The following is a 57,671-nucleotide window of genomic DNA, read 5'->3' on the forward strand; positions in this document are numbered from 1 at the left end:
GGTCCAGAGCATTGACACGGAGGGGCGTCTCGGGCGTGTAGACGACGCCCGGCTCCACCGCCTGGTCGAACCCGCACGCCACGGTCCACCTCTCGGGCATCTCGTCGTAGGGACGGACCTGCTGTGTCCAGCAGTTGGAGGGAACCTCCGCGAAGCCGAGTCCCCGGGTGACGGAGTAGGTGACCCACACCTTCTCGGCGACTGCGGTGCCCTTGCTCGCCACGGTGACCGGCAGATCGAAGGTGCTCCCCGGTTTCACCCCGCCGATCGGCTCGATGCCCCCGACGACCAATTCGGGTGCGGGGTCATCGGCATAGGCGGCGGGAGCTGCGGCCAGCGCGATCAGGCCGGCGGCGCCGAGCATGGCAACAGCGGCACGGAAGGCGCGACGGTCGTTCGGGGGCATCGGCATGGGGAGAACCTCTGTTGGAACGGGGGCGAACGGACGGTGTCATCCAGGGGTCCATCGTTTCGATCGCTAGACTCCTGCCGGTCCCGAACAGTTGCACGGCCGGTGCTTCGCGAGTGGCGAGGATCGACACGTATGCCTGCGCGGGGAGGGGCGGAAGCTCATGAGACAGGGTGAACTCCTTGACGCCGTAACGATGTTGGTCGGCGGTCTTGAGCGGCGCCCCCTGGAGTGTGGCGTGGCCGGGCACCGGCCGGGGCATGTGTGTCTCACCGTCTCCGAGGAGGTTTCCCTGGCCGGTGTCGTCGAAGCGATCAGCAGCCGGTACGGGTCCGCCCGCAACCTCGCCATGGGCGGTTACGCCGATCCGACCGTGGACGCGACGACGGGGTTGCCTCTCCTCGGTCCCTTCGGCAAGCACGTCGTGGACATGCGCGCCTGGGCGCACCGGAGTTGGTGGATCGGGGCCGGGACCGTGGACGCCGGTGAGGGCGTACGGCGTGTGGTGGTGGTCGCCGAGCGGCCCAGGCCGGTGGTCGAGGGGCTCCCGGCCGACGCGTCGTGGGTGGAGCGGGTCGTCGCCGTGACCGGGTGGGACGGCGGCGGACGGACACGGACGATCGACTGGGCGGCTGTCGAGGAGCGTCTCGGCACGGCCCTGCCCAGCGACTACAAGCGGCTGGCGGAGGTGTTCGGCGAGGGTGCCTTCGATGGTTTCCTCAGTCTGTACGTTCCCCAAGCCCGCGTCCGTGGCATGGACTTCGTCGACCATGCCGAGTATCTGGCCGGCTTCGCCGCGAGCCAGGGTACGGCCGTGTGGCGGCCGTACGACGTGCACCCGGCTGCGGGCGGGCTCCTGCAGTGGGGTTCGTCCGAACAGGAGGGACAGTTCTACTGGCTCACAAGTGACCGCGACCCGGACACCTGGCCCGTCCTCTCCTGCGACGACCTCCCCGATTCCTGGCACCGGTTCGAGGGTTCGGCCGCCGAGTTCGTGTTCCGCATGCTGACCGAGCGGGGACACCCGTACTCGACCGCCCGGTACTTCGACACCCACTGGTTCGAGACCTACGAGTCCTGACCGGCGTCGTCCGTCGCCGGTCGCCCGTCACCCATCACCCGTCGCTTGACCCTCGACCTTGTGCAGGGCCCAGAGTTCCCGGTGTGGAGAGCGAGATGCGCAGCATTGGTGAGATGAGCCGGGACAGCGGGCTGGGTGTGAGCACCCTGCGGTTCTACGACCGTACCGGTGTGCTGGTGCCGGCGAGGGTGGACCCGGTGAGCGGTTATCGCTGGTACAGCCCCGCCCAGCTCGGCGAGGCGCGGTTGCTGGCCCGGTTGCGCCGGGCCGGCATGCCGCTGGCGGACATTCGGCTCGTCCTGGCCGGCTGGTCCAGCGCGGACAAGGACCTGGTGAGTGAGCTGCTGCAGGCGCACCTACGCCGTCTCGAACGGGAACTGTCCGACGCACGCAGCGAGTTCTCCACGCTCCGGGAACTACTCGCACGCAGGGAGAACACCTTGGCCGTCAATCGAACCATCAGCACCGAACTGTCCATCTCGGCCTCAGAGTTGGCCGCCGCCTTGGACGCGGTCCGCTTCGCGGTCAGTGCCGATCCGGAGCTGCCGATGCTGGGCGGCGTCCTGTTCGACGTCGAGGGGGAGGCACTTCGGGTCGTGGCCACCGACCGGTACCGGATGGCCGTCGCGTACGCGGGTGTCGGCGGGCCCGACGGACCCGCTGTGCAGGTCATTGTGCCTGCTCCGCTCGTCGGCGCGATGCGGGCATTGCTGGACGGCGAGGAATCCGTACGGCTCGCTGTGGACGGTGATCGCGTGACGCTGGAGACGGGAGACGGACAGGCGTCGGGCCGGCGTCTTGACCACGACTTCCCGGATTACCGTCGCCTCGTCCAGTTGCCGGCCGGGCGCCGCGCCCTCGTCGAGACGTCGGACTTCCGGAAGGCGGTGGAGGGGGGTCCCGTCCGCGTGAGCGAGCCGCGCGCTCAGGACGGGGCGTCCTGCGATCTCAGCGTGCTGAAGGTGGTGGACGACCGTACCGTGGTCGTCTGTGACGACGGTGAGGACGACCCGGACCAGGTCGCCGTCAACCGCGACTTCCTGCTGGACGCCCTGGCCGCCGGAGGGCGGGATCAGCTGATCCTCGAGTTCGGTGTCCCGACGGCGCCCGTCGCGATCCGCAGGCCCGACGACGAGGAGACGTTCTCGCTGCTGATGCCGGTGCGCCTGGAGCACTGAGGGCTCCGGGCGTCACCGGGCCGCCCCTTCGGCGGTGGACAACACCGGGTGTCGCGTCAGCGGGCCGTTCGGATCCTCAGGGCTTGCACGGACCAGTCGATCATCGGGGCCAGGGGTTCCGGCGGCGGCCAGCCGTTGATCACGGCCAGAAGGTCGAAGTACCGGTCTCTGCGTGGGTCGTTGGCGGTTTCCAGGCGGTGCAGCAGCCAGGCGTGCAGCGTGGGGTCGTCGGGGCGTCCGACGGCCCGCGCGCATGCGGCGGTGAGCCGTTCGACGACGGGATCGGCCTGCGAAGAGTCGGGACCGATGCCGGATGTCACGGCGGCGGCGACGAGTTCACGGGTGACGGCGACGACGTCCGGGCGGGGCGGTGTGGCGGGGGCGTCGGGAAGGTCGGCCGTATGGTCGTCCACCAGGCTGCGCACACCGGCGCGGAAGCCCGCGTCCAGGGACAGCTCCGCCAGTTCCACCCATGCGGCGACCTGTTCCTCGGAGGGGCTGCCGGGGAGCTCGGGGGTCAGGGAACGCCGTACAGCCGCATGGGCCGCCACGTGTTCCCGGCCGTGGCGGTTGTCGAAGACGACGTCGAGGAAGTCGTCGACCAATCGGCGCCTCTGGTCTTCGGACAGGGTGGCCAGTTGATGCATGCGTTCCATCTCCTCAACGGTGGGCTCGCGTGTGGCCGCCGCCGTCATCAGCACCGCTCGCCGCAGACGCAGGTTGCTGATCTGCACGTCCAGGGCGGCGGCGTGTTCCGCGGCGACTTCGCCGAGCGTGACTTCCCGGTCCGTGACACGTCGGATCGTGCCGAGGCCGAGGCCGAGCTCGCGCAGCGTCCGCACGAGGGCCAGACGAGCGATCGCGTCCGGGCCGTAGCGGCGGTAGCCGGCGGAGGTGCGACCGGCCGGTGTCACGATGCCGCGGTCGGAGTAGAACCGGATCGCCTTGACCGTCAGCCCGGTGCGTCGGGCCAGTTCACCGATCGAGTAAAGCGTGTCGCCGTCCATGAGCCCACCTTCTCGTCTCCCCTTGCGGGAGACTCCAGGGTCCTTCCTGGACGGGATGACGACGCGAGGAACGCAGACCGATGAGTTTCCCGGCTCGTTCAGGTCACCATATTGACCTAGGGAGATGCCATGTCGGACGGTGAGCCGGACGTTGAGCTGGGGCCATACTCGTCGCCAGGCGCGCGAGCGACGCCGTGGGCGTCGGCGCTGGCGGTCCTGGGTGAGGCGGAGGTGTTCTGGCTCTCCACGGTACGGCCGGACGGGCGACCGCACGTGACGCCGTTGCTGGCGGCCTGGAGTCTGGGTGGCATGTGCTTCACCACAGGTGATCAGGAGCGCAAGGCGCGCAATCTTGAGCGCAATCCCCGCTGCGTGCTGACGACCGGCACGAACGCCCTGACCGGTGTGGACGTCATCATCGAGGGTGTCGCGTCCATGGTGGGTGAGCGCTCCGAGCGTGAACGCGCCGTCGCGGACTTCGAGCGGAAGTACGGCCCGCATCTGACCAGCCCCGACGGTGTCTGGTACGGGTTGGGCGAGGCCGTCGTCGCCGGCGACGTCAGGCTGTATCGGGTCGCGCCGACTGTCGGATTCGCCTTCGGCAAGCTGCCCACGGCCAGCCAGACCCGCTACGCCTGGCCGAGCCGGTGAGGGTGATGCCTTCGCTGCAGCAGCAGGTCCAGAGCGTCCTCGACGACCTCGTCGGCACGGGAGCCGAGACCGAAGCAGAGACCGGCTTGCAGGTCGCCGTTTTCCACCAGGGTGCTCCTGTTGTCGACGCTGTCGCCGGAGTCGCCGACGGCCGGACCGGGCGCCGGGTAACCCCGGAGACCCCGTTCTTCAGCTTCTCCGCCGGCAAGGTCATGACGTCGTTGATCGCCCATCTGCTCGTGGGGACCGGTGCCGTCGGATACGACGCACCAGTGGTCGACGTGTGGCCCGAGTTCGGTGCCCACGGCAAGGCGACCGCGACTCTCCGGCACGTGCTCACACACTCGGTCGGGGTGCCGGCCATGCCTCGTGACGTCGGCCCTGCCGACCTGGCTGACTGGACGCGGGTCTGCGCCGCGATCGCGGACGCCGAACCGCGGTGGCGACCTGGCACCGAGACGGGGTACCACTCGTTCACCTTCGGTTTCCTCGTCGGCGAACTCGCACGCCGGGCCACAGGCAAACCGATGCGGCAGCTCCTGCACGAGTGGGTCGCCGTACCCCTGGGCCTCGAGGGCGACCTGTACTTCGGCGTGCCCCGAACCGACCTGGCCAGGCTGGCACGACTCGAAGATGCCGTACCGCGCCCGGTCGTCCCACCCGACGGTGACGCCGTTCTCGCGCCCTGGGAACAGCAGCCGACCGCGGCGATGGGCAACGACCCCGAGATCCTGCAGGCGGACATCCCGTCCGTCGGCACCTTCACGGCGCGGGGAATCGCCGCCATGAACGCCGCGCTCCTCGACGGCCGGCTCATCGACCCACAGCAAATCGAAGAGTTGACGGAGGTGGCCTTCGAGGGCACCGACCAGGTCTTCGGCAACCCTGTCCGGCTGGGTCTGGGCTATCCACTCGGACGTATCGGGGCCCGGCCGGACGAAGCACCGACCACGTTCGGCTGGATCGGTGGTGGCGGCAGCTACGTCTACGCCGACACCGCCACCGGCGTCTCCTTCGCCATGACCAAGACCCGCCTCACCCCCCACTTCGACACGGCGACACGACTCGCAGATCTGACCATGGCCGAGATCAGCAGGTGAGGCCGACCGTCCGCTCACGAGCACGGTGCGCGCAGTCCGCACGCGCCGGCTACGACGACAGTTCCGCCAGCCACGGATGCCCGGGATGCACCCGCTCCAGCCACCGGATCAGTCGGTTCCGCCGCGCCCGGTCCAGCAGCGGCAGTACCCCCTCGAAGTCCGTCTCGTCCTTGGGACGCTGCGCCTTCGCCTTGAACAGCAGCACCAACTCCGGTACCAGGTAGGGGATTTCGCTCAGCGTGCGCTCGACGATCGTCTCGTACGGCAGGCGCAAGCCCTCGTCACGTCGGCAGATCCACGTCCCGGCCTCGTGCGGTTCGCGGAAGACGTCGAACAGGAAGTGGCCGGTTGCCGGATCCCGGAGCCAGGTCTGATGTGTGGCCGTCAGGGCATCGGGCCCTGCCGCCGCCCAGACCCGTCCCGAACCGACCGCGTCCCATACGTACTCCGGAAAGCGATCCCGTACTTCCGCGAAGTCCGCCGCGGGTACTGCGATCTCCAGGTCACCGTGCGGCCGGGTCTGCGCCCCACGGAACAGGTCCAGCGCCCAGCCTGCCGCCACGCACCACGGAGTACGGACACCGGCCAACCGCTCCGCCACCTGCTCCGGCCGCCAGGCGTCCGCCCACCGGGCTTCCAGTTCGCCCGCGTCCAGCACGGCACCGCCCGGCGGCAGAATGTCGGTCATCTGCACAAAGTAGCCGCAGGGGGCCTGCGCGTTCGCCGATGCGCAGGCCCCCTTCGCCGCTCCCCCAGCCTGTTACCGGTATCCGATGCTCACCGCACTGCGGATGCTGTGCGAGGGCGTCGTGATCCGCAGGACATGGGCCTCGGCGTCCCAGTGCCACGCCGATGCGGTCAACTTCGCGCCGTCCGTGGTGACTTGCTTCGGCGCGTGCTCCACTCCGAGGAACGAGACCGTCCAGGTGCGGTGGCTCGCCTGGCCCCGGAAGGTTCCCTTCGTGGGTGCGATCCTCAGCAGGTGCGTGTCCTTGTGTTCGGTGTAGCGGATGCGGGTGGTGGCCGTACGCCCGGAGGAACTGGTGCCGTCGTCCTCGTAGAGGGAGAAGGCGCCGGACGCTCCCGCGGCCACGGTGACGTCGGCCTTGCCGAGCGGGCTCTGCGCGTCGTTCGGCATATCGCCCGACCGGGTCGTGACGATGCCGCCCGCTCGCACGAACACCGGCATGGTGTCCAGTGTCGTGGTGATGTCGTAACTGGCGCCGCCCGCAGGCGCGTTGTAGGTGCGGCCGGTGAAGTAGTCGGTCCATTGGCCCGGCGGGAACCACACCGAAGTGGTGGCGCTCGTGCCGGGTTTGGTGACCGGGGCGACCAGCATGTCGGGGCCGTACAGGTACTCGCTGTCCGCCTTGGTGTAGGCGGTCTCCTCCTCCGGATACTGGAGGTACAGCGGGCGGACGATCGGGGTTCCGGTGGTGTTGGCCTGCTGCGCCAGGGTGTACGTGTAGGGCACGAGGGACTCGCGCAGGCGGAGGAACTTCTCGGCGGACTTCTGCGCATCGGCGCCGTACTGCCACGGCAGTCGGTCGCTGTGGTTGCTGTGCAGGCGGTCGATGGGCTGGAAGGTGCCGAACTGCACCCAGCGGGCGTACAGGTCGTCGGGCAGCTTGGTGGTGCGGTGGGTCTGGCCGTCGGACGTGTACGTCTCCGACCCGGGGATGCCGTATCCGTCGTTGTGGCCGCCGATGTCGTGGCTGACGTTGGAGAGGCCGGTGGCGGCGGACTCCCCTGGTGTGTAGCCGATTTCGGCGTGCAGGGTGCCCCAGTTCGAGGTCGTGTCGCCGGAGAAGTGGAGGGTGCTGCGCTTGTCCGCCCAGGGGCCGGTGGGCAGGCCGACGCCGCCGCTGTAGCCGCCGGCCTGGAGGGAGCCGTAGGCACGGGACAGGACGAAGCCGCGGTCGCTGGTCTCAGAGGTCAGGTCGGCGTACTTCTGGTTGATCCAGGCGTCCGGGGTGACGCCGGCCTGGGAGGAGCGGGAGGCGTCGCAGCACCAGTCAAGCCACCAGAAGTCGTTGCCCGCCGCGTCCATCGGACGGTGCAGGTCGAGGTAGGCCTTGAGCTGGTCGGGGTCGCCGAAGTCGAAGGTGTAGCAGTCCGAGCCCGCGCTGCCCGCGCAACCGCCCTTGCGCAGCTTGCCCTTGGCCGTGCTCTGGGCCTTGGCGAACTGCGGGTCGGAGCCGAGGATGCTCGGGTGCACGTTCAGGGTGTTGTGCAGCCCCTGTCCGGTGGACCAGTCGAAGAAGCCCTTGGGATCGGGAAACTTGGCGGGGTCGAAGTTCCAGCCGCTCCAGGTGTTGGGCGACTTGAAGTCGGTGTCCGTGACCAGCACGTCCAGGGGTACGTCCGCGGCGCGGAACGCGGGCAGGATGGTGTTCTCGTAGTCGCTCGCGGTGCGGTCGATGTATTCGGAGTACCAGACGCCGTAGGCCCAGCGGGGCAGCAGCTGGGACGGGCCGGTAAGGGTCGCGAGGTCCGACAGGCCCTGCTGGTAGTCGTGTCCGAAGCCGAAGAGGTATCCGTCCTGGTAGGGGCGGCCGTCATGGGTGGGGCGTGGGGACGCCTTCTTCGTGGCGGCGTCGTAGATCGCGGACGGGGTGTCGTCGAGCAGGTACCAGCCGTCGCGGTGCAGGAGGCCGGGTGTGGTCCAGGGGGTGGGGTCGTTGTCGCCGTTGAGGCCGTCCAGGCTGCGCCGGTAGCCGCCCAGGGCGAGGTGGGGTGCGGGGGCCGTCTCGCCCTGCCGGCTCAGGGCGAGGGTGTCCACGTTGACGTGGCAGCTGGTGGACTCCGGGCAGTTCAGGGTGACTTCGTCGGTTCCACCCTTCAACTCGACCGGGACGGAGGCCGATTGCCAGGTGTCCCAGTTGTCGGTGGCCGGGAGCGTGAGGGTGTGGGAGGCGCCGCCGCCGGTGGCGACCTCCATCGTGCGGGGCTGGTGCAGGCCGTCGCTGCCCGTCCCGTTGGCGTAGCGCAGGTTCAGTACGTATGTGCCGGCCTCGGGGACGCCCGTGATGCGGTCGGTGATACGGGAGCCCTGGTTGAGCTCGGCGGTGAATCCGTACCCGGCGTGGTTCTTGTGGTCGGTGGCGATGGTCGCGGAGCCCGCCAGAAGGGCGTCCTCGGCCTCGCAACCGGTGCCGAAGCGGCAGCCGTCGACCGCGCTCTGCGCCCGGGAGGGGTAGTCGGCTCCGGAGGTGAGGAGAGCGAGGCTGTCGATGTTGACGCTGCCGGAGTCGGCGGCGGTGCGGTGCAGCCGGACGGTGTGGGGGCCGGCGCCGAGCGTCAGCGGCAGGCGGGCCACTCCCCAGGTGTTCCAGTCCGACGTCGCGGGCAGCATGAACGTCCTGTCGGCGCCGCCGTCCACGCTGAGGCTGAGCGTGCGGGCCTCGTGGTGGCCGTCGCTGCCGACGGCGTCGGCGTAGCGCACGGCGAGGTCGTAGGTGCCGGACGCCGGTGAACTCACGTCTGCGGCAAGGGAGTTGTTGTCGACCTCGAAGCCGGCGAGGAACCCCTTCCCGGTGAACCCGCTGTGGTCCGAGGCGAGGCCGGGACCGTCGTACTGCTGGTCCTCGGCCTCGCACAGGGCGCCCACGGCGCAGACGTCGTGCCGCCAGGGCGCCGCCAGCACCGGGGCCTGGCCCGCCTTGAAGGACGTGGTCAGGTTGCCGGCGTCGAAGGGGCCGGAGCCGACCCGGTAGCGCAGGGTCATGGCGCTGGTGGTGATGGTCAGGACGCCGTCGCTCACGGACGAGGTGTAGGGGGGCGGGGTGAAGGAGTCCCGGCCGATCGCGTTGAAGGTGGGCCGGTCCTCGAAGTGGCCGTCCCCTGCGTACTCAGTGCGGATCAACGTCGGTGACAGGACTTCGAATCGGGCGTCCTGCACGCTCACCGTGGCGGGGTGGGCCCGCTGGTGCGCGGCTCCCGCCGTCGCGACACCTGGACTGACCAGGCACAGCCCCACCACGGCACCGGCCGCGGCAACAGCCGTTCTACGACGGGATCTTGACGAGGAAGGTTTCAAAGGACTCTCCGTCTCCGGCCCAGCCATGTCTGGGCGACGACCACCACGGCCAGAAAGGCACCGCTGACCACCTGTTGATAGGCGGAGTCGAGCGAGCCGATCTGGTTGATCACGTTCTGGATGACCTTCAGCAGCATCACGCCGACGAGCGAGCCGCTGATGAAGCCGAAGCCGCCGCTGAGCAGGGTGCCGCCGATGACCACGGCCGAGATGGCCTCCAGCTCCATGCCGGAGCCGAGGATGGTCACGCCGGACACCAGCCAGGCCGCGTTGAGGGCGCCGGCGAGTCCGGCGCACACGCCCGACAGGGTGTAGACGGAGATCTTCGTACGGGCCACGGGCGCGCCCATCAGGGCTCCCGCGTCCTCGTTGCCGCCGACGGCGTACACGTACTGCCCGAACCGGGTCCGGCGCAGCACGACGGCGCCGAGCACGAACAGCGCCACGGTGATCCACACGGGCACGCCGATGCCGAGCAGGGAGCCCTGTCCGAGGGTGGCGAAGAAGGAGTCCTTGTCGACGAGATACGTCTTCGAGCCCTCGTCGGTGATCGCCAGCAGGATGCCCCGGGCGCCCAGCATCGCGGCGAGGGTGACGATGAACGGTGCCAGCCGGACGCGTGCGATGAGCAGCCCGTTGACCAGGCCGATCAGTCCGCACACGGCCAGGGGCAGCAGCAGCGCCACCACGGTGCCGTACTGCGAGCCCCAGGCCGCGAGCACGCCGCCGAGCGCGAACAGGGAGCCGACGGACAGGTCGATGCCGCCGGTGATGATCACGAACGTCATGCCGAGGGCGACCACCGCGAGGAACGCCGAGGACAGCGCCATGTTCTCGAGGTTGTCGCCGGTCAGGAAGGTGTCGAAGGTCAGCGACGCCACGGCCATGGCGATCACGAGGGTGACCAGGGCGCCGTGCTGCTGGGCGAGCGCGCTCAGCCGTTCGGAGCGGTTCATGCGCCCGGGGTCGTCGTCCTTGGCGCTCACGGTGTCGGCCGGCGTGCCGGCCTCTTCGGTGTGCGTGGTCATCTCCTGCCTCGTTCCCGGGCCGCGTAGACGGCGAGGACGATCACCACGGCCTGGGCGATCTGGGTCCACGACGGCGGCAGATCATGCTTGATGAGCGTGGTGGTCAGTAGCTGGATGAGGACGGCGCCCGCGACGGTGCCGCCGATGCGTACCCGGCCGCCGCTGAGCGGGGTGCCGCCGACGACCACGGCGGTGATCGCGGACAGTTCCATCAGGGTGCCGAGGGAGGTGGGGTCGCTCGCGGTGAGGCGGGCGGTGGCGAGGACGCCGGCGATCGCGGCGAGGGCGCCGGAGCAGACGTAGACGACGACCAGGACTCGGCGGACGGGGAGGCCGGCGAGGCGGGCGGCCGGGCGGCTGTCGCCGATGGCCAGGACCTGCCGTCCGAAGGTGGTGCGGCGCACGACGAACGCGACCAGCAGCGCCAGTGCGGCGGCGATGAGGACCAGGTAGGGCACGCCGAGGACGTCGCCGGAGCCGAGTGAGGCGAGGCCGGGGTCGCGTACGTCCTTGAGCTGGGGCAGCAGGACGAGGGCCAGTCCGCGTCCGGCGACCATCAGCGCGAGGGTGGCGACGATGGGCTGGACGCCGACGAAGGCGATGAGTGCGCCGTTGGCGACGCCGACGACGATGCCGCCGATCACCGCGGTGAGGGTGGCGATCCAGGGGCCGTAGCCGAGGTAGAGGGAGAGCAGGGAGGTGGACAGGGCCATCACCGAGCCCACGGACAGGTCGACGCCCTCGGTGCCGATCGCCAGTGCCATGCCGAGGGCGACGATCAGGACCGGGGCGACCTGGACGGCCTGGGTGCGGAAGTTGGCCGCGGAGACGAAGTGCGGAGTGAAGGCGAAGTTGAACAGCAGGAGCACCAGTACGCCGGCGTAGACGCCGTAGTCCTGGAGCAGGCGCAGCAGCCGGTCGCGGTCCAACGCGCCGCGTGCGAGGGTGAGTTCAGCCATCCTTGCCTCCAGCGGGTACGGCCGCGATGGCGCGCATCAGCGCGTCCTCGGTGACGGCGTCGCCGGTCAGCTCTCGGACGACGACGCCGTCCTTGAGGACCACCACGCGGTCGCTGCCCTCGATCAGCTCCTCGGTGTCGGAGGAGATCAGCAGCACGGCGAGGCCGCCGTCGGCGAGTTCGTCGATGAGTGCCTGCACCTCGGCCTTGGCGCCGACGTCGATGCCGCGGGTCGGCTCGTCCAGGAGCAGCACCTTGGGGTGCAGGGCGAGCCAGCGGGCCAGGAGCACCTTCTGCTGGTTGCCGCCGGAGAGTTCGCCGACCTTCTGGTGCGGTCCGGCGGCCTTGATGCGCAGCCGCTTCATGAACGTCTCCACGATCTTGTCGATGCGGGAGTCGTCGACGAGGCCGAAGCGGGACAGCCCGGGCAGCGCGGCGAGCGCGATGTTCTCGCGCACCGACAGCCCGGGCACGATGCCCTCGGCCTTGCGGTCCTCCGGCAGCAGGCTGATGCCGGCGCGGATGGCGGCGGCGGTCGAGCCCGCCCGCACCGGGACGCCGGCGACGGTGACCCGGCCGGCGTCGGTGGGCAGCGCCCCGGCGATGGCCTTCGCGGTCTCGCTGCGGCCGGAGCCCAGCAGCCCGCCCAGGCCCACGACTTCGCCGGGGCGGATTGACAGGGAGACGTCCCGCAGCCGGTGACTAGCCGTCAGTCCCTCGGCGCGCAGCACCGGTTCGGCGGCGGTGTCGTGGGAGCCGGATAACTTGGTCATGCCCTCCGCGCGCACCTCGCCGATCTCGCGGCCGAGCATCATGGCCACCAGCTTGAGCCGGTCGAGGCCGGCGAGCGGTCCGGTGTGCACCAGGCGGCCGTCGCGCAGGACGGTGACGGTGTCGCAGATCTCGTAGAGCTCGTCCATGCGGTGGCTGACGTAGATGACCGCGACGCCGCGCTCGCGCAGCATGCGGATCACCCCGAACAGGGTCTGCACCTCCCGGGGTTCGAGGGAGGAGGTCGGCTCGTCCATGATGACGACGCGGGCGTCGACGGCGACGGCGCGGGCCAGGGCGACCATCTGCTGGGCGCCGACGCCGAGTTCGCGCAGCGGCCGGCGCACGTCGACCCGGATGCCGAGTCCGCGCAGGGCCTCGTCTGCCTCCCGGTGCAAGCGCCGGAAGTCGATCAGGCCGAACCGGCCGAGGGGTTCGCGGCCCAGGAAGAGGTTGCGGGCCACGCTCATCAGCGGGACGAGGTTGACCTCCTGGTAGATGGTGGAGATGCCCGCCTGCTGGGCCTGCAGGGGGGTGCTGAAGCGGACCGGTTCGCCGTCGTACGTCACCTCGCCGGCGTCGGGCCGGTAGACACCGGTGAGCAGCTTGATGAGCGTCGACTTGCCCGCGCCGTTCTCGCCGACGAGTGCGTGCACCTCCCCGGGGCGCGCGGTGAAGTCCACGTCGGACAGCGCGCGCACGCCGGGGAAGGTCTTGGACAGGTGGCTGACCGAGAGCACGTCAGTAGGCCTTGGCGAGGTCCGACTGGGCGTTGCTCTTGGCGTAGGAGCTGTCCTTGATAACGATGTCCTGGCCCACCTTCTGGCCCTTGGTGAAGGTGTCGAGGGTCTGGAAGGCGAGCGGCCCGAAGCGCGGGTTGGACTCGATCACGCCGTAGATCCAGCCGTCGACGATGCCCTGTACGGCGTTGCGGGTGCCGTCGATGGTCACGATCTTGACGTCGCCGGGCTTCTTGCCCGCGCCCTTCAGGGCGTTGACGGCGCCGAGGCCCATCTCGTCGTTCTCGGCGTAGATGCCGGTGATGCCGGGCTTGGACTGGATGAGGTTCTCGGTGACCGACTGGCCCTTCTCGCGGGCGAATTCGCCGGTCTGCCTGAACACGATCTTCAGGCCGGGGGCCTTCTCCTTGATGCGGTCCTCGAAGCCCTTGGTGCGCTCGGTGGTCACGTTGTTGCCGGCCGCGCCGAGCAGGATGGCGATCTCGCCCTTGCCGCCGGTCGCCTCGATCATCGAGTCGGCGGCCCGCTTGCCCTGTTCGACGAAGTCGGAGCCGATGAAGCTCACGTAGTCCTTGCAGGCGGTGGCGTTGATCTTCCGGTCGATGGTCACGATCGGGATGTGCTTGGCGGCCGCGGTGCGCAGCACCGGTTCCCAGCCGTCGGAGTTGAGCGGTGCGATGACCAGCAGGTTCGCGCCCTTGGCGATGAGGTCCTGGACGTCGCTGATCTGCTTGGAGAACTGCGACTGGGCGTTGGCGGTGAGCAGCTTCACGCCCCGCTTCTTGGCCTCGGCCTTGATGGAGGCGGTCTCGGCGATCCGGAAGGGGTTGGCCTCCTTCTCGGACTGGGAGAAGCCGACGGTGGCGCCCTTGAGGTCGAGTTTCTGGCCGCCGTAGGCGTCGATGGTGCAGGTCGGCCCCGAGCCGGTGCCGGGCGAGGCGACCACCTGACCGGCGTCGTCCTGCTTCGAGGCGGAGGTCTTCTTGCCCGAGTCGTCCTCGGACTTGGTGCATCCGGTCGCGAGCGCGAGGCTCGTCACGAGGCCGGCGGCGAGGAGGGTTCGTGCGGAGGTGCGACGGACAAGTGCGGTGGGCTTCATGGGTGTCCCCAAACGGCGCGGGCCCCGGGAGGTGAGAGCGCTCTCGGGGAGGCTGGCTCTTGCGGTCAACTCGGCGTGCACGTCGTTCAGGGGAGGTTTTTACATCGTTGGAAGGACCGTGTAAAGCCTTCCGTCCGAAATCTCGTCACCTCCGGCCGAGTGTGCTCTCCCGCTCAACCAGCCGGAACTCCGCGGTCAGTTCGCGTCCACCAGGCTCCTCGCGGCCCGACAGGCTGCGCAGAAGCGAGCCGACGGCCATCTTCGCGATCGCCTGCTTGTCCGGCGAAACCGTCGTCAGGGTGACGGCGCCGAAACGCCCCTCCTCGATGTCGTCGAACCCCACCACCGCCACGTCCCAGGGCACCCGCAGACCCCGCTCGTGCAGCACCCGCATCGCCCCGATCGCGATCAGGTCGTTGAACGCGAAGACGGCGTCCGGGCGCACCCCGGCGTCGAGCAACTGGGCCATCGCCCGTGCCCCGTCGGCCCGGTCCCAGCCGCCGACCGGCACCACCAGGCTGTCCGGCGCGGGCACCCCGGCCGTCGCCAACTCCGCACGCCAGCCGTCCAGTCGCAGGTGGGCGGGCCGGTTGACCGAGTCGGTGCGCACCCCGAGATAGGCGATCCGGGTCCGGCCGCGGCCGAGGAGATGGCGCACCGCGCAGCGCGCCGCGGCCACGTTGTCGATCGCGATGTGGTCGAACGGCAGGTCGTACTCGCGCTCGCCGAGCAGCACCAGCGGGACGTCGTCCGAGCGGCCCTGCAGATCCTCGGCCTCCAGGGCCAGCGGGCTGAGGATCAGCCCGTCGATCACCCGGCCGCGGAAGCCCTGGCTGACCAGGATCTCCTGCTCGCGCTCGCCGCGGGTGTGGTCGAGCAGGACGGTGAACTCGTGCTCGGCCGCCGCGTCGATCACGGCGCCGGCCAGCTCGGCGAAGTAGGGGTTGCCCAGTTCGGGAACGGCCAGGGCGATGATCCCCGTCCGGCCCTTGCGCAGATGGCGCGCGGTCAGGTTCGGCCGGTAGCCGAGCTCGTCGATCGCCGCCTGCACACGCGACCGCATCCCCGGCGTGACGTGCGGATAGTTGTTCACAACGTTGGACACGGTCTTGATCGAAACGCCCGCGCGTTCCGCCACGTCCTTCAGGCTGACCCGCAAGGGATCTCCTCAGCATCGATGGGTGCCCCGTCCACGAGGCTTTGTCATGTCCCCTGGACAGCGGCCGGGAGTCGTGCTCTCATGCCAACTGCCGTTCCTTCCAACGTTGTACAGACTGAAGCAACGAGCCGCCACCCTTCCTCAGCCAAGGAGGATTCGTGCGCATCAGCCCCGTCCACAGACCCATCCGTCAACGCCTCGCCCTGCTGCTCGCCGCGGCACTGGGCGCCGCGGGCCTCGCCGCGGCACCCGCCGCGACCGCGGCCGACGACCCCGTGGAGGTCCACGGCCTGAAGGGCGATTACTACACCCAGTCCGCCCCGGGCGCCTTCGACTTCGACCAGCTCAAGGCCACCGGCTTCGATCCGAACCTCGACTTCGACACCCTGGAGCCGCGCCTGAACTTCGCCACCGGCCAGTCGGACGACGTCAGCGTCCGCTGGACGGGCAAGGTCGTCCCGGAGAAGACCGGGCCCACCACCTTCTCGATCATGGGCGACAACGGCTTCCGGCTGTGGGTCGACGGGAAGATGGTCATCGACCACTGGGTCGACGACTGGGACCGCGAACAGACCGGCGCACCGGTCGACTTGACCGCGGGCAAGGCATACGACATCAAGGTCGAGTACTTCGAGCACTACGGAGGCTCCAACCTCCATCTGCGCTGGACCCCGCCCGGCGGCACCAAGACCGCCGTACCGCAGTCGGCCTTCCGGCTGCCCGACGGATGGGCCTACGACGGCGCCGTCTCCACCACCGTCCTCGCGAGCGGCCGCACCCTCAAGCTCGACTTCGCGCAGCCCCTCGCCGCGCCACCGGCCGGTCTGAGCAGCCACTTCGACGCCGTGATCGGCGGCGCCAGCTGGCCCCTGGGCGACGCGAAGCTGGACCCCGCGAACCCCCGCACCCTGCTCGTCGCGCTGAAGGAACCCGTCGTCGGCAACAAGACCGGCACCGCGCCCGGCCTCGCCGACGTGCGATACGACGGCAAGGGCGGCCTGACCGGCACGGACGGCAACGTTGTCAGCACCTTCTGGAGCAGCGGCGCCAACAAGTCCACCTACGAGCTGCGCACCAAGTGGGCCGACGACGTCTCGCCGCGCAACGCCCATCCCGAGTACCCGCGACCGCAGTTGACGCGTGGCGCCTGGAAGAACCTCAACGGTTCCTGGCAGTTCGCCGCCGCCAAGGCGGGAGACCAGCCACCGGTGGGCAGGAACCTCGGCGAGAAGATCCTCGTCCCCTACCCGGTCGAGTCCCAGCTGTCGGGGATCGAACGGCACGAGGACCGCATGTGGTACCGGCGCACCTTCACCGTGCCGCCCGGCTGGAAGGTCGGCTCCGGCAAGCGGCTTCAGCTGAACTTCGGCGCCGTCGACTGGAAGGCCGAGGTCTACGTCAACGGCACCAAGGTCACCGAACACCAGGGCGGCTACGACAAGTTCAGCGCCGACGTCACCGACGCGCTGAAGCCCGGCCGTACCCAGGAACTGATCGTCGGCGTCTACGACCCGACCGACGCGGCGAACGGCGAGAACCCGCCGATCGGCAAGCAGCGCCTGGACCCCAGCGGCATCTGGTACACGCCGACCTCGGGCATCTGGCAGACGGTGTGGATGGAGCCGGTCGCCTCCGACCACGTCGACCAGCTCAAGCTCACCCCGGACGTGGACGCCGGCACGCTCACCGTCGAACCGCAGGGCGTGCGCGCCGGGTTGCCGGTCACGGCGACGGCCTACGACGGCAAGCGCAAGGTCGCCACCGTCACCGGCCGGAGCGGCGGGCCCCTGACCCTGCGCCTGCGCAAGCCGCATCTGTGGTCGCCCGACGACCCCTTCCTCTACGACCTCAAGGTCACCGTCGGGGCCGACCACGTCGGCAGCTACTTCGGCATGCGCTCCATCAAGGTCGAGAAGATCGACGGCGTTCCGCGTACCGTCCTGAACGGCAAGCCGATCTTCATGATGGCCACGCTCGACCAGGGCTTCTGGCCGGACGGCCTCTACACGGCCCCGACCGACGAGGCCCTCGCCCACGACCTGAAGATGCACAAGAACATGGGCTTCAACTCGGTGCGCAAGCACATCAAGGTCGAGCCCGACCGCTGGTTCTACTGGGCGGACCGGCTGGGCCTGATGGTGTGGCAGGACATGCCGGCGATGACGGCCGGCGTGAACCCGTCCACCGCGGCCCGCGCCGAGTACGAGCGCGAGATGAAGCAGATGATCGACGAGCACATCAGCAGCCCGTCGGTCGTCATGTGGGTCACCTTCAACGAAGGCTGGGGCCAGTACGACATGGCCCGCATCGCCGACCAGGCCAAGTCCTGGGACCCGACCCGGCTGGTGAACTCCATGTCCGGGATCAACCTCGGGGCCGACGGCGGCACCGGCGACATCATCGACGAGCACGGCTATCCCAGCCCCGCCCTGCCACCGAACCCGGACGGCCGGCGCGCCCTGGTCAGCGGTGAGTACGGCGGTCTGGGGCTCGCGGTACCCGGGCACGCCTGGTCGGTGCAGCAGTCGTACGTCGACGTCGATCCCTCGACCTACACGGACGACTACCTGGCCAAGCTCGCCGAGGTCCACGGGCTGGCCTGCAAGGGCGGCAACGGCGCGGTCTACACCCAGATCTCGGACGTCGAGGGCGAGCTCAACGGCCTGATGACGTACGACCGCAAGGTGGTCAAGCCCGATGTCAAGCGGCTCAAGGCAGCCCAGCAGGCGCTGATCTCCGACGCCTCACGGGCCACGCCGGCCGGATGCGCCTGACATGAGAAAGGTGCGGTCCGCCCGTCCGGGCCACGGGCGGGCGGACCGCACCGCCGCCGGTCAGGCGGCGAAGACCTGTGCATCGTCGGCGAACGCCTTGAACTCCAGGGCGTTGCCGGCCGGATCGTGGAGGAACATCGTCCACTGCTCGCCCTTCCGGCCCTCGAAGCGGACGTAGGGCTCGATGACGAACGCGACGTCCGCCGCGCGCAACCGGTCGGCGAGCTGGTGGAATTCGGGCACGGTCAGGATCAGCCCGAAGTGCGGCACCGGAACGTCATGGCCGTCGACCGGGTTGTGGACGCGCTGCCCGCGCTCCGGGGCGAGATGGGTGACGAACTGGTGGCCGTGCAGGTTCCAGTCCACCCACCTCTCCGCGCTGCGGCCCTCCTCCAGGCCCAGCACGTCGCCGTAGAACCGGCGGGCGGCGGCCAAGTCGTCGACCGGCACGGCGAGATGGAACCGCGGGATCGGGGAGTCGAGAACGGTCATGGAATGCCTTCCTGCTCGGACCTGTCCAGCACCTGTCGCAATGTCGACATTGATTGCGATTCAAATGTTAACATTGCGACATTGAGGAGGTGAAGGCGATGAACGAACGGGGACGAGTGACTCCCGCCCGGCGCCGGGGTCTTGCCGACGAGGTCGCCGACCGCATCCGGGAAGCCGTCTTCGACGGCAGGTACGCGCCCGGCGCGCAGCTGCGCGAGGTGGAGCTGTCCGGCGACATGGACGTCAGCCGCGGCCCGGTGCGCGAAGCCCTTCGCCTGCTGGAACGGGAGGGGCTGGTCCACTGCGCCTGGCACCGCGGCACGACGGTGACCTCGCTGTCCGCGGACGACGTGGCCGAGCTGGACAGCCTGCGCGGCGCGCTGGAGGACCTGGCCGTCCGCGAGGTGATCGCCCGCGCCTCGGACGAGGACCTCGCCTCCGTCGCGAAGACGGCCGACATGATGGAACGGGCCGACGACGCGCACGTGATGGTGCGCTGCGACATCGCCTTCCACGACGCGGTGTTCGCCGCCTCCGGCCACCGGCGCCTCGCCGACGCCTGGGACGGCATCCGCTGCCAGGTGCACCTGTTCCTGCTGACCCGGATCGGCCGCAGCACCGAGGATTATCTCGACCGCGTCCCGCACGAGCACCGGGAGCTCGTCGCCGCGCTGCGCGCCCGCGACACCGAGGCCGCCCTCACGCTCTTCGCCACACACCGACGCCTCGCCGTCGACGTCATCTCCGGTTCCACGGAGTCGAGTTGAGCGGCGCGCACCACACCCCGGACGAGCACACGGCACACGAGGAGACACCAGCGTGACCCGAACGACGACGTGGACCCCGACCTCGGGCACCGGGGTGTGGTCACTCCTGGGCGCCGCCGCCGCGGAGGCCGTCAGCCACGGCGGCCCCGGCTGGATCGGGCTCGACGCCCAACACGGTTTCTACGACGACCAGTCGGTGCGCGATGTACTGCATGTCGTCACCGCGGTCGACACGTTGGTGCGCGTGCGCTCGCTCGACGCCGGAGAGATCGGCCGGGCGCTGGACGCCGGCGCGCGAGGGGTCATCATCCCCATGATCGAGAGCGCCGGGGCTGCCGCCCGTGCGGCATCCGCGGTGCGCTATCCGCCGGTCGGCAGCCGCAGTTGGGGGCCGTTCGCCCCGTACTGGGGCCGTGCGGAGGTCGGGGTCGAGGAGGCCAACCGCCACGTGGTCTGCGGCGTCATGGTCGAGACCCGCCTCGGGCTCGACAACGTCGAGGAGATCGCCGCGACGCCGGGTGTCGACATGATCTTCGTCGGGCCGTACGACCTCGCCCTGTCCCTGGGCGTCGCGCTCGACGACCTCATCGCGGGCGACGAGGGAGAGCTCCGGTCCGTCGTCTCCGCGTGCCGGGCGAACGACGTCATCCCCGGCGTGTACGCGGGCAGCCCCGCGCGGGCGCGGCAGCTCGCCGAGATGGGGTTCGAGGTGGTGGCGGCCCGGTCGGACCGGGATCTGCTGATCGACGGGGTCGCGACGCTCGGCTAGGTGCTTCTGCGGGCGCCCACCCGGCAGAACGGTCGACAACTCCCTCGATTCAGCCGTGCAGCGCCCGGTACGCCGCGACCGCCCCCGGATGCAACGCGATGCTCCCCGTGCCGATCAGGCTGCGGACGTCGAGGAACTGGGCCCCGACCGCGCTTCCCGGTACGAGTGCGCCGGCGCGCTGGACCAGCAGGCGCGTGACCGCCTCGGCCACGCCGGGGTCCAGGTCGGGGCGGCACACCAGCAGGTTGGAGACGCCGACGGTGGCGACGCCGCCCGCCGCACGGTAGGCGCTCTCGGGGAACGTCACCTCTTCCAGGCCCGAGGCGGCCAGCCCGTCGCCGCTGCCGCGGCGGGGCAGCAGATCGGTGAGCGGCAGGAAACGCAGACCCGGGTCTTCATCCAGGTCGGTGAGGGTGGGCAGGGGAACGCCGCCCGCCACCAGCAGGCCCTCGACGGTTCCCGCCCGCACGGCGTCGGCCGCGGCGGCCAGCCGCAGATGGCGTACCGGGACGTCGGTGCCCGGCCTCAGGCCGGCGGCACGCAGCAGCCGTTCGCCGAGCACCTCCGCCCCAGAGCCTGGAGCACCCAGGGAGACGGTGTGTCCGGCCAGGCCGGAGACGGTACGCACGGTGGAGTCCGCGCGGACCGCGAACTGAAGGTAGGTCTCGTACAGCCTGCCGATCGCCCGCAGGGGCACCGGGCGCGGGAAGAGGGCGGTGCCCTGGGCCTCCCGCGCGGTGTCGGTGAGGACGAGCGCGAGGTCGACGCGGCCGTCGCGCAGCAGCTCGAGGTTGGTGACGCTGCCCGCCGTGGTGCGGATACGGCAGCCCAGGCCCGGGTACGCCGCCTCGATCTCGGTGGCGAGGAGGCGGCCGAAGGCGGCGTAGAACGCCGTGGGCTCACCGGTCGCCAGGCGCAGGAGCCCGCTGGGCCCGACGCTCTGCCGCGAGACGTCACCGTCGAGCGCACCTCCGAGGGCCACGGCGGCCGCGACACCGACGCCTGCGCGCATGGCGGTACGGCGGCTGACGGCGCGGCTGTTCATCGTGCACCCCCGTCACCGGCGACCAGCGGTACGTACGCCCTGGCCCGCAGCCCGTGGGGTCGCGCCCGCCCCAGCTCCAGGCGCCCGCCCCGTCCCGCCAGCAGCTGCTGTGCGATCGCCAGCCCCAGGCCCGTACCGGATGTCGTGCCGTTCTGCCGGGACGAGCGCCAGAATCGCTCCGTGGCCCGGGTCAGCTCGTCGGCCGTGAGGCCCGGGCCGGTGTCGGTGACCGTGAGTACCGCCCAGGGGCCGTCGGCGGTGCAGGTCAGGGTGATCTCGGCGCCCGGGCCCGCGTACTTGATGGCGTTGTCCAGCAGGATGTCCGCGATCTGGGCGAGTTCACGCTCCGTGCCGACCGCCGGGACGGCGGCGTCGGCCTCGGTGGTGAGGCGGATGCCGGCGCGGTCGGCGACCGGCTGCCAGAGCCGGTGCTGGGTCAGGGCGACCGCGGCGGCGTCGCAGCGCGCGTCCGCGTCGTCGGTCACCGTCAGTTCACCGGCCCGGTGTTCCGCGGTGGCGAGGGCGAGCATGTCGTCCAGGAGGGTTTCCAGGCGGTCGAGTTCGGTGGTGACGCCGGTGTAGGTGCGCTCGGCGGACGCGGGCAGATGGGTGTGCAGCGCGTCCACGCGCAGCCGTAGCGCGGCCATCGGGTTGCGCATCTGGTGGGAGGTGTCGGCGACGAGCCGGCCCTGCTGCTCCAGGGCCGCGATGACGGTGCGCGCCATGCGGTTGAACCCGGTGGCCAGCTGACGCAGCTCGGGCGGGCCGGAGGCGCGGGTCCGGTCGGGCGGCAGGCCCGCGGCGAGCTGGCCGACGGCCCGGTCCAGCCGGCGCAGCGGGCTGACCACCCAGCGGGTCGCGGCCTGGGCGAGCGCGGTGCAGGCCAGGGCGACCAGCGCCGTTCCGGCGAGGACCGCGGCCCAGCGTCTGGTGACGTCCGCCGCGGCCGTGGTCACCGAGGCGCGCAGGACGACGGCCCCGGTGACCTGGGTGCCCGTGCCGGCCGGCGCGGCGAACATGCGGTGCCCCCGCGACCAGGGCCGCAGCGCCGCCGCGGGACGGGCGCTCTGGTTGCGCAGCGCCGCGTCGATCAGCCGGGTCACGCCGGGCTGGTCCGCCCGCATGCCGCCGGTCTGCACGACGGGGCTGCGGCGGATGTCGGTGACGACGAGCGGTTCGCCGTACAGCTGCGTGTAGCGGCGCGCCTCGGCGACGACCTGGGAGGTGTCGCCGGTCCTCGCCGCCTGGTCCATGAGGGAGGCGAAGCGGTCGAGGTCGGAGCTGCGGGCGAGGACCAGTTGCTGGGTGCGGTCCGAGGCGGTGAACAGCAGCAGCGGGATGGCGAAGGCCGCTGCCGCGAGGACGCCGAACAGCAGCAGTACGGCCTGGACCCGGGCGCGCACGCCTCAGTCCCCGAAGCGGTAGCCGAAGCCGCGGATGGTGGTGAGCAGCTCGGGGCGCCCCAGCTTGGCGCGCAGCTGGGTGAGGTGGACGTCGAGGGACCGGGAGGTGGTGTGGCGGGCGTCGCCCCACACCTCGTCCAGGAGCTGCTCGCGGCTGACGGCCGTGCCCGCGCGCCGGGCCAGCACCGCGAGGACGTCGAACTCCTTGGCGGTCAGCTCGACCTCCGCACCGGACACCCGGACCCGGCGGGCGTCCAGGTCGACCTCCACGTCACCGGCACGTACGGCGCGCGCGCCGGTGCCGGATCCCTTGGCCCGTGAGCGCCGGGTGACGGCGTCGATACGGGCGAGCAGCTCGGTCAGCCGTACGGGCTTGACCAGGTAGTCGTCCGCGCCGAGCCGCAGCCCGCGCACCACCGAGCGCTCGTCGCCGCGCGCCGTGAGGATCACCACGGGCAGGTCGCTCACCGCGCGCAGCGTGCGCAGCACCTCCAGGCCGTCGACGTCGGGCAGGCCCAGGTCGAGGAGCAGGAGGTCGGCGCTGCGGTGGTAGGTCATGACGTCCTTGCCGTGGCGAAGGCGCCGGGTGTCGTGTCCGTGGTCGTAGAGGACCTCCACGAGGGCCGCGGCCACCCCGTCGTCGTCCTCGGCCAGCAGCAGCTGCATGTGCCCACCTCCTTTCGCCTGTGGTCCCGCTGCCGAATGTAGACCACGAGGTCAGGAGGGGGTCGCCAATGTTAAGCGCACGTTAGTTCCGTGCCAGGGCGGCTCCCCGCGCCCACGGCGCGGAGCCAGGCTGCACCCGTCAGCGACGACGTACGACCGCGAATGGGTGCAGCAATGATCATCGATTGCCACGGCCACTACACGACCGCGCCCCCGGCCCTGGCCGGCTGGCGGGAGCGGCAGATCGCCGGGCTCGCCGATCCGGCCGCCGCCCCCGCCCGCGCGGATCTGCGCATCGGCGACGACGAACTGCGCGAGACGATCGAGACGAACCAGCTGCGGCTGATGGACGAGCGCGGCATCGACATGACGGTCTTCTCGCCGCGCGCCTCGTTCATGGCGCACCACATCGGCGGCTTCGAGACGTCGGCGGAGTGGGCGTCGATCTGCAACGAACTCTGCCACCGTGTCAGCCAGTTGTACCCGGAGCGGTTCGCCCCGGCCGCGATGCTGCCGCAGTCACCCGGTGTCGACCCCGCCACCTGCCTGCCCGAACTCACCCGCTGCGTCGAGGAGTTCGGCGCGGTCGCAGTCAACCTCAACCCGGACCCCTCCGGCGGCCGCTGGACCGCCCCGCCGCTCACGGACCGGTACTGGTACCCGGTCTACGAGAAGATGGTCGAGTACGACGTCCCGGCCATGGTGCACGTCAGCACGAGCGTCAGCCCGGCCTTCCACACCACCGGCGCGCACTACCTCAACGCCGACACCACGGCGTTCATGCAGCTCGTGCAAGGCGACCTGTTCGCGGACTTCCCGACCCTGCGGCTGATCATCCCGCACGGCGGCGGCGCGGTGCCCTACCACTGGGGCCGCTTCCGGGGTCTGGCGATGGCGCTCGGCAAACCGGAGCTGAGTGAGCACGTCCTCGGCAACGTCTACTTCGACACCTGCGTCTACCACCAGCCGGGCATCGACCTCCTCCTCGACGTCGTCCCCACCGGCAACGTCCTCTTCGCCTCGGAGATGATCGGCGCCGTCCGCGACATCGACCCGTGCACCGGCCACCACTTCGACGACACCCGCCGCTACGTCGAGAAGGCCGCCCTGAGCGCGGACGACCTGGCCGCGGTCCAGGAGCACAACGCCCGCGCCGTGTACCCGCGCCTGGACGCGCTGCTCAAGCGCCAGGGCCGCTGACCTTCCATCCCCTTCAGGAGAACCCGTGCCCACCGCTGTCCCCAACTCCCCCGTGACGCCGGGCTGGTTGGACTGGTATCAGAACCCGTCCGCACCGACCTTCACGCTGCCGCCCGGCACGGTCGACACCCACTGCCACATCTTCGGCCCGCAGTCCGTCTTCCCCTTCGCGCCGGAGCGCAAGTACACGCCCTGCGACGCGGGCAAGGACCAACTGTTCGCGCTCCGCGACCACTTGGGCATCACCCGCAACGTCATCGTGCAGGCCACCTGCCACGGCGCGGACAACACCGCCATGGTCGACGCCCTCGAGGCGTCCGGCGGGCGGGCCCGGGGCGTCGCCACCGTCCGCCCGGACATCGGCGAGCGCGAACTGCTCGCCCTGGACGCCGCAGGCGTACGAGGGGTGCGATTCAACTTCGTACGGCGGCTGGTCGATTCCTCGCCCGAGGACGACCTGAGCCTGATCGCGAAGAAGATCGCCCCGCTGGGCTGGCACATCGTCCTGTACTTCGAGAGCGCCGACCTGCCCGACCTGGAGGACTTCTTCGCCTCGCTGCCCACTCCCCTGGTGGTCGACCACATGGGCCGGCCGGACGTGACCGGGTCGGCGGACGGGCCGGAGTTCTCCCGCTTCCTGCGCTTCGTGGCGGCGAACGACGTCTGGGTGAAGGTGACGTGTCCCGAGCGTCTGAGCGTGACCGGTCCCGCCGCGCTGAACGGCGAACGCCATCCGTACGCCGACGTCGTCCCCTTCGCCCGCCGCGCCGTCGAGGAGTTCCCCGACCGCGTGCTGTGGGGCACCGACTGGCCGCACCCCAACCTCACCGACCACATGCCCGACGACGGGCTCCTGGTCGACCACGTGCCGCAGATCGCGGCCACCGCCGAACAGCAGCAGCGTCTGCTCGTCGACAACCCGACGCGCCTGTACTGGCCGGACGAGGAGATCTGATCCCATGGTGCACTCCAACGCCCTGAACAGGCTGAACCGGCTGCCGATCGGCCGGTTCCACAAGGTGACGCTGCTGGCCGTGTCCTTCGCGTACTTCTTCGAGTTCGCCGACATCAACACCTTCGCCACCACCGCCCCCAAGCTGATCAAGCTGTGGGGGGTGACGATCGACCAGGTCGCCTACGTCACCTCGCTGTCCTTCGTCGGCATGTTCATCGGGTCGATCGTCGCGGGAGCGATGGCCGACCGGTGGGGCCGCAAACGCACCCTGCTGCTGACCACGTTGTGGTTCGGCGTCTTCTCGTTCGCGTCGGTGTTCTCCTGGGACATCGTGTCGCTGGGCGTGTTCCGCGTGCTGACCTCGGCGGGCCTGGCCGCGATGACCGTCGTCGCCGTCATCTACGTCAACGAGCTGTACCCGGCCGCCGTCCGCGGCAAATACCAGGCGTACGCCATCGTCGTCGGCATCTGCGGCACCCCGGCCACGAACCTCGTCGCGAGCGCGGTCGTCCCCCTCAACGACTGGTCGTGGCGGCTGATCTACCTCTGGGGCGCCCTGGGCATCCTGCTCGTGCTGTTCACCCGGCGGCTGAAGGAGTCCCCGCGCTGGTACGAGAGCCGCGGCGAGTACGCCAAGGCGGACGAGGTCCTGCGCGAGATCGAGGCGAGCGTGGCCGCGGAGAAGGGCCCGCTGCCCGAGCCGGCGCCTCCCGTGGACGAGGTGCCGCAGACCCGGGCCCCGTTGAAGCTGCTGCTGCAGAAGAAGTACCTCTTCCCGACCTTGCTGCTCACGGTGCTGTGGGTGACCCAGACCATCGGCTTCTTCGGCTACTCCAGCTGGGCGCCCACGCTGCTGGCCAAGGAGGGCTTCAGCGTCGAGAAGTCCGTCTTCTACGTGGCACTGACCACGGTCGGCGCACCGCTGGGCTCGTATCTGGCGTCGCTGGTGACCGACCGCTTCGAACGCAAGTGGTGCCTGGCCGCGTTCGGCATCGTCATCGCCCTGTGCGGCCTGCTGTACGGCCTGACCTTCAACCCGGTCCTGATCATCGTCTTCGGCTTCCTGGTCAACATGTTCGAGCGCGGCTACACGGCTCTCGCCTACGCCTACTCGCCCGAACTCTTCGACACCCGCGGCCGATCGCTGGGCACCGGTGTCTCCTACGGGCTCGGCCGCCTGTCGAACGCCGCAGGGCCTCTGATCGTCGCGTCGCTGTACCAGAGCAGCGGCTACCGGAGCGTCTTCTGCTTCATCGCCGGAACCTGGCTCGTCGGCGCCGTGGTCCTGGCCGTCTTCGGCCCCCGCACACGCCAGGCCCGCGCGGGCGCGAAGGAGGCGCGACAGGAGATCGTGCAAGTGCCGTGACTTTGCAGTGAGGTGACGGCGAGCCGTCCTGCGACGCAAGCCCCGCAGGACGGCTCGCCGTCCTCACCGTGTGACCGGACTCAGCCCTTCCGGCACGGTCACGTCCACCCGCCCGTCGGCCGCGACCGTGATGTCCAGCCCGCCGTGGCCGACTTGGAGACCCGTCACCGTCAGCGGTGCGTAGGCCGTGGCGAAGGCGGGCGTCACGGTGACGGTTCCGGCCGGGACGTCCGCGTCGAGGCCGAGTGCGGCCTGGAGCACGGAGACCGAGGAGGCGGCCGCCCACGCCTGCGGGCGGCAGGACGCCGGGTAGGGGGCGGGGCTGGAGCCGCCCTCGGCGCCATGCCCGGCGAACAGTTCGGGCAGGCGGGAGTCGAAGGCGGCGGACGCGGTCAGCAGCCCCTGCGCCAGGGACGCGGCGGCGTCCGGGAAGCCGGCCCTGACCAGGCCGTGCACCGCGATGGCGGTGTCGTGCGGCCAGATGGAACCGGTGTGGTAGCCAAAGGGGTTGAAGCCCACCGCGTCGCTGCTCAGCGTGCGCAGACCGTGGCCGGCGTCGAGGTCGGGGCCGGTCAGCCGGGCCGCGAGCAGGGCGCTCTCCTCCGCGTTGAGCAGTCCCGTGCCGAGGAGGTGGCCGAAGCCGGAGGTCACCGCGTCAGCCGGCCGGCCGTCGCCGTCCAGGGCGACCGCGGGGTAGGGGCCGTGGGCGTCCTCCACCCAGAAGTGCTTGCGGAAGCGGTCCGCCAGCCGCGCGGCCCACTCCTCCCACTGGTCGGCTCCGGGCCGGCCGAACGCCCGCAGCAGGGCGGCCCCGCCGCGCGCCGCCTCGTAGGCGTACGCCTGCACTTCGCACAGCGCGATCGGGGCGGTGGCGAGGCGGCCGTCGTGGTAGCGGATGGAGTCGTCGGAGTCCTTCCAGCCCTGGTTGGACAGGCCGTGGCCGCTCTGGTCGACGTACTTGAGGAAGCCGTCGCCGCTCGCGTCGGCCTGGGTGCGCATCCAGGCGAGCGCCGCCTCGGCATGTGGCAGCAGCGCTTCGACCTCTCCGGGGGCCAGACCCCAGCGCCAGGCGTCGTGGAGGAGGGTGATCCACAGAGGGGTCGCGTCGACGGTGCCGTAGTACACCGGCGGGAGCGCCAGCTGCTTGGCCAACTGCGGTGTGTCGCGGCGTACTTCGTGCAGGATCTTGCCCGGCTGCTCCTCCGTGGCCGGGTCGGTCACGGCGCCCTGGCGGCGGGCGAGGGTGCGCAGGGTGCCGGCCGCGAGGCCGGTGCCGAGCGGCAGGAGCATCCGGGCCGCCCAGAGCGAGTCGCGGCCGAAGAGGGTCAGGAACCAGGGGGCGCCCGCGGCCAGGAACTGGTCGGGACGGTCCGGGCCGGGCGACCGGGGGTCGGCCAGGCGCAGCCGGTCCAGGTCGGCCAGGGACTGGGTCAGCCACCGGTCGAGGCCGCGGTCGGCGCTGTGCAACGTCGGTGTTTGCCAGGGGAGTTGACCGTCCGGCGGAGCGGGGAACTGATCGCCGTCGGTGTAGGCGGCGACGCAGTCGAGCGTCACGCTCCACGAGGTGCCGGGCGGCAGATCGATGTCGTACGACAGCCGGCCCTCCGGCAGGTGCAGCGTGTCCGGCGCGGGCTCGGCGGTGAGCTGGACGCCGAAGTCGCCGGCGCTCCAGGAGAAGCCGATGGCGTGGGCGTCGGCGGCCTCCGCGGGCAGCGCCCGCGGGGGCCGCCCCGACTTCACCTGCTCCATGGTGGCGAGGTCGGTGCCGGCGGTCACCGTCAGCCGAAGACCGACGTGCCGGACGCCGTCGTTGGTGATCTCGACGACCTCCTCCATCCGTCCGTCCCTGGTGCGGCGACGCCGGTGCAGGGCGACGGCCGGGTCCGGGGTCGTCTCGCCGAGACCGCGCAGGACGGCCCTGAAGTCCGCCCGGTCCGCCCCTCGCAGTCCGCCCTGCACGGGCGCCGGAGCGATGCCTTCGGCGGCGACGGTGAGCTCGGACAGGGCTCTGCGATCACCGTGGTAGAAGCCGTCCACACCCCCTCTGAACTGCCCGTCCGCAGACGAGATCACGAGACTCGGCGCATGCAGCGTGACGACCGCGTCGTGCAGGAACGGCTGCAGACCGCCGGCCGCGGAGGCCGACCGTGCCGCCGAGGCGTCGGTGTCCTGGGGCTTGACAGTGGAGTCCAAAGGAGTAGAACCTCTCAGCATTCGAACGTTCCAAAGACATTAAGTGACTCGTCAGAGCGCTTGCAATGGTTTTGGAACGCTAAAACTGCCGACAGAACGCCACTCTCGTTCGTTCGACCAGCCGGAGAACCGCATGCCCCGCTCCAGCAACACGTCCGCCGGCAAGGGCGGCCCGGTGACACTCACCCAGGTCGCCCGCCGGGCCGGGGTCTCCGCCCAGACCGTGTCGAACGCGCTCAACTCGCCGGAGATGCTGCGGCCCGAGACCCTGGAACGGGTGCGCCGGGCCATCGACGAGATGGGCTACCGCCCCAGCCGCGCCGCCCAGACGCTGCGCACCCGCTCCAGCAGACTCATCGGCTACGGCATCCAGCCCGGGCCCTCCAGCAGCCCGGTCCTGGACCGCTTCCTGCACGCCCTGTCGCAGGCGGCCGACGAGGCCGGCTACCGGATCCTGCTGTTCGCCTCCCCGTCCGGCGGCCCAGCTCTGGACGGTTACGAGGAACTCCTGGACCAGCACGAGGTCGACGGCTTCGTGCTCAGCGGCACCGAGCGCGGCGACCCCCGCCAGGCGTGGCTGACCAAGCGGGGCGTGCCGTTCGTCGGTTTCGGCCGGATGTGGTCGGGACGGCAGATCGGCGACTGGGTCGACGTCGACGGAGCCTCGGGCACGGACGCCGCCGTCGAGCACCTCGTGGCCCAGGGCCACCGCAAGATCGCCTTCCTCGGCTGGGAGCGCGGCATCTCCGGCGCCGGTGACGACCGCGCCGAGGGCTGGCAGCGCGCCATGCGCCGGCACGGGCTGTCCACCCGCGGGCGGCGGGGGCAGAGCGTCAACGACACGGACGCGGCCCGCACCGCCGTGAAGCCGCTGCTGGACGGCGGTGCGACCGCCGTCATCGCGGCCAGCGACATGCTGGCCCTCGGCTGCTACCAGATGCTGCGCGAGTGCGGCGCCGCCCCGGGCCGCGACGTCGCGGTGGTCGGCTTCGACGACTCCCCGGCCGCCGAACTCCTCTCCCCCACGCTGACCTCCCTGGCCCAGCCGCTGGAGGACGTCGGCCGTGAGTGCGTACGGCTGCTGCTGGCCCGTATCGCCTCCCCCGACGCACAGCCCGAACGGCTGTTGCTGGAACCGTCGTTGGTGGTGCGCGACAGCACGGCCGCCACGGCCCACGGCGCCGCCCGCTAAGCGCCCCCTGGCGACGTCCCCCCGTCCGTCGCCTCCCCCGGTTCACCCCCTCCTCGCCATGCCGGGCACGCCTGCCGCGCCGCCCGGGTGGAGCCGCACGTATCGCACCCCCGCACCCCGGAGGATCTCCATGGCCCACCGCACGGCCGCCGCCGCACTCGTCACCGCCACGGCGCTCCTGACCGCCACCGGCTGCTCGTCCAGCTTCGGCGGCGACCAGAAGACGGCCCAAGACTCCCATGACAAGCAGCACTTGACCGTCCTCATAGCCTCCTCGGGCGACGCCGAGACCAAGGCGGTGAAGGAGGCGGCGACCGCCTGGGCCAAGCAGTCCGGCAACACGGTGACCGTGGACGTCGCCAAGGACATCAACCAGCAGCTCGCGCAGTCCTTCGCCGGTCACAAGCCGCCGGACGCCTTCTACGTCAACTCCGACCAGTTCGCCAACTACGCCAAGGCGGGCTCCCTGTACCCCTACGGCGACCAGGTCAAGGACACCGGCGACTTCTCCGCACAGCTGCGCAGCTCGTTCACCTACGACGGCAAGCTGGTGTGTCTGCCCAAGGACACCTCCACCCTCGCCCTGGCGATCAACACGGACCTGTGGAAGAAGGCCGGTCTCACCACCGCCGACTACCCGACCACGTGGGCCCAACTCAAGGCGGTGGCCGCCAAGTTGACGAAGGGCAAAGTCACCGGCCTGGTCGTCAACGGCGAGTACGCGCGCGTCGGCGTCTTCATGAAGGAAGCCGGCGGCTGGATCACCAACGGCGACCAGACGAAGATGACCGCCGACAGCACGCAGAACGCCCAAGCCCTCACCTACGTAAGGTCGTTGCTGAAGTCCGGCGCGATGAAGTACGCCACCCAGGTCGACACCAACTGGGGCGGCGAGGCCCTCGGCAAGGGCAAGGCCGCCATGACCATCGAGGGCAACTGGCTCACCGGCGGCATGCAAGCCGACTATCCGAACGTGAAGTACGCGGCCGTCCCGCTGCCCGCCGGTCCGGCCGGCAAGGGCACCCTCGCCTTCAGCCAGTGCTGGGGCGTGGCCAAGGACAGCGCCCACCAGAAGGCGGCCGTCGACCTGGTCGAGCACCTCACCACCAGCGCCCAACAGGTCAAGAACGCCGACGCGTTCGGGGTGATGCCCTCGCGCACCAGCGCCCTCGCCGAGTACGCGAAGAAGAACCCCTCCGCCAAGGCCTGGGTCGACGCCAACTCCTACGCGCAGGGCCCGGTGACCGTGGCCGGCTTCGACAAGGTCCTCGCCCAGTTCAACACCGACCTCGCCGCGCTGGGCAGCACCGACCCCAAGAAGATCCTCGCCGACCTCCAGCGCAACGGCGAAGCGGCCCTCGCGAAGGGCGAATAGGCCGCCATGCCACCCCATGACACGACCCGTACGACGTCCGGCGGCGCGGTGCGCGGCGACGCCGCACGGACGGTCGGCCTGCCTGGCTCACCTGACACGCCCGGCCAGGCCGGCCCGGACGCGACGCCCCGCCCCAAGTCCCCCTCGCGCGCGGGGCGTCGCGCCGAAGGCCGCTGGGGCTGGCTCTTCGTCAGCCCGATGGTGATCGTGCTCGGCCTGTTCCTGGTCCTGCCGATCCTGATGGCCCTGTGGGTGAGCCTGCTGCACTGGGACGGGCAGTCCAACCCGTTCACCGGGCAGGCGAAGTTCGTCGGGCTCGACAACTACCGGGCCCTGCTCACCCAGGACGGCCTCGACCGGACCCTCTTCGCGACCGCCCTGCGCAACAACCTCTACTACGTGCTGCTGACCGTGCCCCTGCAGACGGTCCTGGCCCTGACCCTGGCCATCGTCGTCAACCAGCGGATGCTGCGCGGCCGGGGCGCCCTGCGCACCGCGTTCTTCTTCCCGTCCGTCACCAGCTCCATCGCCGTCTCCACGATCTTCCTCTTCCTGTTCCAGGGCAGCGGCGCCGTCAACACCATGCTGTCGTGGATCGGGGTGAAGGGCCCGAACTGGTTCAACGACCCCCGCGGTGTGCTGTCCCTCCTCCTCGGCGGCCTGGGCCTGGTCGACACCGGCCACCCCACCGGTGCGCTCGCCGACCACTCCTTCATGGGACTGTCCTGGTTCGAGTGGCTGTCCGGGCCGTCCGTCGCGATGTGCACGATCATCCTGCTGGCCGTCTGGACGACCTCCGGCACCTTCATGCTGATCTTCCTCGCGGCGCTCCAGGACATCCCCCGCGAACTGGAGGAAGCGGCCGCCATCGAGGGCGTCAACCGCCGCCAGCTGCTGCGCCACGTGACCCTGCCGGCCCTGCGGCCCGTCCTCTTCCTGGTCCTCACCCTCGGCCTGATCTCCACCTGGCAGGTCTTCGACCAGGTGTACGTCATGAGCCAGGGCGCCCCGGGCAACACGACCCTCACCCCGGCGTTCCTGTCGTACAGCAGCGCCTTCGGCGACGCCGACTACGGCCAGGGCGCGGCCATCGCCTTCATCCTGCTCGCCCTGATCCTCACCATGACCGCCCTGCAGCGCCTCGCGCTGCGCGAACGCACGCCCCGCCTCCGGAGGAACCGATGAGCACCCAGTCCTCGGCCGCCCGGACGCCGGGCCGCCCCGTGCTCGGCCGCTTCCCCCCGCCGCTGCGCGTCCTCGGCTACACGGCCGTGGTCGCACTCGGTCTGCTCTACGTCCTGCCGTTCGTGCTCCAGCTGGTCACCGGCTTCAAGACGGACCCCGACGCGGCCGCCCACCCCCTCGGCCTGCTCCCCACGACGCCCACGACCGCCGCCTATCAGCGCCTGTTCGGGCTCAGCCGGGCCGGCGACGGAGTGCCGTTCCTGCGCTGGCTGGGCAACTCCGCCTTCGTCGCCTTCGTCGTGACCGCGGGACGTGTGCTGTTCGACTCGATGGCCGGGTACGCCCTGGCCCGCCTCCGCTTCCGCGGCCGCGGCCTGCTGTTCGGCTTCGTCCTCGCGGTGATGGCGGTGCCCGGCGTGGCCCTGCTGATCCCCAAGTTCCTGGTCCTGAACACCTTCGGCCTCTTCGACACCTACACCGGCATGATCCTTCCGCTGATGGTCGACGCCGCGGGCATCTTCATCATGAAGCAGTTCTTCGAGTCCATCCCGCGCGAGGTGGAGGAGGCCGCCCGCGTCGACGGCGCCGGCGTCTTCCGCATCTTCTGGTCGGTGGTCCTGCCCATGGCCCGCCCCGCCCTGCTCACCCTCACCGTGCTTTCCTTCCAGGGCTCCTGGAACGAGTTCACCCACTTCCTCGTGGCCACCCAGTCCAGCCAGTACGAGACCCTCACCACCGGCCTCGCCCGCCTCGTCTCCGGCGGCCTGGGCGGCGGCACCCAGTACCCCCTGAAACTGGCCGCGGCCCTCCTGGCCACCCTGCCCGTCGCCGCCCTGTTCTTCTGCTTCCAGCGCTACTTCGTCCAGGGCGCGAACGCGGGGGCGGTCAAGGAGTAGTCCGCCGATCGCCTTGCGTCCGATGAGTTCCGCGTCCCCGGGCCGTCTGCATGGTGGGAACCTTTGGAGGAAGAGGAGCGTGAACCCCGTGGACCAGGAGAGCGTGAGCGCCACCCTGACCGTCGCCGTGCCCGCCGCCCGGGTCTTCGCGGTCCTGGCGGACCCGACGACCCATGCCGCGATCGACGGCACCGGCTGGGTCTCGGAGGCCGCCGACCGCGCGCCGCTGACCCAGGTGGGTCAGGTCTTCCGGATGGACATGTACCACCCCGACCATCCGGACGGTCATTACCGGACCGCCAACCAGGTCCAGCTCCTCGACCCACCGCACGCCATCGGCTGGCTCACGGGAACGGAGAAGCAGGACGGCGGCCTGGAGCTCGGCGGCTGGCTCTGGCGCTACGACCTCACTCCCCTCGGCCCGACCCAGACCGGGGTGACGCTGACGTACGACTGGTCGGCGGTGCCGGGGTTCAGGCGGGAGTACATCCAGTTCCCGCCGTTCGGTCCGGAGCATCTGATCAACTCGCTGCGTCATCTGGCCGAGTTGGCGGCAGCGGTGTCTCGGGCCGGGGTGTCCGTCGGGCAGATGCCTGGCGGGCGGCCGTAGCGGGTGTGTTCAGGGCCGGGGGGTCAGACGGAGCGTGGTGGCACGGGCCCGCTCGGCGGCCATCGGCTCGGCCTGGCCGCAGTAACGCCCGTACTCGGCCCGGCAGGCACCGTCCACGCGTTCGTTGACCGCAGGGTCTCCGACCGGGGTGATACGACGTCTGCGTCGACACCGCCGGCACTGATGTGTCCTCTCCGGCTGGTGCGGGCGGTGTTCCAGCACATGCCGCCCGCGCCGCCTCGCCAGGAACGCACGCGCGGCAGGGACGGGTGTCCGGACGGCGCCCGAAGTGCGGTTCAGGAGGCGGCCGTCATCTGATCGGCGGGCCGCCCGTCGGCGACGGTGTGCTGCGACGCCCGGTTGTGGGGGTGAACGGTGAGGGCGTGGACGACCACCGCGAGCGCGGCGCAGGTGAGGGTGACCAGCCCGAACGGAACGGCCGTACTCGCGCCACCGAGTCCGACGAGCGGGGCGGCCAGTCCGCCGAACGCGAAGCGCGCCATGCCGAGCAGGGAGGACGCGGTACCAGCGATGTCGGGATAGTGGGCGAGGGCGAGCGATGTGGAAGGCGGGGTGGTGGTGGCCACGCCGCTGACCATGGTGAGCAGGGACAGCAACATCGCCGCGAGCGGCAGCTGCAGTGCCGCGGTGACCAGGAGTCCGCCCGCGCCGAGCAGGGTCATGGCGAGCCCCAGGACGAGCGTGCCCTTTTCCGACCACCGCTCCGACAGCCGTCCTGCGACGAAGCCGAACGCCATGAAGCCGGCGGAGTTCAGCCCGAACGCGAACGAGTAACCCTGCGGGGAGAGCCCGTAGATGCCTTGAAGGACGTAGGTGGCGCCGCTGAGGTAGGCGAACAGGGCCGCGTTGACGAAACCGGTGATCAGGACGGCACCGAGGAAGAGCCGGTCGGACAGCAGCCTACGGAAGTCGCGCCCGCCTTGGACCAGGCCGCCGCCAGTGCGCTCCTGCGGCGGCAGGGTCTCGCGCAGGACGGTGCAGCAGGCCAGGAGGATCACGGCGCCGAGCAGAGCGAGGAAGCCGAAAATGCCACGCCAGTCGGTGAAGGCGACGAGCTGCCCGCCGGCGACCGGCCCGATGATCGCGGCCAATCCGCCGATCACGGTCAGACGGCCGTAGTACCGCACCAGCTTGCCGCCGGAGTACAGGTCGCGACCGGCGGCCTGGGCGATCACGATGCCCACCGCGCCGGCCAGCCCCTGCCCGAAGCGGGCGGCGACCAGTGACTCGATACTCGGGCTGACGGCGCACAGCACCGAGGTGGCGATGTAGGCGACGGCACCGGCCAGCATGGGGCGGCGTCGGCCGAACCGGTCCGACAGCGGCCCGGCGACCACCTGGCCGAACGCCAGGCCGAGCAGACATGCGGTGACCGTGAGCTGCGCGGCCGGCGTCGACGCGTGCAGGTCGCGGGTCAGCGCGGGCAGAGCCGGCAGGTAGAGGTCCATCGAGATCGGCCCGAAGACGGTCAGCAGCGCGAGAACGGCGGCCAGGGCACGGCCGGCCGTCCGCTCGCGCGGCACGCTCGGGACCACGGGGGTGTTCACACAGCTCCCATCGGACAGGGGGAGGGAAACGGGTGCAGCATCGGCGGCCGCACCTGGGCGTGGCCCGCCTGCTCAGGAAGCCCGTGCTCGGTGGTGGCGAGGCCGAGAGGGCGTGCGCCCTCTCGCGCCGGACACGGCCGCACGTCGGGTGATGGTGGCGCTGCCGAGGAAGAACCCGTTGACGGCAAGGGGCCCGGGGCAGCGCCGACGTTCACCAGGTGGGGGTTCGGTCAGGTGTCAGCCGGTGGCCGGGGCGGCGGCGTACTCCTCGTCGGTGACGGGGGTCATCCAGTGCACGACGTCGTGGTCTGCGTCGCTCTCGTTGATGGCCAGGTGCACCATCAGACGGTTCGGGGCGGCGCCGTGCCAGTGCTCCTCGTCGGCCTCGAACAGCACGCGATCACCGGGTCGGATGACCTCGATCGGTCCGCCCCGGCGCCGGCACAGGCCGACTCCCTCGGTGACGAAGACGGTCTGGCTCAGCGGGTGGCGGTGCCAGTGGGTGCGTGCGCCGGGCATGAAGTGCACCAAGGCGGCGCTGAGCCGCGAGGGCTCGGGTGCGGCGGCGACGGCGTCGATGTAGACGTCGCCGGTGAACCAGTCGGCCGGGCCCTTGACGGTGTTGATCGAGCTTCGGGTGATCTGCACGGTGCTTCTTTCCTTCTCTGTGAGCGTCGGACGGTGCTGAGCCGGCCCTGCGGCTCGAGGTATCAGGGTTTGAGGAGCGTCTTGACGGCGCGGCGCTGGTCCATGGCCCGGTAGCCCTCGGCGACCTGGTCCAGGGGCAGGGTGAGATCGAAGACCTTGCCCGGTTCGATCCGCCCGGTCAGTACGTGGTCGATCAGCTCGGGCAGGTAGCGGCGCACCGGAGCCGGGCCACCGCGCAGGCCGACGTGGGAGAAGAACAGCTCCTGCCCGTCGATCGCGACCTCGTGGGGGACGCCGACGAAGCCGACGTTGCCGCCGGGCCGGGCGGAGTACAGGGCCTGCTGCATGGCCTGGGCGGTGCCGACGCACTCCAGCACCGAGTCGGCTCCGGTCCCGCCGGTGAGGTCCTTGATCCGTGCGACGCCCTCCTCGCCTCGCTCGGTGACGATGTCGGTGGCGCCGAACTGCCGGGCCAGCTCCTGCCGGGACTCGTGGCGGCTCATGGCGATGATCCGCTCCGCACCCATCTCCTTCGCCGCGATCACCGCGCACAGCCCGACCGCTCCGTCACCGACCACCACGGCGGTGGAGCCCGGTCGCACCTCGGCGGCGTCGGCCGCCCACCAGCCCGTGCCCATCACGTCGGAGACGGCGAGCAGGCCGGGCCAGAACTCCTCGTCCGGCGTCTCGGCGGTGGCGACCAGGGTGCCCTGGGCGTTGGGGATGCGCACGTACTCGGCCTGGCAGGTGCTCATGAACTCACGGTTGAGGCAGCTGGACTGGAACCCGTTGCGGCAGTTGGCGCAGGTGTTGTCCGAGGTGGCGAACGAGCCGACGACGAACTGGCCCGGCCTGACCGCGGTGACCTCGGCGCCGACCTCCTCCACGAAGCCGACGTACTCGTGGCCCATCGGGTGCGCCGCCTCGGTCGAGTCCAGGCCGCGCCACGGCCACAGGTCGGAGCCGCACACACAGGTGACGGCCGTGCGGATGATGGCATCCGTCGGCTCGAGAATCCTGGGGTCGTCCAGAGTCTCGAAGCGCACATCGCCGGGGGCGTGGATCACTGCTCCGCGCATCGGGGAAATCCTTACGTTCGTTGGAGGGGCGAGGCTCGGGGGAACGCCCGCCGGCTGCCGTAGCCGTAGGCAGGAACGAGTCGGGGACGGTGCCCCGGGGAGTGCCTCTGCTCCAGGTAACCGCTCGTTGCGGCGGTCAGCGAGTCACCAGTGAGAGGTGTACTGCTGGTACATCCCTTTCGCGTCGTGCAGGCCGTACGGTCGAAGACATGGACAACCGCGAGGAGGTCCGCGAGTTCCTGACCTCGCGGCGAGCGAAGATCACCCCGGAGCTGGCCGGGCTGCCCGCCGGATCCCGGCGTCGCGTGCCGGGGCTGCGCAGGAGCGAGGTCGCGGCGCTGGCCGACATGAGCGTGGAGTACTACGCGAAGCTTGAGCGCGGCAGCCTCGCGGGCGTCTCCCCGGCCGTCCTCGAAGCCGTCGCCCGCGCGCTCCAGCTGGACGACGCCGAACGGGCCCACCTGCTGCACCTGGCCCAGGCCGCCGACGGCTCCGACGCGCTCACCCGGCCCCGGCGCCGGGCCACCCGGCAGTGGGCCCCGCACCGCAGCCTGCAGTGGACCCTGGACGCGATCACGGCGGGGCCCGCGGTGGTGTGCAACGGCCGGATGGACATCCTCGCCGCCAACCCGCTCGCCCGCGCCTTCTACGCCGACCTCTTCGCCAACGCCGACAACCAGGCGAACCTGGCCCGCTTCAACTTCCTCGACGCGGCCTCACGCCGGTTCTACCCCGACTGGGAACTGTTCGGCGACATGGCTGTGGCCATCCTGCGCCGCGAGGCCGGCCGCGACCCGCACGACAAGGACCTGCACGACCTGATCGGCGAACTGTCCACCCGCAGCAAGGACTTCCGCGCCCGCTGGGGTGCCCACAACGTCCGCCGGCACGGGACCGGTACCAAGCGGTTCCGCCACCCTGCGGTCGGCGACCTCACGCTTGCCTACGAGGCGCTGGACATGGCCGCCGAGCCCGGCCTCACCATGACCATCTACACCGCCGAACCCGGCTCGCCCAGTGAGGAGGGCCTGCGCCTGCTCGCCTCCCTGGCCGCCACCGAAGAAGTCAGCGCGGCGAAGGAGCACCCCACCGCCTGAACCGGGCCCGCCCCTCGGATCAGCACCGCCTGTTCGATGTCGAGCCGTGACAGTTCAAGCGGGGCCCTGGCGCCCCCGGTCCGCCCTCTTGACGAGCGGCACGTCTCGCGTGAACCTGCAGAACCCGACGCTGTAGTACAGCCCGCGCGCCGCCGGATGCCCCGGTGCTCCCAGGCAGGCGACCGTCGTGTGACGGGCCCCTGCCTCCCGTGCCAGGTGCATCCCGTGCAGCAGCATGGCCCTGCCCAAGCCGCGTCGCCGGTAGTCCGGATGCGTTCCGACCGGCTCGAACTCGGCGGTCCTGTTCACCTCGTCGAGCCACATGATCGTCGACGCGGCCATCGTCCCGTCCGGCGCCTCCACCAGGACGTGCAGGTCACCGCGGTACGGCGGTGTGCGCCGGACGCCCTCGTAGCCCTCGGCCGTGTACGGCGACGGGGCCCACGCGTCCACATGGGCCTGGACCGCGGCTCGCGGCCCGGCCTCGTCGGCGGTGCGGAAGCGGAAGCCGTCGGGCAGCACCGGACGTTCCACGTCGTCGAGTTCCCGTACGTTGAGTTGTGTCCAGGACCCGGCGTCGCCGAGCGATGCCGGGTCGGTCTCATAGCCGTGGGCCGCCCAGCGCTCGAGGGCGAACTCGTCGGCGGCCTGCGCGATCACCGAGCGCTCGAGACCGGCCGCCACGCCGTCGTACCAGTCGATCACCTCGTCCACGAGCTCACCGTGGCCGGGATGCACTTGATAGGCGAGACAGGCGCCGGTGACGTCCTTCACCGACCCGTCGTTCCGCCTCACCCGCCGCGGCATAGTGGCCCACCCCCACGCCACCCACTCGCCCCCGGCGAACCACAGTCGACGCCGCCAACTGCCGCCGTCGCTCACCTGCCCCTTGCCCCAGATCCAGGCCAGCTCCCCGACCGAAGCGTCACTGTTGACCAGGTCGGGACGGACGGCCGTGACCCGCTGCGCCAGGCCCTGCATCAGCTGAACGTCCACCGCGGTCACGAGCTCGGAGTCACTCATGGTGCGCCACTGTGCCAGCGCTCGCCGAAGGCGTCGATCCAGTTTCCACAGCGTCGGGGCGAGAAATGACAGGCGCCCGTTGTGACCAAGAACGGTCGCCGGTTCCTCCCGATACACCCGATAGGCCCCAGCTGCCCCACGTGGCGGAGACCCGCCCCACATATGCGGAATCCTTTCGTCGGCCAGCAGGGCGAAAGTATGGTGATCTCGTGAAGGCACTTCTGTTGTCCGGTGGCTCAGGTACCCGATTGCGCCCCATAACGCATACATCGGCGAAACAACTCGTACCGGTGGCGAACAAGCCGGTGCTCTTTTACGGTCTGGAGGCGATCGCGGAGGCCGGTGTCACCGAGGTCGGGATCATCGTCGGGGACACCGCCGAGGAGATCCGCGAAGCGGTCGGCGACGGCTCCGCGTTCGGCCTGGACGTCACCTACATCCCGCAGGACCAGCCGCTGGGACTGGCCCACGCGGTGCTGATCGCCCGGAAGTTCCTGGGCGAGGACGACTTCGTGATGTACCTCGGCGACAACTTCGTCGTCGGCGGCATCAAGGACCTGGTGGCGGCCTTCCGTGCCGAACGCCCCGACGCGCAGATCCTGTTGACCCAGGTCGCGAACCCGACCGCCTTCGGCGTGGCCGAACTCGACGCGGACGGACGCGTGGTCGGCCTGGAGGAGAAGCCCGAGCATCCCAAGAGCGACATGGCTCTGGTGGGGGTGTATCTGTTCACCCCGGCCGTGCACGAGGCCGTACGCGCGATCAAGCCGTCCTGGCGCGGAGAGTTGGAGATCACCCACGCCATCCAGTGGATGATCGACGCGGGCCGTGACGTGCGGTCCACGACGATCTCCGGGTACTGGAAGGACACCGGCAACGTCACCGACATGCTGGAGGTCAACCGCTCGGTACTGGAGACCCTGGAGGGCAGGGTCGAGGGAACGGTCGACGACGCCAGCGAGCTCATCGGCCGGGTGCGCATCGAGGCCGGGGCGAAGGTGACCGGCAGCCGTATCGTGGGTCCGGCGGTGATCGGCGCGAACACGGTGATCGCCGACTCCTACATCGGCCCGTACACCTCGATCGCCGGCGACTGCCGGATCGAGGACAGCGAGATCGAGTACTCGATCGTGCTGCGCGACTCCTCGGTCAGCGGCGTGCGCCGCGTGGAGGCCTCCCTCATCGGCCGCAACGTCGAGGTGACTCCCGCGCCTCGCCGGCCCGCGGCCCACCGTTTCATCCTCGGCGACCACAGCAAGGTGCAGATCTCATCATGACGACCAGAATCCTGGTGACCGGCGGCGCCGGCTTCATCGGCTCGCACTACGTCCGCACGCTGCTCGGCCCCGCCGGGCCGGGCGAGGTGGCGGTCACGGTGCTGGACGCGCTCACCTACGCGGGCAATCCGGCCAATCTCGACGAGGTGCGCGACCACCCCCAACTCACCTTCGTCAAGGGTGACATCTGCGACGGCGAGCTCGTCGACGAACTCCTGGCAGAGCACGACGAGGTCGTCCACTTCGCCGCCGAGTCGCACGTGGACCGCTCCATTTTGGGCGCCACCGACTTCATCCGCACCAACGTCCTGGGCACCCAGACCCTGCTGGACGCGGCCCTGCGCCACCGGGTGGGCCGCTTCGTGCACGTCTCCACCGACGAGGTGTACGGCTCCATCGACACCGGCTCCTGGCCGGAGACCGACCCGCTGAGCCCCAACTCCCCGTACGCCGCCTCCAAGGCGTCCAGCGACCTGATCGCCCTCGCCCAGCACCGCACCCACGGCCTCGACGTGCGGGTGACCCGCTGCTCCAACAACTACGGGCACCACCAGTTCCCCGAGAAGGTCATCCCGCTGTTCATCACCAACCTGCTGGACTGCAAGAAGGTCCCGCTCTACGGCGACGGCGGCAACGTCCGCGACTGGCTGCACATCGACGACCACGTCCAGGGCATCGAGCTGGTGCGCACCAACGGCCGGGCAGGCGAGGTCTACAACATCGGCGGCGGAACGGAGTTGACCAACAAGGAGCTGACCGCCCTGCTGCTGGAGGCCTGCGGCGCGGAGTGGGACACCGGCGTCGAGTACGTCGCCGACCGCAAGGGCCACGACCGCCGCTACTCGGTGGACTGCCGTAAGGCGCGTGATGAGCTGGGCTACGAGCCGCGCAAGGACTTCGCCACCGGCCTGGCGGAGACGGTCAGTTGGTACCGCGAGAACCGAGCCTGGTGGGAACCGCTCAAGAAGCGCGCGGCCCTGTGATCGCCGCCCTGTGAGCGGTCTCCAGTGAGCGGCGCCCCTGTAAGGACCGCACCGCAAAGTGCCCAAGTGCCGCCACCCCGGCCCCCTTTCGACGACGAGCGGACACCATGACCTCCTCGACCACCACCTGGCTGATCACCGGCGCCACCGGCATGCTCGGGCAGGACGTCATGGCGCGGCTGCGCCGGGACGGCGAGACGCCCGCCGGTCTGGACCGGGCGGGCCTCGACATCACGGACGCCGACATGGTGCACGACGTGATCGCGGCGCACCGGCCCCGGATCGTGGTCAACTGTGCCGCCTGGACGGCAGTCGACGACGCCGAGGCGCGCGAGGCGGACGCCCTGCGCGTCAACGGCGACGGGCCACGGCACCTGGCCGAGGCGTGCGCCAAGGCCGGCGCCGCGCTCGTCCACGTCTCGACGGACTACGTCTTCGCGGGCGACGGCACCGGTCCGTACCCCGAGGACGCCCCGACCGCGCCGCGCAGCGCGTACGGCCGTACCAAACTCGCGGGAGAACAGGCGGTGTTGGCCGCGCTCCCCGACGCGGGGTATGTGGTGCGGACGGCCTGGCTGTACGGGGCGGGCGGCGGGAACTTCGTCGACACGATGATCAGGCTCCAGTCCGTCAAGGACACCCTCGACGTGGTCGACGACCAACGCGGACAGCCCACTTGGACGGTGGACCTCGCCGACCGGCTGGTGCGGCTCGGACAGGCCGCCCTCGCCGGGACCGCGCCCGCCGGCGTCTACCACGGCACCAGCGGTGGCGAGACCACCTGGTTCGGCCTGGCGCGCGAGGTCTTCCGGCTGCTCGGCGCGGACCCCGACCGCGTCCGGCCGACCACCAGCGCCGCCTTCGTACGGCCCGCACCCCGCCCCGCGTACAGCGTCCTGGGCCACGACGGCTGGCGCCGGGCCGGGATCGACCCCATCCGTCCGTGGCGCGAGGCGCTCGAGGCGGCGTTTCCCGCACTGCTCGACGAGAAGAAAGGTTCAGCCCGGTGACCTCGAGGATCCAGCCGACCGCCCAGGTCGACGAGACGGCCACGATCGGTGACGGCACGACGATCTGGGATCTGGCCCAGGTCCGGGAGGACGCCCAGCTGGGCAGCGGATGCATCGTGGGCCGGGGCGCCTATGTCGGCCCCGGCGTCCGCATCGGCGACAACGTCAAGCTGCAGAACTACGCGCTGGTCTACGAGCCCGCGGTCCTGGAGGACGGCGTGTTCGTCGGCCCCGCGGCGGTCTTCACCAACGACTACTTCCCGCGCTCGGTGGACCCGCGGGGCAAGTTGAAGCGCGGGGGCGACTGGGAGGCCGTGGCCGTCGTCGTGGCCGAAGGGGCCTCGGTGGGGGCCCGTTCGGTGTGCGTGGCGCCGGTGCACATCGGCCGCTGGGCGCTCGTCGCCGCGGGCGCCGTGGTGACCCGGGACGTGCCCGACTTCGCCCTGGTGGCCGGTGTTCCGGCGCGCCGCATCGGCTGGGTCGGCCGGGCCGGCGTACGACTGACCGAGCGCGAGGGCGAGCCGGGGGTGTGGGAGTGTCCCGAGACCGGCGCGCTGTACGACGAGAAGGACACCCAACTCGTCGAACGCGCGTAGCTTCCCGTTTCCCCCAAACCGCAAATCTTCGAACATCTCCCGGCATAACATGTGTGTGAAGTGTGCAGAGCAAGCACAATGAGCACACGAACCCGAAGTGCCCAGGGGGGGTTACAGGGGTGGGGACACCTGTGTCTGAAATCGGGAGCGACCACGCTCCGATGCCCGACGTCTGACGCCTGACGGCTGCGACGTCCGACGTCTGCCTTACGCCGCGTGACCATCCACTCTGCGGCGCTCACCAAGTCTGTTCACAGGACCCAGGGGGGTTGGTGTGTCCCAAAGATGACCACCACACGTCTGGCGGCACTCGGCCATGAGGAACCGCCGCTGCTCGCGCTCGCCCAACGACTCCTCAAGGTCGCGGAGTCGGGGCTTCCATCGATGCTGCTGCCCGGCAGTGAGGCCTTCGTCTTCACCATGGCCGGACAGCAGGCCCCCGACGGTTCCTGGACCCTGGAACGGCGCGGGGCCAGCACCCGCTACGGGGCCATCACCGCGCTCGGGGTCCGCTTCCTGCCGGAGGAGCGCCAGCGTGCGGTGCTCGGCGGGCGTACGGCCCAGGAGTTCGCGGGCCTGCTGGTCGAGTCGCTGCCCGCGGTGACCAACCTCGGCGACGCGGCACTCATCGCCTGGGCCGCCGCCGAGACCGACCATCCCAAACTCTCCGACGCCCTCGCGCGGGTCTACGCGCTGGACGAGGAGGGCCGGCCGCAGTACACCGTCGAGGCGGCGTGGGTGCTGTCCGCCCTCGCGGCCGCCCGTGAAGCGGTCGACGTGGAGGAACGCTTCACCGCGGCCCGGGACCGCCTGCTGCGCGCCCGTATCGGTGACAGCCCGCTGTTCCCGCACGCCACCGGACCCGGCCTGGTGCCCTGGTACCGGGCGCACATCAGCTGCTTCGCCGACCAGACCTACCCGCTGCAGGCCCTGGCCCGCGCCCACGCGAGCGCCGGCGCCGGCGACGCGGAGGCACTGGCGGCCTCCGATGCCTGTGCGGCGCGCATCTGCGAACTGCAGGGCGAGGGCGGGCAGTGGTGGTGGCACTACGACGCGCGCACCGGCGGCGTGGTAGAGGGCTACCCCGTCTACAGCGTCCACCAGCACGCGATGGCACCGACCGCCCTGTTCGACCTCGCGGACGCGGGCGGCACCGACTTCGGTGCGGCGATCCGCAAGGGCCTGCGCTGGATGACGGACGTACCCGAACTGGCGGGCTCGGAGCACCGGGAGCCGATGATCCTCGACGAGCTCGGCGCCACCTGGCGCAAGGTCTACCGGGGCGACCCGAAGAAGGCCGTACGCGCCGCCCGGGGCCTGTCCACCCGCGTCGCGCCCGGCCTGCGGCTGAAGTCGCTGGACCGGATGTACCGCCCCCTGTCCGTGGACCGCGAATGCCGTCCGTACGAGTTCGGCTGGATGCTCCACGCCTGGCAGGGGGGCCGGATATGACGCAGCGTCAGCAACTGTTCGGGGTCGAGCTGGACCCCCTGACCATGGACCAGACCGTCGAGCGCTGCCTCGAAGCGGTGCGCGACGGCCACCAGTTGGAGATCGGCGTGGTCAACGCCGCGAAGCTGGTGAACATGCGGCGCGACGACCGGCTCGCCAAGGCCGTCTCCGGCTGCGACCTGGTGCTCGCCGACGGACAGGCCGTGGTGTGGGCCGGCCGGATCCTGCGCGCCCCGCTGCCCGAACGCGTGGCCGGCATCGACCTGTTCCTGCGCCTGCTGGCCGAGGCGGAGACCACGGGCATCCCCGTGTACTTCCTCGGCGCCAAGCAGGAGGTGCTGGACCAGATGCTGCTGAAGGTGGCCGACCGCTTCCCCGGCCTGAAGGTGGCCGGCAGCCGCAACGGCTACTTCGACGACTCCGAACAGCAGGAGATCGCCGACGGCATCGCCCGAAGTGGCGCTCACATGCTCTTCCTTGGCATGACCTCGCCGAAGAAGGAGATCTTCACCGCCGCCTACGGCACCCGCACCGGCGCCCGCGTGGTGCACGGCGTCGGGGGCTCCTTCGACATCCTGGCCGGGGTCACCAAGCGGGCCCCCGCCTCCTGGCAGCGGTGGGGCATGGAGTGGCTCTACCGCGCGGTCCAGGAGCCGCGCCGGCTGGGCCGGCGCTACCTCACCACCAACGCCTCCTTCCTCCTCATGACGGCGCGCGAGCTCTTCCGGCTCACCCCGTCGGCAGCTCCCGCGAACAGGAGTCACTGATGCGCGTCGTCGTCGTGGGACAGGGTTATGTGGGCCTCCCGCTGGCCATCAGAGCCGCCGAGGTCGGACACGAGGTGATCGGCTACGACGTCGACACCCGAAGGATCAAGAGCCTCGCCGCCGGCGAGTCCTTCGTCGAGGACGTCTCCTCCGAGCGGATCCGGGCGGCCTTGGACCACGGCACCTACCGGGCGAGCGATGCGGCCCGCGACTGCGGCGGCTTCGACGTCGCGGTGGTGACCGTGCCGACCCCGCTGCACGAGGGCACGCCCGACCTCCGCTACATCAGGGAATCGGCCGTCACGCTCGGCCGCTACCTCCGCCCCGGGGCCACGGTCATCCTCGAGTCGACCACCTACCCCGGCACCACCCAGGAGATGTTCGGCCCGATCCTGGAGGAGGGCTCGGGCCTGACCGCCGGGACCGACTTCCACCTCGGCTACAGCCCCGAGCGGATCGACCCCGGCAACGCCGTATGGGGCTTCAAGGAGACCCCGAAGGTCGTCTCCGGCGTCAGCGAGGCTTCACTGAAGGCAGTTGAGGACTTCTACGGCCAACTCGTCGACACCACGGTGCCGGTGGGCTCGCCCAAGGAGGCCGAGCTGGCCAAGCTGCTGGAGAACACCTTCCGGCACGTGAACATCGCGCTGGTCAACGAGGTCGCGATGTTCGCCCACCACCTGGACATCGACATCTGGCAGGCCATCGACGCGGCCTCCACCAAGCCCTTCGGGTTCATGAAGTTCACGCCCGGACCGGGCGTCGGCGGCCACTGCCTGCCGATCGACCCCTCGTACCTGTCCTGGCGCGTGCAGCGCGAACTCGGCCAGAGCTTCCGCTTCGTGGAGCTGGCCAACGACATCAACAACCACATGCCCGAGTACGTCACGCGCCGTATCACGGACCTGTTCAACGCCAGACGCCGCTCCGTGAACGGCTCGCGCATCCTGCTGCTCGGCCTGGCGTACAAGAAGAACACCGGCGACGCCCGCGAGTCGCCCGCCCTGCGCATCTCCCAACTGCTGCTCGACATGGGCGCCCAGGTCAGGGCCGCCGACCCGCACGTGGTCGAGAGCCTGCCCATGGACACCCGGCTGGTGCGGGTCGAACCGACGCCGCAGGAGCTGGCGGACGCCGACGTGGTGGTCCTGCTCACCGACCACGACGGATTCGACTACGAACTCGTCGCCGAACACGCGCCCTTCGTCCTGGACTGCCGCCGGCGGCTCCCGGCCGGGCCCACGATCGAGGTGCTCTGACCCATGCCGCGCATCGTCTGCGTCGCCGGCGCACGCCCCAACTACATGAAGATCAAACCGGTGATGGACGCCCTGGAGGCCCGGGGCGCCGAGATCCTCCTCGTCCACACCGGCCAGCACTACGACCCGGCCATGAACGACGTGTTCTTCGCCGACCTCGGCATCCGCCCGCCCGACCGCTACCTCGGGGTCGGCTCCGGCAGCCACGCCGAGCAGACCGGACGCGTGATGACCGCGTTCGAGCCGCTCCTGGACGAGGTGGCCCCGGACATCGTCGTCGTGGTGGGCGACATCAACTCCACGCTGGCCTGCGCCCTGGTCACCGCCAAGGCCGGACCGCTGCTCGCCCATGTCGAGGCCGGCCTGCGCAGCCGCGACTGGAGCATGCCGGAGGAGATCAACCGGGTCGCCACCGACCGCGTCGCCGACTATCTGCTGGCCCCCTCCCCCGATGCCGTGGACAACCTGCGCGCGGAGGGCTACCGGGAGGACCAGGTCCACCTCGTCGGCAACGTCATGATCGACACGCTGCTGGCCAACCTGGAACGGGCCCGCACCTCGGACGTCCTCGGCCGATACGGCCTGTCCAAGGGCGACTTCGGCCTGGTCACCCTGCACCGTCCCGCCAACGTCGACGACCCCGAGGTCCTCGCCGGGCTGCTGAAGGCGCTCGGTGAGATCGCCGGAAGCTGTCCGCTCGTGCTGCCCGTGCACCCCCGGGCGGCCGGGAAGCTGGCGGACATCGGCGTCCCCGGAGGCATCCAACTCGTGCCGCCCGCCGGATACCTGGACTTCATCGCCCTGCAGGACGCAGCCCGCGTCGTGCTCACCGACTCCGGCGGCGTGCAGGAGGAGACCACCGCGCTGGGCGTGCCCTGCGTGACCCTTCGCGACAACACCGAGCGCCCCATCACCGTCGAGCAGGGCACCAACGTGCTGGCCGGCCGGAACCCCGAGCGCATCGTGGCCACCGTGAACCGGGTGCTGGACACTCCGCCCGCGCCGCGCCGGCCGGAGTTGTGGGACGGCCGCGCGAGCGACCGTATCGCCGACGTACTGCTGGCAGGCGGCACCGCGGCCACCCGCCCACGCCCGACCGATCTCCCGCAGGCGGCCGACCCGTCCACATCACCATCGACATCAACCGAGGGGCCGAGACTCATCGGCCAGAAGACACCCATCGACCGGACGAGCCCCACGGACCGAACGTTCCCCATATGATCCGCTTGCAACATATGCTCGTCGAACGTCTGGTCGCTAGGGGGGACCACCATGGATCTCGCTGAGATCTTCCGGGTGATGCGCAGGCGCTGGTACGTCCTGCTGCCGGGACTGCTGCTGACCGCCGGCCTGATCGCCGCCGTGCTCACCCTGGTCCCGGTCACCTACCAGTCGCAGAGCACGGTGGTCCTCCTCAACTCCCAGAAGGCCACCGTCGCCTACGACGGCAATCCCTTCCTCAGTACCCAGACCTCGCTGACCGGTATGGCCGACAGCCTGGCGCGCAACCTCAACTCCGACGACTCGCTGCGTGACCTCAAGTCCCGTGGCGCGAAGGGCACGTTCGAGGCCAAGCTCGCCGACAACGCACAGGGTCCGCTGATGTGGCTCACGGTCACCGGCACCGACAAGGCCTCCGTCCTGGCCTCGGACAGGATCCTGACGTCGTACGCCAAGGACCGGCTGGATCAGTTCCAGAAGCAGCAGAAGGTCAACTCGAAGGCCATGATCCGCATGACGACGATCGTGCCGCCCCAGAACCCGGTGGCACAGACCAAGACGCGGCTCGAATACATGGTCATGGCCGGAGGTCTGGGCCTGGTGCTGAGCCTGGTCGGCGTCTTCTACGTGGAGGCACGCCGCCGGCCGCGCACGGCGCCCGAGCCGGAAGAGGCCGTAGAGCCCGAAGGACCCGCGGGACCGGTCACCGTCCCCGAGCCGACGGCCGGGGAGCCGGTCGCGGAACAGACGATCGCCCTCCGGCGCCCGCCCGCCTGGTCGCGGGCCGCCGAGAACCGGCGGGCCGCACAGCCGAGGGCCGGCCGGTCCGCCACGGCCGTGGCGCCCGCCGAGCCGCTCGACGAGGAGTCGACTCATGGACAGCGTTCGCACACCCGACAGCGAGAGATCTGAGGCGAGCGGGACATCTGCGGCGCACGAGACAGCCACGGCCGGCCAGGTCCCCGAGGCCGGCGGCACCGCTGAGTCCGGCGGCGGCGCTGCCGCTCCCGACTCCTTCGGGACGAAGGTCCGTTCGGCGGCCCGCTGGAGCCTGATCAACACCGTGGTCATGCGCCTGGGCAACTTCGCCACGGGCATCCTGCTGGCGCGCTTCGCGCTCGGCCCGGCCGAGTGGGGCGTCTACGGCATCGCCCAGACCGTGCTCCTGGTCCTGCTCTCGGCGAACGAACTGGGCGTCAGCCTGGCCATCGTCCGCTGGGACGGCGACCCGCGCCGCTTCGCACCGACCGTACTGACCCTGGCCACCGCGACCAGCGGCCTGCTCTACGTCGGCCTGTTCCTCTCGGCGCCGACGGTGGCCGGCCTGCTCGACTCGCCGCACGCCACAGGCGTCCTGCGGGTCATGTGCCTGTGCCTGGTGATCGACGGGATCGCCCAGGTGCCCGCGAGCTTCCTGACCCGGGAGTTCGCGCAGGGCAAGCGAATGGTCATCGACGCGCTCAACTTCGTTCTCAGCACCGCAGTGACCCTGGTGCTGGCCTTCGCCGGCTGGGGCGCGATGAGCTTCGCCTGGGGCGCTGTCGTGGGCAATGTCGCCGCCCTCATCGGCTGCGCGATCGCCGCGCCCGGCACCCTGCGCTTCGGCTGGGACCGCGAACAGGCCCGCGCCCTGCTGCGGTTCGGGCTCCCGCTGGCCGGGGCGAGCCTGCTCGCGCTCGCGGTCGTCAACGTCGACACCATGGTCGTCGGCTCCACCCTCGGCGGAGTCGCCCTCGGCTTCTACGTCCTGGCGTTCAACATGTCGGGCTGGCCGGTCCGGGTCATCTCGGAGGCGGCCAGACGGGTCTCCTTCGCCGGCTTCTCCCGTCTCGCCGACTCCCCGCAGGCCCTCGCCCAGGGCTTCAGCCGCGCCCTCGGGGTCCTGGTCACCGGCACCGTGCCGCTGTGCGTCCTGCTCGGCGGCCTCGCCGGCCCCGTCGTCCAGCTCATCTACGGCGACAAGTGGCTGCCTGCCGCCCACGCCCTGCCCTGGCTGATGGCCCTGGGCCTCATCCGCATCGGCTGCGAACTCGCCTACGACTGCCTGGTCGCCACCGGGCAGCGCCGCTCCCTCATCCTCGTCCAGGGACTGTGGGTCGTCGCCCTGATCCCCGTCCTGATCGCCGGGGCCAGGGTGGGCGGCATCGTCGGTGTCTCCAAGGGCCATGTCCTGGTCGGCGCCGTGCTGGTCGTCCCCGTCTTCCTGCACGCCCTCGGCCGGGCCGGGATCGGCCTCGCCCACATCGCCAGAGCCTGTGCCTGGCCCTTCCTCGGGGGAATCGTGATGACCCTGGTACTCCTCGCCGCGAAATGGCTTCTCGGCGACGGTGTCCTCGCGCTGCTCGCCATCGGCACGGTCGCACTGGCCAGTTACGCGGTGTGCGTGCTGCCCAGCCGCCGTTTCCTGCGCGGCTCCTCCCGGACACCGGAGGCCGTGTGACCAGGCTCCGCACCTGCCTCGCCGGTCTGGCCCTCCTGCTGGCCACGGGCTGCTCCGGGTCCGCCGGCTCCTCCTCGGCCAGTCACGCTCCCAGCACCCATGACCGGCCACCGGCCGCCGCCGACGCCCCGTCCAGTGCCGCTCCCTCGGTTCGGACCACGCCCAGTGCGAGCCCCTCCGACCCGGCCACCGGTACCCCCGGCCCCAGCGCCAAGCCCTCGGCCCGTGCCACCACCGTGACGTCCCTGGAAGCCGGCTTCCCCAACGCCGGCACCACCGGCCCCCGTACCGCCCTCAAGCCGCACGCCACGGGCAACATGAGCGTCAGGACCGACGGCACGGTCATCAAGGGCTGGAACATCACCGGGTCGCTCGACATCTACGCGAACAACGTGACCATCATCGACTCCAAGATCACGTCCACCAACTGGTGGGGAGTCAACCTGCGCCCCGGTTTCAGCGGTCTGCGCGTCCTGCACACCACCATCACCGCCGTCCCCGGCAAGGGCCCCGACAACGGCGGTGTGGACTACGCCGTGTCCAACATGGGCGCCAGCTCCATCGAGGTCGGCTGGTGCGACATCTCCGTCTTCGGCAACGCCCTGTCCATGGGCCAGGGCAACATCCACGACAACTACGTCCACGGCCTCGTGCCGTTCCGCAACGCAGGCGGCGAGTGGCAGCACACGGACGCGGTGATCAGCGGCGGCGGCAGCACCGGCAAGCTGATCATCCGTCACAACACGCTGCTCAACCCGGTCGACGTCAACCGGGGCGCGTCCGCGAGCATCGGCCTGTTCGCCGACACCGGCCACGTCTCCAACACCGTCATCGACAACAACCTTCTGGCAGGCGGCGCTTACGCCCTTTACGGAGGTGGCGACGGGGCGACCGGGATCACGGTCACGAACAACGTCTTCTCGACGCGGTACCACCGCAACTCCGGCGTCTACGGCTCCGTCACGGCCTGGAACGCCGGTTCCGGCAACGTCTGGAGCGGCAACCGGTACGCGGACGGCACCCCGGTCACGCCCGAGCCGGCCGGCTGAGGAGAACTGTGATGAGACGCGTAGCCCGCCTCCCCTGGGAAATCCTCAAGCACGCCTTCGGCTGGCTGGTCCTGTTCGAGCTGCGCAACAAGGTCCTGCTGGCACCCTCGGCTCTGCGCCTGCGCCGTTTCGAATCGGCGGAGGTCCACCGTCTCGCGCCCACGACCGCCGCAGTGCCCACCGCTCTCGTGGCGACGGTCATCGCAACGCACCGCCGCCCGGAGGCCCTTCTGACGGCCGTCCGTTCGGCCCTGTCTCAAACAGTCCGCGACCAGATCGTCATGGTCGTCGACGACGGCGCCGGCCTCCCCGAACTCCCGGACGACCCCCGCCTGTTCGCCGTCTCGCTCTCCCGCAACACCGGAGTGGCGGGCGTGGTCCGCAACGTGGGAATCCGCCTGACCCGCTCCCGCTACGTGGCCTTCCTGGACGACGACAACGTCTGGGGACCCGACCACCTGGAACGGGCGCTGGCGGTCCTGAACACCCCGGGCGCCCCCGACGGCATCTACACCGCGCTGCGCCGAGTCCTCCCGGACGGCACCGACCACGACATCCTCTCCGTCCCCTTCGACCGCCACCGCGCCGCCCGCGAGTCCTTCCTGGACACCAACGCCTTCGTGGCCCGCCGCAACGGCACCCTGCACTTCAGCCGTCTGCACCGCACACCGAAGGTCCTCCCTCGCGAGGACTGGGAACTGATCTACCGCTACAGCCGCGGCCACGAGGTGCGCCACGTACCGCACGCGACCGTGCGGTACCTGGTCAACCCCGACAGCTTCTACACGACTTGGTCGGGCTGAGGACGACCGACAGGTCTCACGGCCAGTCCGCCCGCTGCAGCACGGTCCTGGCGATCGCGCCTACGGAGGCTTCGGTGGCGTCGACACTGAAGTCCTCTACCCCGGCGTGATCGAGGATGCGATCGAGTTCGCCCGAACGCTTCAGGTACCAGCTCAGCCCGGTGTCGTCGTCGCCGTGGCGGTGGGCTAGGCGCTGGTGGACCGTGGGGAGTTGGACTCGCAGGCGACACACCGACAGGCCGATACCGAGTGCCTCCTCGTACTGATTGCGCTCGGCTCGGCTCTCCGCCACCCCGGCGAGCACGAGGCGGGCCACGCCCGCGTCGAGGTAACTGCCCGCCACAAGGCGCAGGTTCCGCAACAGCATGCCGAAGTTGAACGGGTCGGCTGCGGGGCGCGGCCAGGAATTGCACAGCCAGTCGACGTCGATCACCGCGTTGGGGGTCTCGGCATCCGTGAGCAAGCGGCCCACGGTTTCAGCCACCGAGGTCTTGCCGACGCCGACCGTGCCGGTGATCAGCAAGGCACGCGGGGTGGTGGAGGTATCGGGAAGCATGACCCGGTCAGAACCAGTGCAAGCAGTGCGGGGCGCGTTCCGCGCGGAACAGGGCGTCGGCAGCCGCGCCCGCTTGCGGATGGTGGGCTTGGATGTGGCCTGCGCGGACGAGTGTGCTAGGGGTCGTGCCGCCGAGGTAGATCGAGCCCAAGTCGCTCACGTCCAGGGACAGGTCGGGGTCGCGGTCCGTCGGGATGCAGTCCGCCTTGCCGTCGTGGACCGTGAGGAGGTAGCGGTCGTGTTCGTCGAGGAACGGGTCGGTGACGTCCAGGACCAGCTCTCCGTCCGTGAACCAGCCGCGTGCCGTCAGTGCGCGGGGGATGTCCAGCAGCCGTACCCAGAGCCAGTCGGTGTCGCCCGCCACCTCGCCCGCGCGGAAGTCCGTCAGCTGCCGGCGAAGGGGGTGCCCGGGCGGGACGTGCTTGAACACGACCTTGTCGACCAGGTCGTGGTCGAGTGCGAAACGGGCCAGGGCGGTGAAAGCGGTGTCGTCGGTCGTGATGACTTCGTCGACCGTCAGCGTCTGAGCCTCGCCGATCAAGTAGCTCGCGTAGCCGTCGGGGACGCCGTCCTCGTCCCGGTGGACCGCGACGTAGCGCGCTGCCGGAGCGATCGGGGGCTGCCCCGCGCCGGAGGCCCACCAGCGGTGTGGCCGGGACAGCGCGCCGGGCTGGGCGCGGCGGTAGCGGTCGTAGACCTCCTCCAGGATGCCGGCGCACTCGGCACGTCGCAGCACCTCGACGGTGCCGGTCGCCGGGGCGTCGGCCGCCCCTCGTGCCCGGGGCGCGGCGAAGGTGCCGCGGGCGCGCGGCACCGTCAGCCGCTGCGTGTACGTCGCCGGGCCGTAGCCGAATCTGCGGTAGATCAGGGCCTCGGAGGCCAGCAGGACTGACAAGCACTCTCCTCGCGCCCGCAGTTGCGTCAGCTGATGCCGCATCATCGCGCTGAGCACGCCCCGGCGGCGGTGCGAGGGCACGACGCCGACGGCAGTCACACCGCTGACCGGGAGAAGCGTCTCACCGGGCAGGGTGAGTTCGAAGGAGTACGCACCTGCCGTGCCGACGGGCCGCCCGTCCGCCGTCTCGGCGAGCAGATTGCGGTCCATCTCGAGCGCCGCCCACCACACCCCGCCGCCGTCCTCGGCCGGGGTTTCCGGGAAGCGTCCGAACGCGGCATGGAGGGTGTCGACGAAGACGTCGAGGTCCTGATCTGTCGTGGAACGGATCTCCATTGCTGCCGCTGCCTCCCCGCGTCACCGGTACCACCGCGCGTGGTGCCCCGCGACAGTGCAGCCCCACCCCGTGCTCAGGTCAAGCGAATTACGGCAGGTCCCGGCCTCACCGCCGCACCACGCAAATCGGATCGTTCCTGTCAAGTGAGGCGACCGTACAACCCACCGCGTGATCGTCATCCAATTCGGCGGCGTGACCGTCGCCGCGAAAAGCCGACGCTTGGTCCCATGACCAAGCCCTGCTCCACCCCACCGTCCACACCGCCCCGACGACTGCGGCTGACCGGAGGATGAGGCGACGCCATGACCCACTCCCCCGGCCCGACCCGCGGCCGCTCCTTCGTCGTCATCGGCGAGACCAACGTGGCGCGCCGGGTGTGCGCGTCCCTGCGCGACGGTGCGCACACCGTGCGGCATCTGACCAAGCCCGGAGACGAGGAACTGCGGGCGGCCATGACGCCGGCGCCCGACGCGGTGGCAGTGCTCCTGCACGACGACGTCGCGGCGCTGCGCTACGCCCTGGCCGTCGCCCACATGTCCGCCGACACCCCGATCACCGTCACCGTCTTCGACCGCACCATGGCCGGTGAACTGCTCCGCCTGCTGCCGCAGTGCCACGTGACCTCCCCCGCCGACCTGGCCGCGCCCGCCCTGGCCGGCCCCTGTCTGGACGGCACGATCGCCGCCCTGTCCCACAAGGACGGCCGCCCGCACGCCGTGCAGGTCGCCGACGGGCAGCACCCGTCCACCCGGCCCTGGAGACCGGAGCGGGACCGCCGCCGGTCCCGGATCGGGCGCCTGGCAGGGCAGTTGCGGCCTCATGACGCCGGGACGCGGCTGATGCTCGTCGGCCTGCTGGGCATGCTCACCGTCCTCCTCGCCGACTTCACCTGGCTGATCGCGCTCGGCCATCACCCCGCGCAGGCGCTGTTCGACGCGGCCCGCGTCGTCGCCACCGTCGGGCCCGCCGCCGCGCCCGAGCACTTCACCGTGTATCCCGTGGTGGCCAGCGTGTTCATGCTCGGCACCATCGTCTTCAGCGCCATGTTCACCGCGGGCCTCATCGACCGCATGCTCGGGCCGCGACTGGTCGGGCTGATCGGACCGCGCACCATTCCCCGCGCGAACCATGTCATCGTCGTCGGCATCGGCCAGGTCGGGCTGCGCCTGTGCGGTGAACTGCGGCGCCTGGGCGTGCCGGTGGTCGGTGTGGAACGCGATCCCGACGCCCCGGGCGTCCGCCTCGCACGTTCCCTGGGGATTCCCGTCCTGACGGGCCACGGCGGCGACCGGGCCGTCATGGAGAAGGTCCATCTCGACCGGGCCCGGGCGCTGGCCGCCGTCGGCTCCGACGACCTCGACAACATCGCCGTCGCCATCGCCGCGCACGGCATCGCACCCGGAACGCGCGTCGTCCTGCGGGCAGGTGAGCACGAGGCGATCGCCGAGACCCGCTCCCTGCTGCCACTGGGCACCATCCGCGACGTCACCAGCCTGTCCGCCGCCTACGTCCTGGCCCGCCTCCTCGACACACCGGCCACCGGCGTCATCGCCCACCAGCACCGCATGTTCGTCCAACTGCCCACGGACACCTTCGAGCCCTGGCCGCTCGCGGCCCGCCACGGATGCGCCCACGTGGACGTCGCCCTGACCTCCTGAACGGCCGTTCGGGAACGCGAGACCGGTCTCAGGCTGCGGCGCGGTCGAGTTCCCCGCTGTCAGCCGGTGCCGGCCCGCTCCTACGGTGACGGGGGAGCACCCCGGCAGATGCACGACGCCTTCGCATCCCTCGGGCACAACCACGTTGGCCGTCATGCCGGTTGGGGTCTGCTCCCAGGCGATCGAGGCGGTGCCGTAGGGGGTCTCGTGCCGTGCCGTGGCCCAGGTGATGCCGCCGCCGGGGCGGGGGCAAAAGCGGATGGTGCGGTACCCCGGCGAGGCGGGCTCGAGGCCGCCGACGACGCGGTGCAGCCAGTCCGCCACCGCCCCGAGGGCGTAGTGGTTGAAGGAGGTCATGCCGCCGGGGTTGAGGGTGCCGTCCGGGCGGAGGCTGTCCCAGCGCTCCCAGATCGTGGTGGCCCCCATGGTGACGGGGTAGAGCCAGGACGGGCATTCGGTCTGGGTCAGGAGCCGGTAGGCGACGTCGAGATGGCCGCCGTCGGTGAGGGCGTCGCAGATGAGCGGGGTGCCCACGAATCCCGTGGCGATCCGGGCGTCGTCGTCCAGCACCAGGTGCGCCAACCGGTCGGCGGCGGTGCGGCGTTGACGGGGATCGTCGAGCAGGCCGAACACGAGGGCCAGTGAGTAGGCGGTCGGGCTGTCGCTCGTCATACGGCCGTCGGGCAGGACGTAGCGGCGGCGGAAGGCGTCGGCCACCTCCTCGGCGAGTCTGCCGTAGTCGTCGGCGAGGTCGGCGTAGCCCAACTCCTGTGCGGAGTCGGCGAGATGGCGGGCGGACCAGGCGAAATAGCCGGTCGCGACGAGGTAGCGGTCGGTGCGTGCGGCGGCCGGGTCGTCCGGTGGGGCGATCGGGTCGAGCCAGTCGCCGAGCTGGTAGCCGGTGTCCCACAGCCGGTCGGGTCCGGCCAGGCGGGCCATCAGGTCCACCCAGGCGCGGCCGGTCGGAAAGTGGCGGCGCAGCAACTCCGGGTCGCCGAAGCGCTGGTAGAGCACCCAGGGGGTGAGCGTGGCGACGTCGCCCCAGGCGGCGCCCGGCTGGATCGGCGTCCACTGCGGGCCCCCGGGGATGACCGGCACGTACCAGGGGACGGTGCCGTCGGGCAGTTGTTCCACGGCGACGTCGGACAGCCAGGAGTCGAGCATGCCGGCACAGTCGTAGAGGAAGCTCGCGGTGGGGGCGAAGACCTGGATGTCGCCGGTCCAGCCCAGGCGTTCGTCGCGCTGCGGGCAGTCGGTGGGGATGTCGACGAAGTTGCCCCGCATGCTCCACACCACGTTCTCGTGCAGGCGGTTGACCAGCGGGTCGCTGCATTCGAACCAGCCCGTGCGGCGCATGTCGGTGTGCTGGACCCGGGCCACCACCGCGTCCTCGGCGGGCCCGCCGGGCCATCCGGTGATCTCGGCGTGGCGGAAGCCGTGCACGGTGAAGCGCGGCTCCCAGGTGAGGGGGCCGCCGGGCAGGATCAGGGTGTCCGTGGCGGTGGCGGCGCGCAGCGGCCGGGTGGCGAGTTCGCCGTCCTGGAGGACTTCGGCGTGGCGCAGGGTGACGGTGGTGCCGGCCGGTCCGTCGACGGTGATGCGCAGCCGACCGACCAGGTTCTGCCCGAAGTCGAGCAGCAGGCGTCCGTCCGGCTTGGGCGTCACGGTGACGGGGCGTATCTCCTCGGTGCAGCGCACCGCGGCGCCGGTGGGCGCGATGAGGGTGCGCGGGTCGCGCTCGCCGACCGCGACCGGTGTCCAGGTGGCGCCGGTGCCGCCGCCGGGGGTGGACCAGGCGGGATCGTGGAGGCGGGCGTCGAAGGTCTCCCCCTCGTACAGGCCGCT

At 70.8% G+C, this 57,671-nt stretch carries 49 protein-coding genes and 1 pseudogene (2 of these 50 cut by a window edge); 29 read left to right on the forward strand and 21 right to left on the reverse strand.

Annotated elements, in window-relative coordinates:
* Positions 1-412 carry the start of a hypothetical protein gene (locus ACIBN2_RS18290; RefSeq protein WP_399135480.1) on the reverse strand. It extends 827 nt beyond the left edge of the window, so the window shows 412 of its 1,239 coding nt (coding positions 1-412); the start codon lies at positions 410-412; the stop codon falls past the left edge of the window.
* A gap of 235 nt (positions 413-647) precedes the next feature.
* On the opposite strand from ACIBN2_RS18290, the gene ACIBN2_RS18295 reads away from it, so the two are divergent.
* Both ACIBN2_RS18295 and ACIBN2_RS18300 read left to right on the forward strand, forming a co-directional pair.
* The gene (locus ACIBN2_RS18295) at positions 648-1,490 is read left to right on the forward strand and encodes a hypothetical protein (RefSeq protein ID WP_399135481.1); all 843 of its coding nucleotides are present in this window, start codon (positions 648-650) and stop codon (positions 1,488-1,490) included.
* A 95-nt stretch (positions 1,491-1,585) separates the two neighbouring features.
* Complete coding sequence (locus tag ACIBN2_RS18300) at positions 1,586-2,668, forward strand: MerR family transcriptional regulator (RefSeq protein ID WP_399135482.1); 1,083 nt, start codon at positions 1,586-1,588, stop codon at positions 2,666-2,668.
* 56 nt (positions 2,669-2,724) lie between these two features.
* Here ACIBN2_RS18300 and ACIBN2_RS18305 read toward each other — a convergent pair whose 3' ends face one another.
* Complete coding sequence (locus ACIBN2_RS18305) at positions 2,725-3,675, reverse strand: MerR family transcriptional regulator (protein ID WP_399135483.1); 951 nt, start codon at positions 3,673-3,675, stop codon at positions 2,725-2,727.
* 129 nt (positions 3,676-3,804) lie between these two features.
* On the opposite strand from ACIBN2_RS18305, the gene ACIBN2_RS18310 reads away from it, so the two are divergent.
* Entirely contained in the window at positions 3,805-4,326 is a 522-nt protein-coding gene (locus tag ACIBN2_RS18310) for a pyridoxamine 5'-phosphate oxidase family protein (protein WP_399135484.1), read from the forward strand.
* A 5-nt stretch (positions 4,327-4,331) separates the two neighbouring features.
* Positions 4,332-5,426 (forward strand): serine hydrolase domain-containing protein, encoded by a 1,095-nt coding sequence (locus ACIBN2_RS18315; RefSeq protein WP_399135485.1) that lies wholly within the window; start codon positions 4,332-4,334, stop codon positions 5,424-5,426.
* Between the two features lie 49 nt (positions 5,427-5,475).
* Here the strand turns inward: ACIBN2_RS18315 and ACIBN2_RS18320 are convergent, their stop codons facing one another.
* The 7 genes from ACIBN2_RS18320 to ACIBN2_RS18350 form a co-directional block, all read right to left on the reverse strand.
* Entirely contained in the window at positions 5,476-6,114 is a 639-nt protein-coding gene (locus ACIBN2_RS18320; RefSeq protein ID WP_399135486.1) for a nucleotidyltransferase domain-containing protein, read from the reverse strand.
* Between the two features lie 72 nt (positions 6,115-6,186).
* Complete coding sequence (locus ACIBN2_RS18325) at positions 6,187-9,492, reverse strand: TIM-barrel domain-containing protein (RefSeq protein WP_399135487.1); 3,306 nt, start codon at positions 9,490-9,492, stop codon at positions 6,187-6,189.
* A complete protein-coding gene (locus ACIBN2_RS18330) occupies positions 9,462-10,493 on the reverse strand; it encodes an ABC transporter permease (protein WP_399135488.1) in 1,032 nt (343 codons plus the stop codon). The genes ACIBN2_RS18325 and ACIBN2_RS18330 overlap by 31 nt, the downstream gene beginning before the upstream one ends.
* On the reverse strand, positions 10,490-11,452 hold the full coding sequence (locus ACIBN2_RS18335; RefSeq protein WP_399135489.1) for an ABC transporter permease: 963 nt from the start codon (positions 11,450-11,452) through the stop codon (positions 10,490-10,492). The genes ACIBN2_RS18330 and ACIBN2_RS18335 overlap by 4 nt, the downstream gene beginning before the upstream one ends.
* Positions 11,445-12,962: a sugar ABC transporter ATP-binding protein gene (locus ACIBN2_RS18340; protein WP_399135490.1), complete on the reverse strand. Its 1,518-nt coding sequence runs from the start codon at positions 12,960-12,962 to the stop codon at positions 11,445-11,447. The genes ACIBN2_RS18335 and ACIBN2_RS18340 overlap by 8 nt, the downstream gene beginning before the upstream one ends.
* Position 12,963: 1 nt before the next feature.
* Positions 12,964-14,061: an ABC transporter substrate-binding protein gene (locus ACIBN2_RS18345; protein WP_399135491.1), complete on the reverse strand. Its 1,098-nt coding sequence runs from the start codon at positions 14,059-14,061 to the stop codon at positions 12,964-12,966.
* 145 nt (positions 14,062-14,206) lie between these two features.
* A complete protein-coding gene (locus tag ACIBN2_RS18350; RefSeq protein WP_399135492.1) occupies positions 14,207-15,220 on the reverse strand; it encodes a LacI family DNA-binding transcriptional regulator in 1,014 nt (337 codons plus the stop codon).
* A 164-nt stretch (positions 15,221-15,384) separates the two neighbouring features.
* Here ACIBN2_RS18350 and ACIBN2_RS18355 point away from each other — a divergent pair, with 164 nt between their 5' ends.
* Positions 15,385-17,994 (forward strand): PA14 domain-containing protein, encoded by a 2,610-nt coding sequence (locus ACIBN2_RS18355; protein ID WP_399135828.1) that lies wholly within the window; start codon positions 15,385-15,387, stop codon positions 17,992-17,994.
* A 60-nt stretch (positions 17,995-18,054) separates the two neighbouring features.
* On the opposite strand, the gene ACIBN2_RS18360 is transcribed toward ACIBN2_RS18355, so the two are convergent.
* Positions 18,055-18,486, reverse strand: coding sequence for a VOC family protein (locus tag ACIBN2_RS18360; RefSeq protein ID WP_399135493.1), 432 nt, complete (start codon positions 18,484-18,486; stop codon positions 18,055-18,057).
* A gap of 98 nt (positions 18,487-18,584) precedes the next feature.
* Between ACIBN2_RS18360 and ACIBN2_RS18365 the strand changes: the two genes are divergently transcribed.
* Both ACIBN2_RS18365 and ACIBN2_RS18370 read left to right on the forward strand, forming a co-directional pair.
* Entirely contained in the window at positions 18,585-19,253 is a 669-nt protein-coding gene (locus ACIBN2_RS18365) for a GntR family transcriptional regulator (RefSeq protein WP_399135494.1), read from the forward strand.
* A gap of 52 nt (positions 19,254-19,305) precedes the next feature.
* Entirely contained in the window at positions 19,306-20,022 is a 717-nt protein-coding gene (locus ACIBN2_RS18370) for an HpcH/HpaI aldolase/citrate lyase family protein (protein WP_399135495.1), read from the forward strand.
* A gap of 49 nt (positions 20,023-20,071) precedes the next feature.
* Here the strand turns inward: ACIBN2_RS18370 and ACIBN2_RS18375 are convergent, their stop codons facing one another.
* The 3 genes from ACIBN2_RS18375 to ACIBN2_RS18385 are packed head-to-tail and all read right to left on the reverse strand — an operon-like array spanning position 20,072 to position 23,136.
* On the reverse strand, positions 20,072-21,067 hold the full coding sequence (locus ACIBN2_RS18375) for a TAXI family TRAP transporter solute-binding subunit (protein ID WP_399135496.1): 996 nt from the start codon (positions 21,065-21,067) through the stop codon (positions 20,072-20,074).
* Positions 21,064-22,470 (reverse strand): ATP-binding protein, encoded by a 1,407-nt coding sequence (locus tag ACIBN2_RS18380; RefSeq protein WP_399135497.1) that lies wholly within the window; start codon positions 22,468-22,470, stop codon positions 21,064-21,066. The genes ACIBN2_RS18375 and ACIBN2_RS18380 overlap by 4 nt, the downstream gene beginning before the upstream one ends.
* 3 nt (positions 22,471-22,473) lie before the next feature.
* Complete coding sequence (locus ACIBN2_RS18385; protein WP_399135498.1) at positions 22,474-23,136, reverse strand: response regulator transcription factor; 663 nt, start codon at positions 23,134-23,136, stop codon at positions 22,474-22,476.
* A gap of 174 nt (positions 23,137-23,310) precedes the next feature.
* Here ACIBN2_RS18385 and ACIBN2_RS18390 point away from each other — a divergent pair, with 174 nt between their 5' ends.
* From ACIBN2_RS18390 to ACIBN2_RS18400, 3 genes are read left to right on the forward strand one after another with little or no spacing between them, the layout of a single operon-like run.
* Entirely contained in the window at positions 23,311-24,336 is a 1,026-nt protein-coding gene (locus ACIBN2_RS18390) for an amidohydrolase family protein (RefSeq protein WP_399135499.1), read from the forward strand.
* Between the two features lie 25 nt (positions 24,337-24,361).
* Positions 24,362-25,291, forward strand: a complete 930-nt coding sequence (locus tag ACIBN2_RS18395) for an amidohydrolase family protein (RefSeq protein WP_399135500.1) — start codon at positions 24,362-24,364, stop codon at positions 25,289-25,291.
* Positions 25,292-25,295: 4 nt separating this feature from the next.
* Positions 25,296-26,657, forward strand: a complete 1,362-nt coding sequence (locus tag ACIBN2_RS18400) for an MFS transporter (protein WP_399135501.1) — start codon at positions 25,296-25,298, stop codon at positions 26,655-26,657.
* 63 nt (positions 26,658-26,720) lie between these two features.
* Here the strand turns inward: ACIBN2_RS18400 and ACIBN2_RS18405 are convergent, their stop codons facing one another.
* On the reverse strand, positions 26,721-28,850 hold the full coding sequence (locus tag ACIBN2_RS18405; protein WP_399135502.1) for a glycogen debranching N-terminal domain-containing protein: 2,130 nt from the start codon (positions 28,848-28,850) through the stop codon (positions 26,721-26,723).
* Positions 28,851-28,983: 133 nt separating this feature from the next.
* Here ACIBN2_RS18405 and ACIBN2_RS18410 point away from each other — a divergent pair, with 133 nt between their 5' ends.
* The 5 genes from ACIBN2_RS18410 (at position 28,984) to ACIBN2_RS18430 (ending at position 34,108) form a co-directional block, all read left to right on the forward strand.
* Positions 28,984-30,042 (forward strand): LacI family DNA-binding transcriptional regulator, encoded by a 1,059-nt coding sequence (locus tag ACIBN2_RS18410; RefSeq protein ID WP_399135503.1) that lies wholly within the window; start codon positions 28,984-28,986, stop codon positions 30,040-30,042.
* Between the two features lie 130 nt (positions 30,043-30,172).
* Entirely contained in the window at positions 30,173-31,417 is a 1,245-nt protein-coding gene (locus tag ACIBN2_RS18415) for an extracellular solute-binding protein (RefSeq protein WP_399135504.1), read from the forward strand.
* Between the two features lie 6 nt (positions 31,418-31,423).
* Positions 31,424-32,602, forward strand: coding sequence for a carbohydrate ABC transporter permease (locus tag ACIBN2_RS18420; RefSeq protein WP_399135505.1), 1,179 nt, complete (start codon positions 31,424-31,426; stop codon positions 32,600-32,602).
* Positions 32,599-33,498: a carbohydrate ABC transporter permease gene (locus ACIBN2_RS18425; RefSeq protein ID WP_399135506.1), complete on the forward strand. Its 900-nt coding sequence runs from the start codon at positions 32,599-32,601 to the stop codon at positions 33,496-33,498. The genes ACIBN2_RS18420 and ACIBN2_RS18425 overlap by 4 nt, the downstream gene beginning before the upstream one ends.
* Positions 33,499-33,577: 79 nt before the next feature.
* Entirely contained in the window at positions 33,578-34,108 is a 531-nt protein-coding gene (locus ACIBN2_RS18430; protein ID WP_399135507.1) for a polyketide cyclase, read from the forward strand.
* Positions 34,109-34,404: 296 nt separating this feature from the next.
* Here the strand turns inward: ACIBN2_RS18430 and ACIBN2_RS18435 are convergent, their stop codons facing one another.
* From ACIBN2_RS18435 to ACIBN2_RS18445, 3 genes are all read right to left on the reverse strand, one after another.
* Positions 34,405-35,676 (reverse strand): multidrug effflux MFS transporter, encoded by a 1,272-nt coding sequence (locus ACIBN2_RS18435; protein ID WP_399135508.1) that lies wholly within the window; start codon positions 35,674-35,676, stop codon positions 34,405-34,407.
* 237 nt (positions 35,677-35,913) lie between these two features.
* Positions 35,914-36,324, reverse strand: coding sequence for a cupin domain-containing protein (locus ACIBN2_RS18440; protein ID WP_399135509.1), 411 nt, complete (start codon positions 36,322-36,324; stop codon positions 35,914-35,916).
* Between the two features lie 62 nt (positions 36,325-36,386).
* Positions 36,387-37,403, reverse strand: coding sequence for a zinc-dependent alcohol dehydrogenase family protein (locus ACIBN2_RS18445; RefSeq protein WP_399135510.1), 1,017 nt, complete (start codon positions 37,401-37,403; stop codon positions 36,387-36,389).
* Positions 37,404-37,612: 209 nt separating this feature from the next.
* On the opposite strand from ACIBN2_RS18445, the gene ACIBN2_RS18450 reads away from it, so the two are divergent.
* Positions 37,613-38,500, forward strand: coding sequence for a helix-turn-helix transcriptional regulator (locus ACIBN2_RS18450; protein ID WP_399135511.1), 888 nt, complete (start codon positions 37,613-37,615; stop codon positions 38,498-38,500).
* A gap of 54 nt (positions 38,501-38,554) precedes the next feature.
* Here the strand turns inward: ACIBN2_RS18450 and ACIBN2_RS18455 are convergent, their stop codons facing one another.
* Positions 38,555-39,523, reverse strand: a complete 969-nt coding sequence (locus tag ACIBN2_RS18455) for a GNAT family N-acetyltransferase (protein WP_399135512.1) — start codon at positions 39,521-39,523, stop codon at positions 38,555-38,557.
* 209 nt (positions 39,524-39,732) lie between these two features.
* On the opposite strand from ACIBN2_RS18455, the gene ACIBN2_RS18460 reads away from it, so the two are divergent.
* From ACIBN2_RS18460 to ACIBN2_RS18515, 12 genes are all read left to right on the forward strand, one after another.
* Complete coding sequence (locus ACIBN2_RS18460; RefSeq protein WP_399135513.1) at positions 39,733-40,800, forward strand: glucose-1-phosphate thymidylyltransferase; 1,068 nt, start codon at positions 39,733-39,735, stop codon at positions 40,798-40,800.
* On the forward strand, positions 40,797-41,783 hold the full coding sequence (gene rfbB, locus ACIBN2_RS18465; RefSeq protein ID WP_399135514.1) for a dTDP-glucose 4,6-dehydratase: 987 nt from the start codon (positions 40,797-40,799) through the stop codon (positions 41,781-41,783). The genes ACIBN2_RS18460 and rfbB overlap by 4 nt, the downstream gene beginning before the upstream one ends.
* A gap of 107 nt (positions 41,784-41,890) precedes the next feature.
* Positions 41,891-42,793, forward strand: a complete 903-nt coding sequence (gene rfbD / locus ACIBN2_RS18470; RefSeq protein ID WP_399135515.1) for a dTDP-4-dehydrorhamnose reductase — start codon at positions 41,891-41,893, stop codon at positions 42,791-42,793.
* Positions 42,790-43,389, forward strand: a complete 600-nt coding sequence (locus ACIBN2_RS18475; protein ID WP_399135516.1) for an acyltransferase — start codon at positions 42,790-42,792, stop codon at positions 43,387-43,389. The genes rfbD and ACIBN2_RS18475 overlap by 4 nt, the downstream gene beginning before the upstream one ends.
* A gap of 285 nt (positions 43,390-43,674) precedes the next feature.
* Positions 43,675-44,841, forward strand: coding sequence for a hypothetical protein (locus ACIBN2_RS18480; protein ID WP_399135517.1), 1,167 nt, complete (start codon positions 43,675-43,677; stop codon positions 44,839-44,841).
* On the forward strand, positions 44,838-45,608 hold the full coding sequence (locus ACIBN2_RS18485) for a WecB/TagA/CpsF family glycosyltransferase (protein WP_399135518.1): 771 nt from the start codon (positions 44,838-44,840) through the stop codon (positions 45,606-45,608). Before ACIBN2_RS18480 ends, ACIBN2_RS18485 begins: the two co-directional genes overlap by 4 nt.
* Positions 45,608-46,867 carry a nucleotide sugar dehydrogenase gene (locus ACIBN2_RS18490; protein ID WP_399135519.1) on the forward strand — a complete coding sequence of 420 codons (1,260 nt, stop codon included), beginning with the start codon at positions 45,608-45,610 and terminating at the stop codon, positions 46,865-46,867. Before ACIBN2_RS18485 ends, ACIBN2_RS18490 begins: the two co-directional genes overlap by 1 nt.
* A gap of 3 nt (positions 46,868-46,870) precedes the next feature.
* Positions 46,871-48,088 carry a non-hydrolyzing UDP-N-acetylglucosamine 2-epimerase gene (wecB, locus tag ACIBN2_RS18495; protein ID WP_399135520.1) on the forward strand — a complete coding sequence of 406 codons (1,218 nt, stop codon included), beginning with the start codon at positions 46,871-46,873 and terminating at the stop codon, positions 48,086-48,088.
* Positions 48,089-48,139: 51 nt separating this feature from the next.
* Entirely contained in the window at positions 48,140-49,000 is an 861-nt protein-coding gene (locus ACIBN2_RS18500) for a chain length determinant protein (RefSeq protein WP_399135521.1), read from the forward strand.
* Positions 48,963-50,528 (forward strand): oligosaccharide flippase family protein, encoded by a 1,566-nt coding sequence (locus ACIBN2_RS18505; RefSeq protein ID WP_399135522.1) that lies wholly within the window; start codon positions 48,963-48,965, stop codon positions 50,526-50,528. The genes ACIBN2_RS18500 and ACIBN2_RS18505 overlap by 38 nt, the downstream gene beginning before the upstream one ends.
* Positions 50,525-51,577 (forward strand): hypothetical protein, encoded by a 1,053-nt coding sequence (locus ACIBN2_RS18510; RefSeq protein ID WP_399135523.1) that lies wholly within the window; start codon positions 50,525-50,527, stop codon positions 51,575-51,577. Before ACIBN2_RS18505 ends, ACIBN2_RS18510 begins: the two co-directional genes overlap by 4 nt.
* Before the next feature lie 11 nt (positions 51,578-51,588).
* The gene (locus ACIBN2_RS18515; protein WP_399135524.1) at positions 51,589-52,380 is read left to right on the forward strand and encodes a glycosyltransferase family 2 protein; all 792 of its coding nucleotides are present in this window, start codon (positions 51,589-51,591) and stop codon (positions 52,378-52,380) included.
* A 16-nt stretch (positions 52,381-52,396) separates the two neighbouring features.
* Here the strand turns inward: ACIBN2_RS18515 and ACIBN2_RS18520 are convergent, their stop codons facing one another.
* Together ACIBN2_RS18520 and ACIBN2_RS18525 are read right to left on the reverse strand one after the other, a co-directional pair.
* Positions 52,397-52,936, reverse strand: a complete 540-nt coding sequence (locus tag ACIBN2_RS18520; protein WP_399135525.1) for a hypothetical protein — start codon at positions 52,934-52,936, stop codon at positions 52,397-52,399.
* Positions 52,937-52,943: 7 nt separating this feature from the next.
* Positions 52,944-54,167, reverse strand: a complete 1,224-nt coding sequence (locus ACIBN2_RS18525; RefSeq protein WP_399135526.1) for a GNAT family N-acetyltransferase — start codon at positions 54,165-54,167, stop codon at positions 52,944-52,946.
* A 1,071-nt stretch (positions 54,168-55,238) separates the two neighbouring features.
* On the opposite strand from ACIBN2_RS18525, the gene ACIBN2_RS18530 reads away from it, so the two are divergent.
* Positions 55,239-55,826 (forward strand): NAD-binding protein, encoded by a 588-nt coding sequence (locus ACIBN2_RS18530; protein WP_399135829.1) that lies wholly within the window; start codon positions 55,239-55,241, stop codon positions 55,824-55,826.
* A 102-nt stretch (positions 55,827-55,928) separates the two neighbouring features.
* Here the strand turns inward: ACIBN2_RS18530 and ACIBN2_RS18535 are convergent.
* Positions 55,929-57,671: pseudogene (locus ACIBN2_RS18535) on the reverse strand (family 78 glycoside hydrolase catalytic domain) (its annotated part continues 525 nt past the right edge of the window); the annotation flags it as partial.

Origin of the sequence: Streptomyces sp. NPDC050534 (assembly GCF_044457745.1) — a bacterium.
In the GTDB taxonomy this organism is placed as follows: Bacteria; Actinomycetota; Actinomycetes; order Streptomycetales; family Streptomycetaceae; genus Streptomyces.

Coding starts and splice junctions, on each gene's coding strand:
- ACIBN2_RS18300 (WP_399135482.1), top strand. CDS start 1,586: ATGCGCAGCATTGGTGAGATGAGCCGGGACAGCGGGCTGGGTGTGAGC.
- ACIBN2_RS18305 (WP_399135483.1), bottom strand. CDS start 3,675: ATGGACGGCGACACGCTTTACTCGATCGGTGAACTGGCCCGACGCACC.
- ACIBN2_RS18310 (WP_399135484.1), top strand. CDS start 3,805: ATGTCGGACGGTGAGCCGGACGTTGAGCTGGGGCCATACTCGTCGCCA.
- ACIBN2_RS18315 (WP_399135485.1), top strand. CDS start 4,332: ATGCCTTCGCTGCAGCAGCAGGTCCAGAGCGTCCTCGACGACCTCGTC.
- ACIBN2_RS18320 (WP_399135486.1), bottom strand. CDS start 6,114: ATGACCGACATTCTGCCGCCGGGCGGTGCCGTGCTGGACGCGGGCGAA.
- ACIBN2_RS18325 (WP_399135487.1), bottom strand. CDS start 9,492: ATGGCTGGGCCGGAGACGGAGAGTCCTTTGAAACCTTCCTCGTCAAGA.
- ACIBN2_RS18330 (WP_399135488.1), bottom strand. CDS start 10,493: ATGACCACGCACACCGAAGAGGCCGGCACGCCGGCCGACACCGTGAGC.
- ACIBN2_RS18335 (WP_399135489.1), bottom strand. CDS start 11,452: ATGGCTGAACTCACCCTCGCACGCGGCGCGTTGGACCGCGACCGGCTG.
- ACIBN2_RS18345 (WP_399135491.1), bottom strand. CDS start 14,061: ATGAAGCCCACCGCACTTGTCCGTCGCACCTCCGCACGAACCCTCCTC.
- ACIBN2_RS18360 (WP_399135493.1), bottom strand. CDS start 18,486: ATGACCGTTCTCGACTCCCCGATCCCGCGGTTCCATCTCGCCGTGCCG.
- ACIBN2_RS18365 (WP_399135494.1), top strand. CDS start 18,585: ATGAACGAACGGGGACGAGTGACTCCCGCCCGGCGCCGGGGTCTTGCC.
- ACIBN2_RS18375 (WP_399135496.1), bottom strand. CDS start 21,067: ATGAACAGCCGCGCCGTCAGCCGCCGTACCGCCATGCGCGCAGGCGTC.
- ACIBN2_RS18385 (WP_399135498.1), bottom strand. CDS start 23,136: ATGCAGCTGCTGCTGGCCGAGGACGACGACGGGGTGGCCGCGGCCCTC.
- ACIBN2_RS18390 (WP_399135499.1), top strand. CDS start 23,311: ATGATCATCGATTGCCACGGCCACTACACGACCGCGCCCCCGGCCCTG.
- ACIBN2_RS18400 (WP_399135501.1), top strand. CDS start 25,296: ATGGTGCACTCCAACGCCCTGAACAGGCTGAACCGGCTGCCGATCGGC.
- ACIBN2_RS18410 (WP_399135503.1), top strand. CDS start 28,984: ATGCCCCGCTCCAGCAACACGTCCGCCGGCAAGGGCGGCCCGGTGACA.
- ACIBN2_RS18415 (WP_399135504.1), top strand. CDS start 30,173: ATGGCCCACCGCACGGCCGCCGCCGCACTCGTCACCGCCACGGCGCTC.
- ACIBN2_RS18420 (WP_399135505.1), top strand. CDS start 31,424: ATGCCACCCCATGACACGACCCGTACGACGTCCGGCGGCGCGGTGCGC.
- ACIBN2_RS18425 (WP_399135506.1), top strand. CDS start 32,599: ATGAGCACCCAGTCCTCGGCCGCCCGGACGCCGGGCCGCCCCGTGCTC.
- ACIBN2_RS18445 (WP_399135510.1), bottom strand. CDS start 37,403: ATGCGCGGAGCAGTGATCCACGCCCCCGGCGATGTGCGCTTCGAGACT.
- ACIBN2_RS18450 (WP_399135511.1), top strand. CDS start 37,613: ATGGACAACCGCGAGGAGGTCCGCGAGTTCCTGACCTCGCGGCGAGCG.
- ACIBN2_RS18455 (WP_399135512.1), bottom strand. CDS start 39,523: ATGAGTGACTCCGAGCTCGTGACCGCGGTGGACGTTCAGCTGATGCAG.
- rfbB (WP_399135514.1), top strand. CDS start 40,797: ATGACGACCAGAATCCTGGTGACCGGCGGCGCCGGCTTCATCGGCTCG.
- rfbD (WP_399135515.1), top strand. CDS start 41,891: ATGACCTCCTCGACCACCACCTGGCTGATCACCGGCGCCACCGGCATG.
- ACIBN2_RS18480 (WP_399135517.1), top strand. CDS start 43,675: ATGACCACCACACGTCTGGCGGCACTCGGCCATGAGGAACCGCCGCTG.
- ACIBN2_RS18485 (WP_399135518.1), top strand. CDS start 44,838: ATGACGCAGCGTCAGCAACTGTTCGGGGTCGAGCTGGACCCCCTGACC.
- ACIBN2_RS18490 (WP_399135519.1), top strand. CDS start 45,608: ATGCGCGTCGTCGTCGTGGGACAGGGTTATGTGGGCCTCCCGCTGGCC.
- wecB (WP_399135520.1), top strand. CDS start 46,871: ATGCCGCGCATCGTCTGCGTCGCCGGCGCACGCCCCAACTACATGAAG.
- ACIBN2_RS18500 (WP_399135521.1), top strand. CDS start 48,140: ATGGATCTCGCTGAGATCTTCCGGGTGATGCGCAGGCGCTGGTACGTC.
- ACIBN2_RS18505 (WP_399135522.1), top strand. CDS start 48,963: ATGGACAGCGTTCGCACACCCGACAGCGAGAGATCTGAGGCGAGCGGG.
- ACIBN2_RS18515 (WP_399135524.1), top strand. CDS start 51,589: ATGAGACGCGTAGCCCGCCTCCCCTGGGAAATCCTCAAGCACGCCTTC.
- ACIBN2_RS18520 (WP_399135525.1), bottom strand. CDS start 52,936: ATGCTTCCCGATACCTCCACCACCCCGCGTGCCTTGCTGATCACCGGC.
- ACIBN2_RS18525 (WP_399135526.1), bottom strand. CDS start 54,167: ATGGAGATCCGTTCCACGACAGATCAGGACCTCGACGTCTTCGTCGAC.
- ACIBN2_RS18530 (WP_399135829.1), top strand. CDS start 55,239: ATGCTCGGGCCGCGACTGGTCGGGCTGATCGGACCGCGCACCATTCCC.